The sequence below is a fragment of the Nocardioides sp. FY1077 genome (genome assembly GCF_058681775.1).
In genome coordinates, this window is record NZ_JBZWDB010000001.1 from 338,207 (window position 1) to 394,932 (window position 56,726).

The 56,726-nt window shown below is 74.4% G+C and carries 51 protein-coding genes (2 of these 51 running past the window's edge); 15 read left to right on the plus strand and 36 right to left on the minus strand.

Annotation, left to right across the window (positions count from 1 at the left end):
• From AC4OR8_RS01605 to AC4OR8_RS01625, 5 genes are all read right to left on the minus strand, one after another.
• Positions 1-219, minus strand: the 5' portion of a protein-coding gene (locus AC4OR8_RS01605; protein ID WP_492163820.1) for a carboxylesterase/lipase family protein. The gene continues 1,359 nt to the left of window position 1, outside the view; 219 of the gene's 1,578 nt are visible here — the first part of the coding sequence; the start codon lies at positions 217-219; its stop codon lies beyond the left edge, outside the window.
• Positions 220-308: 89 nt separating this feature from the next.
• The gene (locus tag AC4OR8_RS01610) at positions 309-1,484 is read right to left on the minus strand and encodes an ROK family transcriptional regulator (RefSeq protein ID WP_492163821.1); all 1,176 of its coding nucleotides are present in this window, start codon (positions 1,482-1,484) and stop codon (positions 309-311) included.
• Between the two features lie 156 nt (positions 1,485-1,640).
• On the minus strand, positions 1,641-3,863 hold the full coding sequence (locus AC4OR8_RS01615; RefSeq protein WP_492163822.1) for a PKD domain-containing protein: 2,223 nt from the start codon (positions 3,861-3,863) through the stop codon (positions 1,641-1,643).
• Positions 3,864-3,903: 40 nt separating this feature from the next.
• Positions 3,904-5,577 carry a copper resistance CopC/CopD family protein gene (locus AC4OR8_RS01620; RefSeq protein WP_492163823.1) on the minus strand — a complete coding sequence of 558 codons (1,674 nt, stop codon included), beginning with the start codon at positions 5,575-5,577 and terminating at the stop codon, positions 3,904-3,906.
• Complete coding sequence (locus tag AC4OR8_RS01625; protein ID WP_492163824.1) at positions 5,574-6,359, minus strand: YcnI family copper-binding membrane protein; 786 nt, start codon at positions 6,357-6,359, stop codon at positions 5,574-5,576. The genes AC4OR8_RS01620 and AC4OR8_RS01625 overlap by 4 nt, the downstream gene beginning before the upstream one ends.
• 240 nt (positions 6,360-6,599) lie before the next feature.
• Between AC4OR8_RS01625 and AC4OR8_RS01630 the strand changes: the two genes are divergently transcribed.
• Positions 6,600-6,827, plus strand: coding sequence for a tautomerase family protein (locus tag AC4OR8_RS01630; protein ID WP_492163825.1), 228 nt, complete (start codon positions 6,600-6,602; stop codon positions 6,825-6,827).
• A 242-nt stretch (positions 6,828-7,069) separates the two neighbouring features.
• Here the strand turns inward: AC4OR8_RS01630 and AC4OR8_RS01635 are convergent, their stop codons facing one another.
• From AC4OR8_RS01635 to kduI, 10 genes are all read right to left on the minus strand, one after another.
• Positions 7,070-12,571 carry a ThuA domain-containing protein gene (locus tag AC4OR8_RS01635; RefSeq protein ID WP_492163826.1) on the minus strand — a complete coding sequence of 1,834 codons (5,502 nt, stop codon included), beginning with the start codon at positions 12,569-12,571 and terminating at the stop codon, positions 7,070-7,072.
• A 238-nt stretch (positions 12,572-12,809) separates the two neighbouring features.
• Positions 12,810-13,907: a sugar kinase gene (locus tag AC4OR8_RS01640; protein ID WP_492163827.1), complete on the minus strand. Its 1,098-nt coding sequence runs from the start codon at positions 13,905-13,907 to the stop codon at positions 12,810-12,812.
• On the minus strand, positions 13,904-14,560 hold the full coding sequence (gene eda, locus AC4OR8_RS01645) for a bifunctional 4-hydroxy-2-oxoglutarate aldolase/2-dehydro-3-deoxy-phosphogluconate aldolase (RefSeq protein WP_492163828.1): 657 nt from the start codon (positions 14,558-14,560) through the stop codon (positions 13,904-13,906). Before eda ends, AC4OR8_RS01640 begins: the two co-directional genes overlap by 4 nt.
• Positions 14,557-16,062 carry an aldehyde dehydrogenase family protein gene (locus tag AC4OR8_RS01650; RefSeq protein WP_492163829.1) on the minus strand — a complete coding sequence of 502 codons (1,506 nt, stop codon included), beginning with the start codon at positions 16,060-16,062 and terminating at the stop codon, positions 14,557-14,559. The genes eda and AC4OR8_RS01650 overlap by 4 nt, the downstream gene beginning before the upstream one ends.
• Before the next feature lie 79 nt (positions 16,063-16,141).
• Positions 16,142-17,209 (minus strand): ABC transporter permease, encoded by a 1,068-nt coding sequence (locus AC4OR8_RS01655; RefSeq protein WP_492163830.1) that lies wholly within the window; start codon positions 17,207-17,209, stop codon positions 16,142-16,144.
• Positions 17,206-18,756 (minus strand): sugar ABC transporter ATP-binding protein, encoded by a 1,551-nt coding sequence (locus AC4OR8_RS01660; RefSeq protein ID WP_492163831.1) that lies wholly within the window; start codon positions 18,754-18,756, stop codon positions 17,206-17,208. Before AC4OR8_RS01660 ends, AC4OR8_RS01655 begins: the two co-directional genes overlap by 4 nt.
• Positions 18,753-19,700 carry an ABC transporter permease gene (locus AC4OR8_RS01665; protein ID WP_492163832.1) on the minus strand — a complete coding sequence of 316 codons (948 nt, stop codon included), beginning with the start codon at positions 19,698-19,700 and terminating at the stop codon, positions 18,753-18,755. Before AC4OR8_RS01665 ends, AC4OR8_RS01660 begins: the two co-directional genes overlap by 4 nt.
• Positions 19,701-19,762: 62 nt before the next feature.
• On the minus strand, positions 19,763-20,848 hold the full coding sequence (locus tag AC4OR8_RS01670) for a sugar ABC transporter substrate-binding protein (protein ID WP_492163833.1): 1,086 nt from the start codon (positions 20,846-20,848) through the stop codon (positions 19,763-19,765).
• 166 nt (positions 20,849-21,014) lie between these two features.
• Entirely contained in the window at positions 21,015-21,794 is a 780-nt protein-coding gene (gene kduD / locus AC4OR8_RS01675) for a 2-dehydro-3-deoxy-D-gluconate 5-dehydrogenase KduD (protein ID WP_492163834.1), read from the minus strand.
• Positions 21,791-22,609, minus strand: coding sequence for a 5-dehydro-4-deoxy-D-glucuronate isomerase (kduI, locus tag AC4OR8_RS01680; RefSeq protein ID WP_492163835.1), 819 nt, complete (start codon positions 22,607-22,609; stop codon positions 21,791-21,793). Before kduI ends, kduD begins: the two co-directional genes overlap by 4 nt.
• A 164-nt stretch (positions 22,610-22,773) precedes the next feature.
• Here kduI and AC4OR8_RS01685 point away from each other — a divergent pair, with 164 nt between their 5' ends.
• Positions 22,774-23,565: an IclR family transcriptional regulator gene (locus AC4OR8_RS01685; RefSeq protein ID WP_492163836.1), complete on the plus strand. Its 792-nt coding sequence runs from the start codon at positions 22,774-22,776 to the stop codon at positions 23,563-23,565.
• Positions 23,566-23,596: 31 nt separating this feature from the next.
• Here AC4OR8_RS01685 and AC4OR8_RS01690 read toward each other — a convergent pair whose 3' ends face one another.
• From AC4OR8_RS01690 to AC4OR8_RS01705, 4 genes are all read right to left on the minus strand, one after another.
• Positions 23,597-24,724 carry a hypothetical protein gene (locus tag AC4OR8_RS01690; RefSeq protein WP_492163837.1) on the minus strand — a complete coding sequence of 376 codons (1,128 nt, stop codon included), beginning with the start codon at positions 24,722-24,724 and terminating at the stop codon, positions 23,597-23,599.
• Between the two features lie 87 nt (positions 24,725-24,811).
• Positions 24,812-25,402, minus strand: a complete 591-nt coding sequence (locus AC4OR8_RS01695) for a TetR/AcrR family transcriptional regulator (protein WP_492163838.1) — start codon at positions 25,400-25,402, stop codon at positions 24,812-24,814.
• The gene (locus AC4OR8_RS01700; protein WP_492163839.1) at positions 25,399-25,890 is read right to left on the minus strand and encodes an FBP domain-containing protein; all 492 of its coding nucleotides are present in this window, start codon (positions 25,888-25,890) and stop codon (positions 25,399-25,401) included. Before AC4OR8_RS01700 ends, AC4OR8_RS01695 begins: the two co-directional genes overlap by 4 nt.
• A 77-nt stretch (positions 25,891-25,967) precedes the next feature.
• The gene (locus AC4OR8_RS01705; protein ID WP_492163840.1) at positions 25,968-26,378 is read right to left on the minus strand and encodes a RidA family protein; all 411 of its coding nucleotides are present in this window, start codon (positions 26,376-26,378) and stop codon (positions 25,968-25,970) included.
• Between the two features lie 59 nt (positions 26,379-26,437).
• Here AC4OR8_RS01705 and AC4OR8_RS01710 point away from each other — a divergent pair, with 59 nt between their 5' ends.
• Positions 26,438-27,043, plus strand: a complete 606-nt coding sequence (locus tag AC4OR8_RS01710; RefSeq protein WP_492163841.1) for a TetR/AcrR family transcriptional regulator — start codon at positions 26,438-26,440, stop codon at positions 27,041-27,043.
• Positions 27,044-27,056: 13 nt separating this feature from the next.
• Here AC4OR8_RS01710 and AC4OR8_RS01715 read toward each other — a convergent pair whose 3' ends face one another.
• From AC4OR8_RS01715 to AC4OR8_RS01750, 8 genes are read right to left on the minus strand one after another with little or no spacing between them, the layout of a single operon-like run.
• Positions 27,057-27,380 (minus strand): helix-turn-helix domain-containing protein, encoded by a 324-nt coding sequence (locus AC4OR8_RS01715; protein WP_492163842.1) that lies wholly within the window; start codon positions 27,378-27,380, stop codon positions 27,057-27,059.
• Positions 27,381-27,413: 33 nt separating this feature from the next.
• Positions 27,414-27,887 (minus strand): type II 3-dehydroquinate dehydratase, encoded by a 474-nt coding sequence (gene aroQ / locus AC4OR8_RS01720; protein WP_492163843.1) that lies wholly within the window; start codon positions 27,885-27,887, stop codon positions 27,414-27,416.
• On the minus strand, positions 27,884-29,737 hold the full coding sequence (locus AC4OR8_RS01725) for a bifunctional sugar phosphate isomerase/epimerase/4-hydroxyphenylpyruvate dioxygenase family protein (RefSeq protein WP_492163844.1): 1,854 nt from the start codon (positions 29,735-29,737) through the stop codon (positions 27,884-27,886). Before AC4OR8_RS01725 ends, aroQ begins: the two co-directional genes overlap by 4 nt.
• Positions 29,734-30,735: a phosphotriesterase family protein gene (locus AC4OR8_RS01730; RefSeq protein WP_492163845.1), complete on the minus strand. Its 1,002-nt coding sequence runs from the start codon at positions 30,733-30,735 to the stop codon at positions 29,734-29,736. Before AC4OR8_RS01730 ends, AC4OR8_RS01725 begins: the two co-directional genes overlap by 4 nt.
• The gene (locus tag AC4OR8_RS01735) at positions 30,732-31,757 is read right to left on the minus strand and encodes a DctP family TRAP transporter solute-binding subunit (protein WP_492163846.1); all 1,026 of its coding nucleotides are present in this window, start codon (positions 31,755-31,757) and stop codon (positions 30,732-30,734) included. The genes AC4OR8_RS01730 and AC4OR8_RS01735 overlap by 4 nt, the downstream gene beginning before the upstream one ends.
• Positions 31,758-31,783: 26 nt before the next feature.
• On the minus strand, positions 31,784-32,731 hold the full coding sequence (locus AC4OR8_RS01740; RefSeq protein ID WP_492163847.1) for a shikimate dehydrogenase: 948 nt from the start codon (positions 32,729-32,731) through the stop codon (positions 31,784-31,786).
• Positions 32,728-34,002 carry a TRAP transporter large permease gene (locus AC4OR8_RS01745; protein ID WP_492163848.1) on the minus strand — a complete coding sequence of 425 codons (1,275 nt, stop codon included), beginning with the start codon at positions 34,000-34,002 and terminating at the stop codon, positions 32,728-32,730. The genes AC4OR8_RS01740 and AC4OR8_RS01745 overlap by 4 nt, the downstream gene beginning before the upstream one ends.
• On the minus strand, positions 33,999-34,583 hold the full coding sequence (locus AC4OR8_RS01750) for a TRAP transporter small permease (protein WP_492163849.1): 585 nt from the start codon (positions 34,581-34,583) through the stop codon (positions 33,999-34,001). Before AC4OR8_RS01750 ends, AC4OR8_RS01745 begins: the two co-directional genes overlap by 4 nt.
• A gap of 77 nt (positions 34,584-34,660) precedes the next feature.
• Here AC4OR8_RS01750 and AC4OR8_RS01755 point away from each other — a divergent pair, with 77 nt between their 5' ends.
• A complete protein-coding gene (locus AC4OR8_RS01755; RefSeq protein WP_492163850.1) occupies positions 34,661-35,668 on the plus strand; it encodes a LacI family DNA-binding transcriptional regulator in 1,008 nt (335 codons plus the stop codon).
• 12 nt (positions 35,669-35,680) lie between these two features.
• Here AC4OR8_RS01755 and AC4OR8_RS01760 read toward each other — a convergent pair whose 3' ends face one another.
• Entirely contained in the window at positions 35,681-36,697 is a 1,017-nt protein-coding gene (locus AC4OR8_RS01760; RefSeq protein ID WP_492163851.1) for a helix-turn-helix transcriptional regulator, read from the minus strand.
• A gap of 103 nt (positions 36,698-36,800) precedes the next feature.
• Between AC4OR8_RS01760 and AC4OR8_RS01765 the strand changes: the two genes are divergently transcribed.
• Positions 36,801-37,268 carry a VOC family protein gene (locus AC4OR8_RS01765; protein ID WP_492163852.1) on the plus strand — a complete coding sequence of 156 codons (468 nt, stop codon included), beginning with the start codon at positions 36,801-36,803 and terminating at the stop codon, positions 37,266-37,268.
• Between the two features lie 51 nt (positions 37,269-37,319).
• On the opposite strand, the gene AC4OR8_RS01770 is transcribed toward AC4OR8_RS01765, so the two are convergent.
• Entirely contained in the window at positions 37,320-38,171 is an 852-nt protein-coding gene (locus AC4OR8_RS01770) for a helix-turn-helix transcriptional regulator (RefSeq protein ID WP_492163853.1), read from the minus strand.
• Positions 38,172-38,274: 103 nt separating this feature from the next.
• On the opposite strand from AC4OR8_RS01770, the gene AC4OR8_RS01775 reads away from it, so the two are divergent.
• The 3 genes from AC4OR8_RS01775 to AC4OR8_RS01785 all read left to right on the plus strand — a co-directional run bounded on the left by AC4OR8_RS01775 (position 38,275) and on the right by AC4OR8_RS01785 (position 40,633).
• On the plus strand, positions 38,275-39,045 hold the full coding sequence (locus AC4OR8_RS01775) for an SDR family oxidoreductase (protein WP_492163854.1): 771 nt from the start codon (positions 38,275-38,277) through the stop codon (positions 39,043-39,045).
• 539 nt (positions 39,046-39,584) lie between these two features.
• Positions 39,585-40,181, plus strand: coding sequence for a TetR/AcrR family transcriptional regulator (locus AC4OR8_RS01780; RefSeq protein WP_492163855.1), 597 nt, complete (start codon positions 39,585-39,587; stop codon positions 40,179-40,181).
• Between the two features lie 50 nt (positions 40,182-40,231).
• Entirely contained in the window at positions 40,232-40,633 is a 402-nt protein-coding gene (locus AC4OR8_RS01785) for a PaaI family thioesterase (protein ID WP_492163856.1), read from the plus strand.
• Between the two features lie 122 nt (positions 40,634-40,755).
• Here the strand turns inward: AC4OR8_RS01785 and AC4OR8_RS01790 are convergent, their stop codons facing one another.
• The 5 genes from AC4OR8_RS01790 to AC4OR8_RS01810 form a co-directional block, all read right to left on the minus strand.
• A complete protein-coding gene (locus AC4OR8_RS01790; RefSeq protein ID WP_492163857.1) occupies positions 40,756-42,267 on the minus strand; it encodes a dihydrolipoyl dehydrogenase family protein in 1,512 nt (503 codons plus the stop codon).
• Between the two features lies 1 nt (position 42,268).
• Positions 42,269-42,856, minus strand: coding sequence for a hypothetical protein (locus tag AC4OR8_RS01795; RefSeq protein WP_492163858.1), 588 nt, complete (start codon positions 42,854-42,856; stop codon positions 42,269-42,271).
• A gap of 286 nt (positions 42,857-43,142) precedes the next feature.
• The gene (locus tag AC4OR8_RS01800) at positions 43,143-44,132 is read right to left on the minus strand and encodes an LLM class flavin-dependent oxidoreductase (protein WP_492163859.1); all 990 of its coding nucleotides are present in this window, start codon (positions 44,130-44,132) and stop codon (positions 43,143-43,145) included.
• Positions 44,133-44,203: 71 nt separating this feature from the next.
• On the minus strand, positions 44,204-45,319 hold the full coding sequence (locus AC4OR8_RS01805; protein ID WP_492163860.1) for a sensor histidine kinase: 1,116 nt from the start codon (positions 45,317-45,319) through the stop codon (positions 44,204-44,206).
• Positions 45,316-45,978 (minus strand): response regulator transcription factor, encoded by a 663-nt coding sequence (locus tag AC4OR8_RS01810; protein ID WP_492163861.1) that lies wholly within the window; start codon positions 45,976-45,978, stop codon positions 45,316-45,318. The genes AC4OR8_RS01805 and AC4OR8_RS01810 overlap by 4 nt, the downstream gene beginning before the upstream one ends.
• Before the next feature lie 86 nt (positions 45,979-46,064).
• On the opposite strand from AC4OR8_RS01810, the gene AC4OR8_RS01815 reads away from it, so the two are divergent.
• The 5 genes from AC4OR8_RS01815 (at position 46,065) to AC4OR8_RS01835 (ending at position 51,503) form a co-directional block, all read left to right on the plus strand.
• Positions 46,065-46,667, plus strand: coding sequence for a M15 family metallopeptidase (locus AC4OR8_RS01815; RefSeq protein ID WP_492163862.1), 603 nt, complete (start codon positions 46,065-46,067; stop codon positions 46,665-46,667).
• Between the two features lie 33 nt (positions 46,668-46,700).
• On the plus strand, positions 46,701-47,966 hold the full coding sequence (locus AC4OR8_RS01820; protein WP_492163863.1) for a sensor histidine kinase: 1,266 nt from the start codon (positions 46,701-46,703) through the stop codon (positions 47,964-47,966).
• Complete coding sequence (locus AC4OR8_RS01825) at positions 47,963-48,640, plus strand: response regulator (protein ID WP_492163864.1); 678 nt, start codon at positions 47,963-47,965, stop codon at positions 48,638-48,640. Before AC4OR8_RS01820 ends, AC4OR8_RS01825 begins: the two co-directional genes overlap by 4 nt.
• Before the next feature lie 155 nt (positions 48,641-48,795).
• Complete coding sequence (locus tag AC4OR8_RS01830; protein ID WP_492163865.1) at positions 48,796-49,566, plus strand: ABC transporter ATP-binding protein; 771 nt, start codon at positions 48,796-48,798, stop codon at positions 49,564-49,566.
• Complete coding sequence (locus tag AC4OR8_RS01835) at positions 49,563-51,503, plus strand: FtsX-like permease family protein (protein WP_492163866.1); 1,941 nt, start codon at positions 49,563-49,565, stop codon at positions 51,501-51,503. Before AC4OR8_RS01830 ends, AC4OR8_RS01835 begins: the two co-directional genes overlap by 4 nt.
• Before the next feature lie 22 nt (positions 51,504-51,525).
• Here the strand turns inward: AC4OR8_RS01835 and AC4OR8_RS01840 are convergent, their stop codons facing one another.
• Positions 51,526-52,905, minus strand: coding sequence for a wax ester/triacylglycerol synthase family O-acyltransferase (locus AC4OR8_RS01840; protein WP_492163867.1), 1,380 nt, complete (start codon positions 52,903-52,905; stop codon positions 51,526-51,528).
• Positions 52,906-53,129: 224 nt separating this feature from the next.
• On the opposite strand from AC4OR8_RS01840, the gene AC4OR8_RS01845 reads away from it, so the two are divergent.
• A complete protein-coding gene (locus tag AC4OR8_RS01845) occupies positions 53,130-53,348 on the plus strand; it encodes a hypothetical protein (protein WP_492163868.1) in 219 nt (72 codons plus the stop codon).
• Between the two features lie 31 nt (positions 53,349-53,379).
• On the opposite strand, the gene AC4OR8_RS01850 is transcribed toward AC4OR8_RS01845, so the two are convergent.
• Positions 53,380-55,938 carry a response regulator gene (locus AC4OR8_RS01850; protein WP_492163869.1) on the minus strand — a complete coding sequence of 853 codons (2,559 nt, stop codon included), beginning with the start codon at positions 55,936-55,938 and terminating at the stop codon, positions 53,380-53,382.
• A 176-nt stretch (positions 55,939-56,114) separates the two neighbouring features.
• On the opposite strand from AC4OR8_RS01850, the gene AC4OR8_RS01855 reads away from it, so the two are divergent.
• Positions 56,115-56,726: the 5' portion of a ComF family protein gene (locus tag AC4OR8_RS01855; RefSeq protein WP_492163870.1), read on the plus strand. It continues 30 nt past the right edge of the window; the window shows 612 of its 642 coding nt (coding positions 1-612); it begins with the start codon at positions 56,115-56,117; its stop codon lies beyond the right edge, outside the window.

Sequence of the window (56,726 nt, forward strand, 5' to 3'; positions counted from 1 at the left end):
GAGGTCGCGCACGGGCGGGGCGGCGAACGGGACGCCGAGGAAGCGGTCGGACCCCTGTCGGGCGACCCCCTTCAGGGCGCCGTCGGCGATGGTGACGACCGGCGCGGCGCGGCGCTCGGCGGCCGGGGCGGGCTGGGCCGGTGCGGCGACCGGGGTGAGCAGGGTGGCGCCGAGGGCGGTGGCCACCCCGGCGAGGGCGAGACGGAAACGTGGGGTCACTGGGGCTCCTGGGGGTGTGAACGTGGTCACACTGTGAACAGAACGCGCCACCCTGTCAACAGATGTGTTCACAGCTTGACCGTCAGCGGTCAGGGCTGGCCCGGGTGGGTCACCAACCGCAGGCTCAGCAGCAGCGCACCGAGCGCCTCGGTCCGCTCGCCGAGCGGCGTCAGCAGCAGCTCGGTGCCCTCGGCCGCCAGCGGCAGCGCCGCCAGCCGGAACGCGCGTCGCACCGGGCGGAGCAGCGCCTCGCCCGCCGGCGTCAGCGGGCCCCCCAGCACGAGGTGGCGCGGGTTGAGGACCATCGCCAGCCAGGCCAGTCCCCGCCCCAGGGCGTCCCCGGCCTCGTTCAGCACCGCAGTGGCCACGGGGTCTCCTCCGCCCGCGCGCGCGAGCACGTCGGCCAGCTCGACCGGGTGGCCCAGGGCCGACTCGAGCCCCTGCCTGATCGCCTCGCTGGAGGCCATGGTCTCCAGGCAGCCCCGACGTCCGCAGCGGCACACGACGCTCAGGCCGGGGTCGAGGGTGAGGTGGCCGATCTCGCCGACGGTGCCCGACCGGCCCCGCATCAGGTGGCCGTCGACGGTCACGCCGGCGCCGATGCCCGAGCCCACCTTCAAGAACACCGTGCACTCCCGCGAGCGCAGGTGCCGGGCCACCGCCTGGGCGCCGAGGTTGGCGTCGTTCTCGATGCGGACGGGCTGCCCCAGACCCTCGCTGAACATCTTCCGCAGCGGGAGCCCCTGCCAGGCGGGCAGGATGCCGCCTCCGCGCACGGTGCCGGTGGCGAGGTCCACCGGTCCGGGGACCCCGATGCCGAACCCGACGACCGCCTCGCGCGTCAGGCCGGCGTCGGCGCACGCCCGGTCCACCATCTCGGTGACCACCGCGACCGCGTCGGCCGGCGAGTGCCGAGCCGGCAGCGGGGCGACCGACTCGTCGAGCACGTCGTCCAGCCCGCGCCCCACGACCACCCTGACGTGGGTGCGCCCGAGGTCGACGCCCACGCCCACCCGGGTGCCGGCCCCGGCCCGCTCCACCAGCCGGCTGCGGCGGCCGTTGCTCAGACCGGTGCGCACCGACAGCTCACCGGCCGCGACCAGCTCCTGGACCAGGCCCGACACCGCCGCCTTGGAGAGCCCGGTGGCGCGGGCGATCTCCGCCTGGCTGAGTCCACCCGCCTCCTCGAGGGTGCGCAGCAGCCGGTCGCGGTTGGCGAGCCGCAGCGCTGCCAACGAGCCTGGTGCGACCTCGGTCCCGCCCACGTCAGCTCCTCGCACGCCTGGCGCGCCCCTGGTGACCGCCTGCCGCCTGGAGGCTACCCAGCCGAGTCGGCACCCGCACCGCACCGGCCGCGCTTCCGGCCCCGCCGTCCGGCCCCGTCGTCCGCCCCGTCGTGCGTCCCGTCGTGCGTCCAGTCGTCACCGCCCGACGACGAAGCGCCAGGTGGTCACCGTCCGGTTGCCGACGGCGTCGCTCGCCACGAGCCGCGCGACGTGGCCGCCGGGCGAGAGGGCGCGCCGGGGCACCCCGGCCACCAGGCCGCGGCGGGCGTCGTGGCGCAGCGGCACGACGCGGCCGTCGACGCGCAGCGCGAGGTCGCGGCGGCGCACCGGCGAGTGGCGGTCGCTGACGACGGCCCGCAGCGTCGGGGTGCGGTCGCGGGTGGTGCCGGCGGGCCGGGTACGACGGACGAGCGGCCCCGTCGTGTCGACCGTCCACGCCCGCGCCGCGGGGGTGGCGTCGGTGTTGCCCGCGGCGTCGGTGGCCCGCACCAGCAGCCGGTGGCGGCCGTCGTCCAGCCCGCGGAGGGTCGCCGGCGAGGCGCAGCCCCGCCAGGCGCGGTCGTCGAGGCGGCAGGCGAAGGTGGCGGCGTCCTCGTCGCTGTCGAACGCGACCTCGGCGCGGCCCGTGGCGACGGTGCCCGAGGGCCCGGCGGTGACCTGCGTCTGCGGGGCCGAGGTGTCGACCGGCGACGCCACGACGACGTCGACCGAGGCGCTCACCGAGGCGTGCACCGAGGCGTGCCCCGTGCCGGTGTGGCCCGCGACGGTGACGGTCGCGGTGTAGGTGCCGGGCACGGCGTAGGTGTGGTCGGGGTCGGCGCCCTGGCCGCTGGTGCCGTCGCCGAAGTCCCAGGCGTAGGTGAGGTCGGCGGTGGCCGGGGCGAGGTCGGCGCAGCCGATGCGCAGCGACGGGTTGTCGGGGTCGTGGACGACGACCGACACGGCGTCGGGCCCGGCCCGCTGCGGCTGCTCGACCTCGACCAGGCCGCTGCGACCCGTGGCGTCGGCGGTGAACGGCAGCCAGATCTCGTTCTCCTCCGCGAAGGGCTGCGTCTCGTCGAACCGGAAGTGCGCACCGCCGTCGGACGACGAGCAGGCCTGCTCGTGCACGTGCACCAGGTGGCTCGCCGCGGGCCGCAGGCCGCTCACGTCGAGCACGGCTCGGGTCTCGCCGCGCCGGCGCACCAGCTCGGCGGTGCCGGTGAGGTCGGGGTAGCGGGTCAGGCCCGCGGCGAACGCCTCGACGGGGCCGGCGGTGGTGACCTCGGTCGAGAGCGCCACCTCCAGCGGCGCGGCGCCCGACGCCGGGCTCGCCGTCGCCGCGACCTGCGGCAGGTGGCCGGCGTGCCCGTCGGTCGCGGTGACCAGGACCGAGTCGCTGCCCTGGTTGCCGTCCTCGTCGGTCACGGTCAGCGTCGCGGTCCGGCTGCCCGGGTCGGCGTAGGTGTGGCCGACCTCGGCGGTGGCGGCGGTGGCGCCGTCGCCGAGGTCCCAGGCGTAGGTGAGCGGGCCGCCCTGCGGGTCCTGCGCCGCCCCGGTCAGGACGACGTCGAGCGGCGCCGGGCCGGTCGTCGGGGTGGCCTGCACGCTCACCAGCGGGCCGTCGCCGCCGTCTCCCACGGCGATCGGGAAGTCCTCGGTGAAGCGGCCGCCGCGCCCGTCGGTGACCTCGAGGGAGGCGGTGTAGAGGCCGGGCGTCGTGTACTCGAACACCGCGTGGTCGGTGGTGGCCCGGTCGGCGGGGTCGCCGGTGCCGAAGTCCCAGCGGTAGGTGAGCGGGTCACCGTCGGCGTCGGCGGCGCGGGCGGTCACGTGCACCTCGAGCGGCGCCGCACCCTCGCGGGGCTCGACGACGGGCTCTGCCGTCGGCGGCTGGTTGGCCTCCGGGGCGGCCTCGACGACCACGGTGCCGCGCATCGTCGTGCCGTGGATGGAGCAGAGGTAGTCGTAGGTGCCGGGCTCGGTGAAGGTGTGGCGCACCGGCCCCTTCGGGTCGTCCGGCACGCGGTACTCCTGGACCGGGGGGCTCCAGGTCGCGGAGGTGTCCTGCGAGGTCAGGTCGTGCTCCTGGCCCGCCGTGGGGTACTCGAAGCGCCACTCCACGGTGTCGCCGACCTGCACGGTGACCGTGGAGGTGCCGGTGTCGCGCGACTGCCACCGGTTGCCGAGGGCGTCGTCGACGGCGTCGACCACCCACGTGCGCGCCGCCCGGGTGGGCGCGTCGGCGGGCTCGGTGCTGGCCGGGTCGGCGACGGCGAGGCCGGTGACGGCCAGCAGGGCGGCCAGGGCACCCAGGACGGCGGAGCGCAGGGTGCTCCCGCGCAGGTGCGGACGGCGTGGGGGACGTGGCTCGGGCACAGGTCGACCTCGGCTGCTGGTGGGGGGCACGGGTGGGCCTCTAGCCGCCGTCGACGACGAACTGGAGGGTGGTCACGGGCTTGTCGAACTCGCCGGTGCGCAACGACACCTGCACCTGCCAGGTGCCGGGCGACGGCAGCACGACGTCGGCGGCGTAGGCCCCGGGAGCCACGGACTCCACCGGCACCGCGCCCAGGTCGACCTCGCCTGCCGACAGCCGCACCTCGGGGGCCTCCAGGCCCTCGAACGGCTCGCCGGCGAAGTCGCGGGTCTCGACGGTGAGGGAGGTCGCGCCGGTGGCGGGGGGCTCCAGGGTGGCGGTCACCTCGTACGGGCCCATCATCGCGGTCTGCACCCCCGACCGGGCGGCGGCGGCCGCCGCCTCGGCCTCGGGGCTGCGGTCGACGAGCAGGCCCGTCACCAGCAGCACGCCGACCAGCAGCGCCGCCTCGACGCCGGTGGTCCGCACGACGAGCGCGGCGCCCGAGCGGCGGTCGCGGCGCCGGGTGGCCTGGCGGAGGCGCTCGAGCAGCGCGAACCGGTTCCACGCGGCGAGGGCCACCGCGACCACGGCGATGAGGATCTTGACCACCAGGAGCTGCCCGTAGCCGATGTCGACCAGGGCGCTCCACGACCCGAGGATGCGCCAGGTCAGCACGGTGCCGCTGACGACGAGCGCGGCGAGCACGCCGGCCGCGACGGTGGAGAAGCGCACCAGCACCTCGGCGGCCATGGTGTCGCGTCCGGCGAGGTCACCGAGCACCAGCGCGAGGGCGAGCAGCCCACCGAGCCACACGGCGCCGGCCAGCAGGTGCAGCACGTCGACGCCGACGACGAGCGCCTCGGGCGCGGCGGCGCGGGTGTGGCCGGTGAGGGCGGGCGCGGCCGTGGCGACGGCCGCCGCCACCACGGCCGCCACGGCGCGCGGCCGGCCGGGCAGCCCGCGGCCGAGCAGCCCGACGGCGAGGGCGAGCCCCGCCACGACCAGCGCGGTCACGACGTACTCGGTCGAGGCCAGCGCCGACCAGGTGGACCCCTTCGTCAGGGCGCCCGCGCCGCCGCCGACCTGGTAGGCGGCGACCAGCGGCAGCACCGCCAGCCACGCGAGCACGGCGAGCACCGCACCCCCGCGGGCCGCGACGACCAGCCGTCGGCGGGCGGTGCTCGCGGGGTGGCCGGAGGGCAGGAACAGCACGGCGAAGGCGACCAGCCCGGCCGCGACGAACAGCCCGGCGTAGCCGAGCCAGCGCACCAGCCGCAGCGGCAGGGGCGCCTCCGGCACCTCCACGGCGCTCGCCGGAGGGGCGACGACGTCGTCGCTGGCGGCGCCGACGGAGAAGCTGAGCGACCCGCTGATCGGGTGGCCGTCGGGCGAGACCACCCGCCAGACCACCACCAGGGTGCCCTCCTCGACCGCGTCGACGAGGGAGACCGCGAGCTCGCTGCCGCTGGTGGAGGCCTCGGAGGCCACCGGGCTGCCGTCGGCGGCGAACACCTGGACGCCGTCGGGGACCCCCGTGACCGCCTCGTCGAAGACGAACCGGATCTCCTCGGGCGCCGTGGTCAGCACAGCACCCTCGGCCGGGTCGCTGCTGACCAGGGTGGCGTGCGCACCGGCCGGCCCCGCGCTGCCGAGCACCAGCGCGGCGACGGCCGCGAGCACGGCCAGGGCGGCCGCCCGGGGCCACCGCAGGCGGGGACGGCGCCGGGTCACCGCCGGCGGCGCTGGGTCGCCAGGGCCGCGGCGCCCAGCAGCGCGCCCAGGACGGCGGCGGCGAGCGCGGCGAGGGTCAGCGCGTCGGGGCCCCCCTCGTCGGTGGCCGGCGCGCCGACCTCGGCCGCACCGACCTGCACGGTGCCGGCGTCCGCCGCACCGGCCTGCGTGGCGGCGGCCGCGCCGTCGTGACCACCCTCCTCCGCGGCGGTCAGGGTGATCGCGGGTGCGGGGTGCTCGAGGTCGTCCTCGTCCTGCCCCTCGGCCGGGACCTCGATCCAGGCCGACTCCCCCTCCTCGCACCGCTGGACGGTCGGGAATGCCAGGGTGGCGCCCTCGGCGTCCGGCAGCTGGAGGGAGAGCTCGAAGGTGTCGCGGTAGCCGTCGGGCAGCGGGGTGTCGGTGCGGTAGGTGACGGTGTCGACCCGCTCGGTGATCTCGTTGCCGTGGCCGTCGGTGAGCGGCGGGTCGAGCTGCTCCACCTGCTTCTCCACCTCCCACAGCGCGTTGCGGGTCGGGGTCACCGAGGTGACCTCGTCGGGCACCTGGATGCTGATCTCGGTCGTCGGAGAGCCCTCGCACCCGTGGCCCACGCTGACCTCGAGGACGGCGTAGGCACCGGCCGCGGTCGTCGACGGGGTGATCGTCACGTGGGCGCCGGCGGGGGCGGCCAGGGCCACCACCGAGACGGAGACGACGCCGGCGAGCCCGACGGCCCTGACGGCGGCGCCGGCCCGGGTCGGGCGGGTGGGCCGGGCGGGCCTCGCGGCGGTGCGGTTCACGATCACATCCTGGGTGGTGGCGGGCCCGCGAGTTCACCGACGTGAACGACGTACGAGATGGTGACCCACGTCACCCAACCAGCACGCCGAACCACTGTCAAGGTTGTGAACTCGTCGGCACGAACGCCCCCTGCGCCATTGAGCCGCACCCCCAGCGGCCCTACAGTGTCGTTCACAGGAATGAACCGAGGTCGCCCACGTGGATCACTGGCGGACGGCCGTCACAGGAAGGCACCACCCATGCCCAACATCACCGTCGAGCTCCTCAAGGGCCGCACCGTCGAGCAGCGTCGTGCGTTCGCCCAGGCGGTCGCCGACCACGCCGTGGAGATCCTCGGCGCCCGCCGCCAGGACGTCCGCATGGTCTTCAACGAGATCACCCCCGACATCGTCGCCAACGGCGGCGTCCTGGCCAGCGAGGACGACAGCCGCGCAGGAGTGGTCGCCGCCCTGGCCGACGAGGGCTGACCGCCCTCCCCCACCGCACGGCAGCGGCCGGCAGGCGACCGACGGGTCGCCTGCCGGCCGTTCGCACGTCCCGGTGCCCTCGGGCGCGGTCGCGACGACGCGCACGGTTGGTCGAGCAGCGAGGGCCGGAGGCTCGAGCGTCGTCGAGACCACCGGAGGCCACGCTGCGACCAGACGTGGACGACGACACGGGCCCGGAGGAGAACCTCCGGGCCCGTGTCGTCACTCGTGCGGCTGGGTTCCTAGCGGGTGACCCTGATGGTCGTCCGCTCGGTCACCGCCTTGGCCAGGCTGCTGCCGAGGTAGGCCGCCTTGACCGTCATCCGGCCGGTGCGGGTGGCCCGGGGCAGGGTGAAGGCCACCTTGCCCGACCGCACCTTGCCGGTGAGCGCCTTCGACCCGGCCACACCGCCGGTGACGGTGAGCCTGACCCGACCGGTGACCGGCACGCTGCCCGCGGCCCGCAGGACCACGGTGACCTTCGCGCGCTCGCCCTGGTCGATGCGGCCGGGCGCCCGCACCGTCATGCGCGGCGTCGCCTTCAGCACCCGCAGGGTCACCGACCCCGTGGACGCCGCGTGGTCGTCGTCACCGAGGTAGCGCAGGCCCAGGGACCAGGTCCCCGGCTCCAGCGCCTTCGGCGGCAGCGTGACCGAGGCCGCGCCCCCGTCGAGCGTCGCCGTCCCCAGGACCGTCGCCCCGTCGACGACCTCGACCGTCCCGGAGGCACTGTCGGGATCGACCGTCACCGACACCTGACCGGACCGGCCGTACGTCACCGCCGGAGCCGACCCGGTGACCGTGGTGGTCGTCGGCGGGTCGTCGACCTCGGTGACCGTGAGGGTCACCGTCGTGGCCGCCGAGGAGCCGGTGGCGTCGGTCGCGGTGTAGGTGAAGGTGTCGGTGCCGGCGAACCCGGCGTCGGGGACGTAGGTGAACGACCCGTCGGCCTCGAGGGTCACCTGGCCGTGGTCGGGCTGGGTGGCGCCGGTCGCGGTGAGGGGGTCGCCCTCGGCGTCGGTGTCGTTGCCCAGCACGCCCGGTGCGCCGACGGTGAGGGTCTCGCCCTCGTCGGTGCTGTAGGTGTCGGCGACCCCCACCGGGGCGGTGCCGGCCGACGGGCCCTCGAACAGCTCGCCCACCTGCCCGGCGGTCAGCTCGTAGCCGAACATCTGCAGCTCGTCGACCCGCTCGGTGGGACGCGGGTCGTTCCAGCTGGTGTTGCCCACGAAGTTGGCCGTCGTGCCGCCCGCGCCGACGTCCCCGATGTCGATCGGGATGTTGTCGCGGGTGCCGCCGTCCACGAGCGCGCCGTCGAAGTAGATCCGCCCGGTCGTGCCCCCTCCGGTCGGCGAGGGCCCGAGGGTGACCACGACGTGCGTCCACTCGCCGAGCGGGAGGTCGGTCTCCCCGGGCAGCTGCACGCGGTACTGCTCGCCGTTGTCGGCTCGCAGGGTGGCCGCGAAGCCCCTCGCCCCGTTCTCGGTCGAGGACTGCAGGAGGAAGAACTCCTCCGTGCTCTTGCCGAGCTGCAGGTGGGTGGTCCACCCCGGCAGCGCCGTCGGCCGGATCCAGGTCGACACCGAGAACTCGGCGTCCATGCCGGCCGTGATGTCGTCGGGCAGGTCGACGTGGCTCGAGCCGCTCGCCGGGCCCGCGGGACCGCCGGGCAGGGAGACCGCGTCGTCGAACCGACCCGGTGCCCAGCCGGCCTGGCCGACCAGCGTGGCCGCCCCGACGGAGGTGTCGAGGCCGCTGTTGGCGGCCGTGGTGCCCGTGCCCTCGTCGAAGGAGTACCGGATGGGCACGCCCTCGCCCGGCGGCGGACGCTCCACGGTGTGGGTCGTCGTGGCCGTCGAGGTGCGGAACCCCTCGCTGGGGTCGAAGCGGACCTCGACCTGGTGCTCACCGGGCGACATGGTGACCCCGGGGAACGTCGCCGTGCCGTCGGTCAGCTCGACCGGGCCGCCCTGCGGCGTCCCGTCGACGACCAGCTGCGCCGAGCCCGACGCCGGCTCGCCGGCCTCGTCGTCGACCGAGGCCGTGAAGGCCACCGGTGTCGCGAACGGCGACGGGGAGGCCGGGTCGGCCGTGATCGTCGTCGTGGTGCGCAGGGCCGCGCCGTCGTCGAAGAGCCCGGCGACGTCGGTGGCGCTCAGGGTCGAGTCGTAGACCCGCACCTCGTCCATCCGACCGTCGAAGGCGGCGTCGGGGAAGCCGTTGCGTCCGAGCCAGTTGTTCTCGGTCGCCCCGATCTCGCTGAGGTCGATCGTCAGGTCGTCCCGGCTCGCGATCGGCTCGCCGTTCAGGTACAGCGTCCCGGTGGCTCCCTGGCGGGTGAACGCCACGTGGTTCCACTCGTCGACGACCAGGTCGGTCGTCGGGGTGGCGTACACCCGCTCCTCCAGGCCCTGGCCCGCCACCTTGAAGGTCGCTGCCAGCCCGGTCGGGCCGGCCGCGTTGGTGCGGGTCTGGATCTGGAAGAACCCGCCGGCGCCGCCGGTGCCCGTGCCAAGGTGGAACAGGCCGGCCCAGTCGGTCAGCGCGTCGGGGCGCACCCAGAAAGAGGTCGAGAAGTCGTCCACGCCCTGCAGCAGGTCGTCCGGCAGGTCGGCCGCGTTGGCGTTGGAGCCGCCCGGCAGGTCGAGCGACCCGCCGAACACGCCGTCGTCCGACCAGCCCGTGGCGCCGGTCAGGGTCGCTGCCCCGACCGAGGAGTCGTCACCGGTGTTGGCCGCCGACGTCCCCTCGCCCTCCTCGAACTCGTAGTGCACCGGCACGTCGCCGACGCCGGGGTCGGCGCTGGTGACGACGAGGTTGTCGATCATCATGCCGGCGTCGCCCTCCCCCGCAGCGAGGCGCAGCACCTCGGAGCGCTGGTCGGCGGCGAAGGTGCCGACCCAGGTGCCGAAGACCACGTCGCGGCCGTCGCCCTGGGAGGGCAGGTCGGTCCCTGCCGTGAGGGTGGTGTCCAGCGACCCGACGGCCAGCCGGGCGTTGGCGGGCCCGGCGGCGGGTGCCGACCGGCTGTCGCGTGCGTAGCGCAGCGAGATCCGGTACTCGCGTCCGGCGTCGAGGCCCGTGAGGGTGCGCTCGATGCTGCCCGACTGGCCCAGGGCCAGGTGGTAGCCCGTGGCGCCGAGGGCGCCCTGGCTCGCGGCGACGCCGCGCACCAGCTGCACCTGGTTCTCGACGGTCCAGGGGGCCATCCGACCGCCACCGGCGGCGACGTCGACGACCTGGGTGCCGTCGGCGGGGAAGCGCGGGTACTCGAACTGCTCGACGACCTTCGGGGTGCGCGAGTCCATCGCCACCTCGGGGTCGACGTCGACGATGTCGGCCACCGAGGGCGTGCCGTCCTCGTCGAAGACGAACAGCATGTAGGCCCCGGGAGGTGCGTAGGTGCCGTCCTGCGGCGCGGTGATGGTCACCTCGCCGGTGCCGGCGTCCTGCGTGAACTCCAGGTCCTGGAAGTTCTGGTCGTTGTTGAACCCGTGGGTGACCGAGCCGTTGCGGACCAGGGTGACCCGCGAGACCGGGCTGGACGACTCGACGCCGAACGTGCCGCCGTACCCGATCGTGCCGGGCACACCGGTGACCTCGGGCCGCACGGCCGGCTCGTCGCCGTCGAAGAGGTACGACGGGGAGTAGTACTCGACGTCGGTGTAGTTGCGCGGCCCGGGGGCCCCGCCGCCGCCGATCATCAGGCGGCCGTCGGGCAGGAGCAGCGCGGTGGAGTGGTAGAGCCGGGCGTGCTCGTAGGGCACCTCGACGGTGCTCCACGTGCCGGTCTCCGGGTCCCAGATCTCGGCGTTGGTGACGTATCCGCCGTTGCCGTTGTTCTCGCGGCTGCCGCCGGTGACGATCACGTCGCCGTCGGGCAGCACGGTGGCCGTGGGCCAGTGCCTCCGGAACTCCATCGGCTCGGTGGCCTCGACGACCGGGGCGGCGGTGCCGCCGGTGATGTCGACGGTGAGGCCGGCGCGGGCGCCGTCCGGGCCGCCGCCGTTGGCCCACCAGCCGCCACCGACCTGGAGGATCTGGCCCGGTCGGTACATGACCGCGGTGGAGGTGGCACCGACGGGGTTGCCGAGGCCGCCCTGGTTGGCGACCGCTGCGGGCAGGCGGCCGCGCAGCGAGAGCTCGCCCGCGCCGTCGTTGCCCTCGGGGTCGAGCTCGAACATCTGGGTGCCGCTGATGTTGAAGAGGTTGCCGTTGCCCGGGGCCACGAAGGCCCGGGGGTACCACCAGCGGTTCTCGTCGGGCTCGCCGTTGGCCCCGTCGCCGTAGGCGACCGCGCTCTCGGCGCCGTCGAGGAGCTTCCAGCCGGAACCCTCGTCGGGGGTGTAGACCTCGGGGGTCAGGATGCCCGGGCCGCCGGGGCCGCCGCGGAGGCTGCCGCCCTGCACGACGATGTCGCCGTTCGGCATCGTGGAGCCGGTCGGGTACCAGCGGGGGTAGTTCATGGGCGCCTCGTTCTGCAGCCCGTTGTTCGTGGTGTAGCTGGTCACGCCGACGGAGCCGTCGTTCGGGGCGTTCTCCCCGAGGCCGTCGTCACCGCCGACCGTCATCGTGGCGTGGTTGTGCGGGTTCTGCACCTGCATGGAGCAGAACAGGTCGGTGTAGGTGGTGTTCTCGACGATGCCGGAGCGCAGGTTCGCCAGCGTGCGCGTCTCGGCCGGGTCCCACACGTCGACCTCCATCTGGCCGCCCTGGTAGATCGTGCTGTCGCCGGTCCAGTCGTACGGCGTGGGGTCGCCGCCCCGGCCGCCGGAGCTGCCGAAGGACTGCACCGTGCCGTCGGAGGTCAGCGCCATGTTGATCGGCATGACCGGCCAGGGGGTGACCCCGCTCCAGTCGCCGCTGTCGCCCTTCGAGGGGGGCGAGCAGTCGGCCGGCAGCAGGCCGGCGGCGTAGGCGAGGCCGTTGCGCATCTGGGTGCGGATGACGCCCTCGGAGTAGGCGGTGCCCTCGTGGCCCATGCCGGAGTACCAGGAGCGACCGGCGTCGATCTGCTGGCACCAGGTGATCGGGTGCGAGCTGCCCTGGCGGCCCATGCCGTACGACGACTCGTCGGCCTCGAGCAGGGTGCGCACGTCGGGGGCCGGGTTGACGGTCCAGTCGTACCACTCGTCGCTGCGGGTGAACTCGGCCGGCAGGCCCTGCGTCAGCGGGTGGTCGGGCGCCGAGACGACCACCTTGCCGGGCCGGACGGCGGGGTTCTCCGGGTGGCCCTCCGACATGGCGCCGACGAGGCGGCGGTAGAACGGGTTGACGTCGTGCTCGCTCTGGCCCACCGACCAGCCGGTGTAGTGCACGCCCATGAAGCCGCCGCCGCCGCGGATGTAGGTCTCCAGGGCCTCGCGCTGCTGGGTGTCGAACAGCACGCCGCCGGTCTGGGTGAAGACGACCGCGTCCTTGGTGGCGAGGTTCTCCGTGGTGAACGCCGAGGCGCTGTCGGTCTCCTGGATCTCCACCGGCTGGCCGTACTGGGTGCCGAGCTCGGTGGCGAGGTCACGGACGGCCTGGCGCGCCTGCACGTGCGAGGCGTGGAAGTTCGTCTTGTAGAAGAGCAGGACCTTGAGGGTCCCGTCCTCCGGCGCCGCCACGGCCGGCGGCGCGGTCACGGCGCCGAGCACCGAGAGCGCGACGGCCATCGAGGCGACCAGCGTGGTGGTGCACGTCGCGGAACGGCGCAGCCGTTCGGCGGTGCGTCTGCGGACAGACCTGCGAAGCACGTTCATGAGGCTCCTTGGCTCGGGTTCGGCTGCCGCGAGTCCTCGGTCGTCACAGACGGGCACTCCCAGCCGCCCGAACGTATGGCGCACGTCACACAGAGTCAAGAACCCCGTCCCGATTTGTGAACGCAAAATCCGTTTGGTTCACAGACATGAAACTACAGCCCTGAAATGACAACGCCAGGCGGCGGAACGGCCCGAGAGAGGGCCGTCCCGCCACCTGGCGTCCGGTCGTGCGTGGTGCTCAGCGGCGCACGCGCGCGCTCCCACCGCCGGCCAGCGCGTAGACCTCGTCGCGGGTCACCATGGAGGTGTCGCCGGGCGTGGTCATCGCCAGCGCCCCGTGGGCGGCGCCGAGCTCCAGGCAGTCCTGCAGCGGCTCGCCCTGCAGCAGGCCGTAGACCAGCCCGGAGGCGAACCCGTCGCCGCCGCCGACCCGGTCGTAGATCCCCAGGTGGTCGCGGGCCACCGACGACAGCACACCGGTCTCGGGCGACCAGGCGATGGCCTGCCAGTCGTTGTCGCTGGCGCTGTGCACGGTGCGCAGGGTGGTGGCGACCACCTTGAACCACGGCATCTTCTCCGCGACCGTGCCGACCATGGCGGCGAAGCTGTCGATCGGCAGCGTGCGCAGGTGCTCGTCGACGTGGTCGACGTCGAAGCCGAGGGCGGCGGTGAAGTCCTCCTCGTTGCCGATCATCACGTCGACGTGGGCGGCCAGCCGGGTGTTCACGTCGCGAGCGAGCTCGGGCCCGCCGATCCCGGCCCAGAGGCTGGGTCGGTAGTTCAGGTCGAACGACACGACGGTGCCGTGGCGCTGCGCGGCGGCCATCGCCTCCTCCGCGACGGCGGCCGACTGCTCCGAGAGCGCGGCGAAGATGCCGCCGGTGTGCAGCCAGCGCACCCCGCGCCGACCGAACAGGTCGTCCCAGTCGATCGTGCCCGGGGCCATCTGGGCGATCGCGGTGTGTGCCCGGTCGGAGACCCCGAGCGCCCCCCGCACGCCGAAGCCGCGCTCGGTGAAGTTCAGCCCGTTGCGCACGGTGCGGCCGATGCCGTCGTACTCCTCCCACTGGATCAGGGAGGTGCCGACACCGCCCTGCATCACCAGGTTCTCGACCAGGCGGCCGATCTCGTTGTCGGCCAGCGCCGTCACGACGCCCGCGCGCAGGCCGAACACCTTGCGCATCCCGCGGGCGACGTTGTACTCCCCGCCGCCCTCCCAGGCCTCGAACCGTCGTGCGGTGCGCACGCGGCCCTCGCCGGGGTCGAGGCGGAGCATCACCTCGCCGAGCGCGACGATGTCGAACTCGCACTCGTCGGCGGGACGGGTCTCGATCATGACGGGGCTCCCATCAGGGCAGGGGCGGGCTCGGGGGTGGACAGACGTGCAGCGGCGGCGCTGCGGGCGGTGACCTCGTCCCACCGACCCGCGGCGAGCAGGTCGGGGGCGACCATCCAGCTCCCGCCGACGGCCGCGACGGCGCGGTGGGCCAGGTACGCCGGGGCGCTCGCCTCGGTGATCCCGCCGGTGGGCACGAACCGCACCTGGGGGAAGGCGGCGGACAGCGCCTTGACGGTGCCCAGCCCCCCGCTCGCCTCGGCGGGGAAGAGCTTGACGACGTCGAGCCCGAGGTCGAGCGCAGCGATGATCTCGCTGGCGGTGCTGACCCCGGGGATCACCGGAAGGTCCAGCTCCTGGCACCGGAGCACCACCGCGGCGCTGAGCCCGGGCGAGACCACGAAGCGGGCCCCGGCGGCGTGGGCGCGGTCGACCTGCGCTGCGGTGATCACGGTGCCGGCGCCCACGACGAGGTCGTCGCGCCCGGCCATCCGGGCGAGCACGGCGGCGGCCTCCGGCGTGCGGAAGGTGACCTCCGCGACCGGCAGGCCACCGGCCACCAGGGCCGCACCGAGGTGGTCGGCCCGGGCGGGGTCGTCGAGCACCACGACGGGCACCACCCGGTGCGGCCCGAGCACGTCGGTGGCGCTCATCGCAGCTCGGCGATGACGGTCTTGAGCTCGGTGTAGTCGTCGAGGCCGAACGACCCGAGCTCACGGCCCCACCCGGACTGCTTGTAGCCGCCGCGCGGGAGCGTGACGTCGTCGGCGTGCCAGGTGTTGAGCCACACCGTGCCGGCGCGCAGCTTGGAGCCGACCCGGTGGGCGGTGCCGAGGTCGCGCGACCAGACACCGGCAGCGAGGCCGTAGACGGTGTTGTTGGCCGCGGCGACGGCCTCGTCCTCGGTGTCGAACGGGATGGCGGTGACGACCGGGCCGAAGATCTCGTCGGTCTGGATCGCCATCTGCTCGGTGACACCGGTGATCAGGGTCGGGGCGAAGAAGTAGCCCCGGTCGGCGGCCGGCTCGCCGCTGCCGGCGTTGAGGGTCGCGCCGTCGGCGATGGCGCCGCGCACGTAGCCGATGACCTTCTCGTGCTGCTCCTGGGAGACCAGCGGGCCCATGGTCGTGGCCTCGTCGAACCCGTTCCCGACCGTGATCTGGCGGGCCGCCGCGGCGACGCCCTCGACGACCTGGTCGAAGACCGAGCGCTGCACGTAGAGGCGCGAGCCGTTGACGCAGCACTGGCCCTCGTTGAAGTACCCGGCGAGGGCGGCGCCCGCCACCGCGGCGTCGAGGTCGGCGTCGGCGAAGATGATGTTGGGCGCCTTGCCACCGAGCTCCAGGGAGACCTTCTTCAGGTTCCTCGAGGCGCCGGCGGCGATCTTCTTGCCCACCTCGGTGCTGCCGGTGAAGGCGACCTTGTCGACACCCGGGTGGTCCACGAGCGCGGCGCCCGCGTCGCCGAAGCCCGGCAGGATGTTGACGACGCCGGCGGGCAGGCCGGCCTCGAGCAGGAGGCCGCCGAGGCGCAGCGCGGTGAGCGGGGTCTGCTCGGCCGGCTTGAGCACCACGGTGTTGCCGGCGGTGATGGCCGGGACGATCTTGAAGCAGGCCATCGTCAGCGGGAAGTTCCACGGCACGATCCCGGCGACGACGCCGATGGCCTCACGGCGGGTGTAGGCGTGGAACTCGCGGCCCGGCACCGACATCGGGATGGTGGTGCCCTCCATCTTGGTGGCCCACCCGGCGAAGTAGCGGAACAGCTCCGCGGCGACGCCGACGTCGCCGCGGGCCGAGGCGAGGCTCTTGCCGTTGTCGAGCGACTCGAGCTGGGCGAGCTCCTCGCCGTGCTCGTCGATGAGGTCGCCGATGCGCCACAGCAGGTGGGAGCGCTCGCGCGGGCTGAAGCGCGACCACGGCGACGGGGACTCGAACGCCGTGCGGGCCGCCTGGACGGCGCGGTCGGCGTCGAGGGCAGAGGCCTGCGCGACCTGGACCAGCACCTCCTCGGTGGCGGGGTCGACGGTGGCGAAGGTCCTGCCGTCCTCGGCGTCGACCCACTCGCCGCCGATGAGCAGCTGCTTGGGGGAGGACAGGAACTCGCGGACGGCGGGGAGGAGCGCGGAGCGGGCGTTGCTCACGGTGGTGGTCATGGTGCCTTTCCTTGGCGGTGTCTGCGTGACGGTGTCTGCGTGACGGTGGGGCGTCGGGACGTGGGGGCGGGTCGGAGCGCTACTTGATCGTGAGCACCTTCGACCGGTCGAGGGTCAGCGCGACGGCGGCGACGATGATCGCGCCGTAGAGGATCTGCTCGTAGGCCGACGGGACGCCGACGATCGGCAGGCCGACCCGCAGCAGCGTGATGACCAGGGCGCCGACCAGCGAGCGCCAGACGCTCCCGTGGCCGCCGGTGATCGCCGTGCCGCCGACGACGATCGCCGCGACGGCCGGGAGCAGCAGGTTGTCGGCCATCGTCGGGCTGCCGCTGAAGTTGCGGGAGACCAGCATGATCGCGGCCAGGCCGGCGCACGCGCCGGAGACGGTGAACGCGCCGATCTTGACCAGGTCGACGGGGGTGCCGGCCAGGCGGGCCGCCGACTCGGAGTACCCGGTCGCGTTGAGGTAGCTCTGCAGCGGCGTCAGCCGCAGCGCCAGCGCGATCACCACCACGACGAGCACGGCGACTAGGAACGCCATCGGCACGTAGCCGCCGACGTAGAGCGTGAGCCAGTTGGTGGCGTCGCGGTCGACGATGCGGATGGGGCCGGCGTCCGAGATCACGAGCGCGACCGCGGAGAAGATGCTCAGCCCGCCGAGGGTCACGATGAACGACGGGATGCGGAGCACCACGTGCGTGAGGCCCTGCAGCGCGCCGATCGCCGCGGCGACCGCGATCACCGCGAGGGTGGTCAGCCCCCCGAGGTCGGGCAGCCACATCGCGAACAGGACCGTCGAGAGCGACGCCAGGGCGGCGATGGACAGGTCGATGCCGCCGCACAGGACGACGAGCGTCGCCCCGACGGCCAGCACGACCAGCGGCGCCGACGTGCGCACCACCGCGGTGAGGCTGCGCTGGGTGAGGAAGTCGGGGTCGGCGATGGTCAGCGACACCAGCAGCGCCACGAGGGCGATCACCGGCATCGACGACGTGAGCCGCTGGGCGGTCGTCGGACCGCCCTTGACGACGTCGGCGGCAGGCGCGGGGTCTGCGGTGCGGGAGGCCGCGCCCGTGGGGCCGTCGGGGACGCGGGTCCCCGAGGAGCGCAGGGGCGGGGTGGACGGACGTGCGGGGGTGCTCACACCATCTCCTTGACGAGGTCGAGCGGGGTCGGCTTGCCGCCGGCGGGGCAGGCGACCTCCGTGGTCACCTTGCCGTCGCTCATCACGACGACGCGGTCGGCCATGCCGATCGCCTCCTCGAGGCTGTCGGCGAGCAGCACCGTCGCGACGCCGTTGCCGGCGAGCTCGCGCATCAGCCGGTAGACCTCGGAGCGGGCGCCGATGTCGAGGCCGCGGGTGGGGTGGTCGAGCAGCAGCAGCCGGATGTCGCCGGCCACCAGCCAGCGCGCCAGCACCACCTTCTGCTGGTTGCCACCCGAGAGCCGCTGGATCGCGGTGCCGCGGTGCGGGGTGCGGATGGAGAGCCGCTCGATCCAGTGGTCGACCAGCGAGGCCTGCTTGCGGGGCACCACCAGGGGGCCGCTGCAGCGGGCGTGCTGCTTGGTCAGGGTCATGTTGTCGGCCACCGACATCGGACCGACCATGCCCTCGGTCTTGCGCTCGGCCGGCACGTAGCCGATGCCCGCCGCGCAGGCGGCGCGGGCACCGGAGAGGTGCAGCTCCTCGCCGTCGAGGACGACCTCGCCGGCGGTGGTGGGCTCCACGCCGAACAGGGCCCGGCACACGTCCTCGCGCCCGGAGCCGTGCACGCCGACGATGGCCACGATCTCCCCGGCGCCGACGTCGAGGTCGACCCCGGCGAACGTCTTGCCGGAGAGCCCGCGCACGGTGAGCCGGGGCCGCTCCTGCGCCTCGACCGGGTCGGCGAGGTTGCCGTGGTAGTGGTCGTCGGAGCCGGTCGAGCCGATCATCATCCGGTGCAGCTCGCCGGGCTCGGCGCCGGCGGTGGCGACCTCGCCGACCGAGCGGCCACCGCGCAGCACGGCGACGCGGTCGCAGACGTCGAGCACCTCGTCGAGCCGGTGCGAGACGAAGACCACGGAGGCGAACTCGCGCAGCCGGCGCACCTGCTCGAAGAGGGTGTCGATCTCCTTCGACTCCAGCACCGAGGTGGGCTCGTCGAGGATGATCACCGGCGGGTGCTGGCTGCGCTGCTCGATGCGCAGCACCTTGGCGATCTCCACCATCTGCCGCTCGGCGAAGCTCAGGGTGTCGGTGCGGGCCAGGGGGTCGATGTGCGACCCGATCTTGTCGAGCTGCTCCTGCGCCATCCGCCGCATGGTGTCCCAGCGGTAGACGCCGCCGCGCACGCCGCGACCCTCGGAGCCGAGCACGATGTTCTCGGCGGCGGTGAGGTTGGGCACCAGCGACTGCTCCTGGAACACCATGCCGATGCCGTGGTTCGCGGCGTCGACGACGCTCTTGAGCCGGACCTTCTCGCCCCGGGCCCAGATCTCGCCGGCGTCGGGACGCACGAGGCCGACCAGCGCCTTGAGGAGGGTGGACTTGCCGGCGCCGTTCTCGCCGGCCAGGCCGAGCACCTCGTTCTGGTGGACGACGAGGTCGACGCCGTCGAGCGCCTTCACGCCCGGGTAGTGCTTGACGAGGCCGCGCACCTCCAGCGCCGGCGTCATCGGGTGGGGCTGGGCCCCGATGTCGATGCTCACTTGGTCACCTGGTTCCTTCGACGCTGCGGGAAGACCGCGGCGGCCACCGCGGCGACGACGATCAGGCCCTGCACGCCGCCCTGCCAGTAGGGGCTGACCCCGATCTGGACCAGGCCGTTCGTGAGCACCGTGACGAGCAGGACGCCGACCGCGGAGTGCAGGACCCCGCCCCGGCCACCGGTCAGCAGGGTGCCGCCGACCACGGCGGCGGTGATCGCCGCGAAGTCGTAGCCCCGGCCGGCCTGCACCAGGCCGGCGCTGAGCTGGCTGGTCACCATCACCCCGGCCAGGCCGTAGAACGCGCCGGCGAGGGTGAACACCGCGACCTTGTACGGCGCGACCCTGACCCCCGAGAGCGCGAGCACCTCCTCGGCGCCGCCGATCGCGAACGCGTAGCGCCCGAGGCGGGAGTAGCGCTGCACCAGCCAGCCCAGGAGCACGCAGGCCGCGGCGATCCAGGTCAGGTACGACAGCCCGAGGAACCGGTCGACCGCCCAGCTGGCGAGCGTGTCGTCGGTGACGTTGGGCTGCACCCCGTTGAACATCAGGGTCGCGACGCCCAGGCCGATGGCCGAGACGCCGAGCGTGGTCATGAACGACGGCACCTTGAGCAGCACGAGCGCGAGGCCGCTGAGGCAGCCGAGGCCGGCGGCCAGGACGACCGCGAGCAGGATGCCGAGGAGACCGAGGTCGTTGTCGTTGCGGTTGTTGGCCACCAGCAGCGCCACCGCGATCGCGGAGGCGCCCATCACACCGGGGGCGGAGAGGTCGATGGAGCCCATCATCAGCACGAACGTGATGCCGCACGTGACGACGGCCAGCACCGCGGCGGTGTCCATGATGTTCTGGACGTTGCCGAGGGTGCGGAAGTCGGAGCTCAGGACCGAGAAGGCCAGGAAGATGGTGACCAGGGCGATCGGCGGACCGGCGTCCCGGAACGACACCCCCCGCCGAGGCTGGGGGCGCGCCGCGGCGACGTCGACGTCCTCGGCGGGGGATGTCACGGTCACGAGATCGGGCCCTGCGAACGGCTGAAGACCTCGCCGCACTCGAAGTCGGACATGTCGGCCTCGGGGCTCTGGAACTCGGCGACGTTGTCCTCCTGGATGAGGAACTGCTCGGCGTACCAGGCGCGGTCCTCGTCGGCGATGTCGTCGACCGACATCTCGCCGGTGGCGACGCAGTAGCCGATGGCCAGGCCGATGCCGCCCTGCCAGGGGCCGTCGCTGGAGACGGTGGCGGTCATCGAGCCGTCCTGGATGGCGGTGAGCGCGTCGGGCACGGCGTCGATGCCGACCACGGCCACGTCGTCGCGGCCCGCGGCCTTCAGGGCCTCGAGCGCACCGAGGGCCATGTCGTCGTTGGCCGCCCAGATGCCCTTCACCTCGTCGCCGTGCTTGGTCAGCAGGGTCTTGGTGACCTCGAGCGCCTCGGCGCGCGAGAAGTTCGCCGTCTGCTGGTCGAGCAGGGTGACGTCGGGGTTGGCCGCGAGGGACTCCTCCAGGCCGGCGTACCGGTCCTTGGCGGCGCCCGTGTCGAGGATGCCCTGCAGGGCGATGATGCCGCCCGAGCCGCCGATGGCCTCGGCGAGCGCGTCGCCGATCTGCTGGCCGGACTCGACGCCGTTGTAGGTGATGTGGCTCAGCCACTGGTCGTGGTCGGTCACCGCGAGGTCGGCGGGCTTGTTCCACTGCGTCACCAGGAACGCGCCGGCCTCCTGCGCCTGCTCCACGATCGGCGGGGTGTCGGAGTCGCCGTTGGGCAGGATGTTCATGACCAGGCACTCGGTGTCGCCGGCGAGCAGCTGGCTGACCTGCTCCTGCTGCTTGGTGGAGTCGGCGTCGTAGGTGAGGCGCTGCTGCTCGAGGCCGACGGACTCGGCGAAGGCGTCGCCGCCGTCGAGCCAGGAGGCCTCGTAGGGGTTGGACTCGTTGCGGACCTGGCCGACCAGCTTGACGTCCTCGGGGGCGCAGGCCGCCCCGGAGGCGGAGCTGTCGTTGCCGGCCGCCGACTCCTCGCTGCAGCCGGTCAGGGCGATGGCGGCCAGCGACAGGCTGAGCGCCGCAACGGCGGAACGGGACTTGACGATCATCGTCGATCCTCTTCTCTGAGTGCCGGACGTCCGGCGAGTTGGGTCCGAGAGCTGTGGGGTGACCGCGGGGCGGCCGTGGTGGGGCTGAGCTGTCTGTGGGGCGGGGCTGAGCTGGGTGGGGCTGTGGGGCTGTGGGGCTGTGGGGCTTTGTGGGGCGTAGGGCGGGTCAGCGGGCCATCCAGCCGCCGTCGACGACCAGGACGTGGCCGTTGACGTAGTCGGCGGCCGGGGAGCTGAGGAAGACCGCCGCGCCCGCGATGTCGTCGGGGGTGCCCCAGCGACCGGCCGGGATCCGGCCGAGGATCGCCGAGGAGCGCTCGGGGTCCTGGCGCAGCGCGGTGGTGTTGTCGGTGGCCATGTAGCCGGGGGCGATGGCGTTGACCTGCACGCCGTGGGGGCCCCACTCGTTGGCGAGGGCCTTGGTGATCCCGGCGACGCCGTGCTTGCTCGCGGCGTAGGAGACGACGCGGATGCCGCCCTGGAACGCCAGCAGGCTGGCGATGCTCACGATCTTGCCGTGGCCGCGCTCGACCATGGGCCGGCCGAGGTGCTGGCTGAGGAAGAACAGCCCGCTGAGGTTGATGTCGACGACCCGGTTCCACGACTCCGGGCTGAGGTCGACGGTGTCCTCGCGCTCGATGATGCCGGCGTTGTTGACCAGGATGTCGACCTGGTGGCTGGCGGTGACCTGCGCGCAGACCTGCGCGATGGCCTCGTGGTCGGAGACGTCGAGGTCGACCACGTCGACGTCGCGGCCGAGGCCGGCGACCATGTCGCGGGTGTCGTCCTGGCTCCCGGGCAGGCCCACCAGGACGACGTCCGCGCCCGCCTGGGCCAGGCCCAGCGCGACGCCCTGGCCCAGGCCGCGGCCCGCGCCGGTGACGACCGCGGTGCGACCGTGCAGGTCGAACGGCGAGCGGCGCTCGGTCTCCACCTGCGTGCTCACAGCTGGTCCAGGGGGACGGGTGCGAGGTCGGTGTAGTCGTTGTTCTCGCCGGTCATCGCCCAGATGAAGGCGTAGGAGCCGGTGCCGGCGCCGGCGTGCACCGACCACGGCGGCGAGATGACGGCCTGGCGGTCGGAGACCACCAGGTGGCGGGTCGCGCCGGGCTGGCCCATGAAGTGGAAGATCCGGGCGTCCTGGGCCAGGTCGACGTACAGGTAGACCTCGGTGCGGCGGTCGTGCAGGTGCGGCGGGCAGGTGTTCCACACCGAGCCGTCGGCCACCACCGTCACGCCGAACTGCAGCGCGGCCGTCTCGAGCTCGGAGCCCCAGGCGTAGCGGTAGAGGTGGCGCTCGGAGGCACCCTGCGCGGCGCCGACCGGCACCGGCTCGACGGAGGCGTGCTCGACCGGCGTGGTCGGGTAGGTGGCGTGCGCGGGGGCGGAGACGAAGTAGAAGGCGGCGTCGGCCCCGGCGAAAACGACCTCGCTGCCGCGGCCGACGTACAGCCCGTCGAGGTGGGCGAGCTCGAACTTCTCGCCGTCGACGAGGACGTGGCCGGGCTCCCCCACGTTGACGATGCCGAGCTCGCGGCGCTCGAGGTGGTTGCTCACGCCGAGCACCTCCTGCCAGGCCGGCAGCTCCAGCTGCTCGGAGCCGGGCACGGCTCCGCCGACGACCAGCCGGTCCTCGTGGGTGTAGACCCCGTGGACCTCGCCGGCCGCGAAGAGGCCGTCCGCGAGGAAGCTGGCGCGCAGGTCCTCGGTGGTTGCTGTCTCGACGCCCGACGGCGATGTTGCGTAACGCACCTGAATCACGGACTGCTCCTCGACTTCGTGAACTGTGTTCCTCTATGTGAATCAGGAAGGTACACGTGACCCTGGTCACGGTCAAGCAACTGAAGTGTGTCCATATCTGTGAACTGGCGCTACCCTGGGGCAGTGCGGCTCGCTCTGCACGCCCCCCGGCTCCAGGAGGCCCCATGCAGCTCGAGAAGACGACCACCGGCCTCGGCGCCGCCGGCCCGGTGAAGTCCGCCGCCCGTGCGCTCGACCTGCTCGACGAGATCGCGGCCAACGGGCCCGGCACCCAGCTCCAGCTCTCGACCCGGCTGGGCATCCCCAAGAGCAGCCTGCACGCGCTGCTGCGCACGATGACCGACCGCGGGTGGCTGCAGACCGACCCCACCGGCAGCGTCTACCAGCTGGGCATCCACTCCCTCGTGGTCAGCTCGGCCTACCTCGACGGCGACTCGGTCCTGGCCCGCGCCGCCTCGGTGATGGACGAGGTCGCCACCGCCACGGAGGAGACCGTCCACCTCGGCCGGCTCGACGGCTCCCACGTCATCTACACCGCCAAGCGCGAGTCGGCCCACCCGCTGCGGATGCACTCCGCGGTCGGCCGCCGGCTCCCGGCGTACTCGACCTCGCTGGGGCGCGCGATCCTCTCCGAGCTGCCCACGGAGGCCCGCGCCGACCTCGTGCCCGAGACCATCGCGGCGATGACGCCGCACACGACCACCGACAAGGACGCCGTCCTCGCGATCATCGAGCGGGCCTCCGCGGTCGGCTACGCCGAGGAGAGCGAGGAGTCGTGCCTCGGCGTGCGCTGCTTCGGCGTCGCGCTGCCGTTCGGCCGCCCGGTGTGCGACGCGCTCAGCGTCGCGGTGCCGATCAGCCGCCTCGACGGCGGCCGGCAGGACTTCATCATCGAGACGCTGCTCAGCGTCAAGGCCCGGCTGTCGCTGGTGCTCGACAACAGCATGGTGCGCTGAGGCGGCACGGCACCCGCCCCGGCCGCGCGCCTCACGGGAGGAAGCGGGCCCAGCGCAGCGCCCTGACCCCGGCCACCCGGGTGAACTCCCCGCCGGCCACGACGCCGGTGGGGGTGGCGGTGATCGCCCGGATGCCCCAGAAGCCGTCGAACGTCGGACGGAACGCCGTGTCGACCGCCCCGGTCACGGCGTCGGCCGCCAGCAGCTTCAGGCTGGTGTCGCCCCCGAACCCGTCGTGGAAGCCGAACCACACGACGCCGCCGTGCTCGTCGACCGCCTGCACGTCACCCATCGCGGTCTGGCGGAAGAGCCGGCGCCCGTCGGTGGCGCGCCAGCCCATCACGGCGTTGGCGCTGCCGGCCAGGCCGGCGTAGACCCGCGCACCGTCGTCGCTGACGTCGAGCGCGAGGGTCGGGCTGACCGACGTCGCGAACGCCGGACCCGTGGCCTCCCCGGTCGAGGCGGTCACCGCGCCGACCCCGGCGCGCGGGATGCTGCCCAGACGGGAGAAGCGACCCGCGACGTGGACGGTGGAGGGGCTCGCGGGCGCCACTGCCACGGCCAGCACGCTGCCGTCGGGGGAGGGTGCAAAGCTCGCGTCGAGCGCGCCGGTGGTCGCGGAGACGCGGGCCAGGCGGGGCCGGGCGGTGCCGTTGACGGTGGTCATCTCGCCCCCGACGTAGAGGGAGGAGCCCGCCAGCTCGAGGGCGCGCACCGTCGCGTTCGCGTTCGCGCGGAAGGCGCCGTCGACCGCGCCGGTGACCGACGACAGCCGGGCGACCCGGGCCCGGGAGACGCCGCCGATCGAGGTGAACTGCCCGCCGGCCCAGACCGACCCCCCGGAGGCGACCAGCGCCCGCACGACCGACGACGCGTCGGCCCGCCAGCCGGTGAGCAGCGCGCCGCTCGACAGCGAGAACGCCGCGAGGTTGCGCCGGGGCACCGTCTGGCCCGTCGGGCTGACGGCGTTGGCGAAGCTGCCCCCGACCACGACCACGTCGCCGGTCACGGCCGTGGCGTGGACGGCGCCGTCGACGCCCCAGGCGCCCGCGGGTGTCGGACGCACGGGGGCGGCCTGCGCCGCTGGGCTGACGCCGAGCGCGACGGTCGTCAGGACGAGGGCCACCAGGGCCCCGAGCAGTCGGGAGACGGGGGTCATCGACCGACACTGCGCCCCGGGTCGCGGGGGCGCATGCCCAGTCTGGGGTATGCCGCCGACGTCGGGACGCCGCCCGGGCGGCCGACGTCACCCCCCGGGCCCGGCCGTGCCGACCGGCCAGTCACGGAGCACGGCGTCGAGGACGTCGACGGCCCGCCGCCACGACTCCTGCGCCGGCGGCTCGCGGTGCGCGAAGGCGCCACCCGCCTCGAGCTGCACGAAGCCGCGCAGCACGCTCGCCAGGAGCCGCACGGCGTGCACCCGCTCGGCCTCGGGCACGGCGTACCCGCGCAGGACGGCGAGGGTCTGCTCGGTGACCCGGGCGCCGGCCTCCGCCAGCGCGGGGGTCACCGCCTGGTCGAGGTGGCCCGCGGCCTCGAAGCGGCCGGGGTGGTCGCGGGCGTAGTCGCGGTGCACGTCGGCCAGCGCCACCAGCGCGGCGCGGCCCGACCGGCCGGCCAGGGCCCGGTCGGCGCGGTCGGCGAGCTCGGTGAGCGCGAGCGCCGTGAGCTCGGCGTGCAGGTCGTCGGCACCGCCGAGGTGGGAGTAGATGCTGGGCGGGCGCACGCCGAGGTGGCGAGCGACGCTGCTGACGCTCACCTGACGCATCCCGTTGACGTCGGCGAGGTCGGCCGCCGCGCGCACGACGACGCCGCGGCTGAGCCCGGCGCGGCTCACCGCAGCACCCGCCGCAGGAACGTGTCGAGGTTGCGCTGCAGCCGCTCGACCTTGTACTCGACGCTCGTGGTCTCCTCGACGAGGCTGACGACCGGCAGCGGCGCCCACCCGCGCACGTAGCCCGAGCAGCGCAGGTCGCTGCACGCGTCGACGCCCACGGTGTTGCCGTCGCGCCCGGCCTTGCCCGCTCGGTTGGCGACCATGAGCGAGACGCCGCTGCCGGGGTGGACGGTGCAGCACAGCGTGCACATCCGCGTCCGGCCCCCACCGCCGCCGGCGTTGCGCCGCAGCCGCACACCGGTCGGCCCACCCTCGCCCGGCACGACGAGCGCCGCCTGCTGCGGGGCCCGCGGGTCGACCCAGCCGAGGAAGTCCATCGCCTCCCAGCGCAGGGAGTCGAGGTCGGGCGGCAGGTTCAGCCGCGTGGCCTCGCCCCGGCTCGCGTTGACGAACGACCCGCGGATGTCGCGGTCGGTGAGGGCGTCCATGCCCTCACCGTAGGTGTGCCTACAGGTTGTAGGCAAATCCCTACAGTGCCACCAGGTCCGCCGCGGCGCGGAACGGCTCACTCGAGCACCGCGGTGGCCTCGACCTCCACGAGGACGTCGGGCTCGGCGAGGGCGGCGACGCCGATGCCGGTGAGCGGCGGGACCGGGGGCTCGATGCCGAGACGGGCACTGGCCCGGGCGACCCCCTCGACGAAGGCGCCCATCTTGTCGGCGGTCCAGTCGACGAGGTAGACGGTCAGCTTCGCGACGTCGGCGAAGGTGGCGCCGACCTCGGCGAGGGCGGTGTGCAGGTTGAGGTAGACCTGCTCGACCTGGGTGGCGAGGTCCCCCTCGCCGACCTTCGCACCGTCGGCGTCGCGGGCGATCTGACCGGCCACAAAGACCAGTCGGGTGCCGGTCGACACCGACACGTGGCGGTAGAGCGGGACCTCGGGGAGGCCGGCGGGATTGACGAGGGTGACGGTCATGGGGAGCTCCTTCGACGGGTGTTTTCCATAACAACACAATGCTATGTCATCGTGTTCCCGTGGCCCGCCCGAAGGATCCCGCCGTCCGCACGCTGCTCCTCGAGCGCGCCGCCCAGCTGCTGCGCACCCGGCAGCCGGTCACCCTGCGCTCCCTGGTCGCCGGCACCGGGGTCTCCACGATGGCGGTCTACACCCACTTCGGCGACATGGACGGCCTGTGGCGCGCGCTGCGGCAGGAGGGCTTCGTCCGGCTCGGCCAGCGGTTCGACGCCGTCACGGTCACCGACGACCCCGTGGCCGACCTCGTGGCGTTCGCGCGGGTGTACGTCGACACCGCCCTCGAGCTGCCCGACCTGTTCCGGGTGATGTTCGACGCCAGCGTCGACCTCGAGGACCTCGCCGCCGCCGACGTCGTCTTCGAGCACATGGTCGCCGCCGCCCGTCGCGCGCGGGACGACGGCACCCTCGCCGCCGAGGTCGAGCCGCTCGCGGTCGCGACCCAGGCCTGGGCCGCCGTCCACGGGCTGGCGTCGCTCGTCGCGACCGGCCCGCTGCCGCCGGGGACCGTGCACCTCGGGGCGGCGATGCTCACCGGGCTGCTCGTCGAGGCGGGCGCCGAGGCCGGCGCCTGCCGTGCCTCGGTCGCCCGCGGCTGGCGAGGTTGACGAGCTGGACCGGTCACGCCTCGGGCACGCGCCACCGTTCCGGTCGCGCTGACCTCGGGCCAGCCGGGGTCGCCCAGGACCCCGGCTCGTCGTCGGCCTCGACCACGTCCTGCGGGGCGCTCTGCACCGGGGCGAGCAGGCCGACCTCCCAGACGAACCGACCCACGACGTAGCGGCCGTCGGGCAGCCTGCTCAGCGCCCCACCGGCCACCAGGTCGGCCAGCAGCCGGTGGGCGGTCGACACCGGCAGGCCGGTCCGGGCCGCCAGCTGGGTCAGCGTCTGCTGCCGGTGGTCCTCGTCGAAGGCGAACAGGAGGGCGAGCGACCGCGAGGCCACGCTCGACCCGGCCGCCGAGGGGTGGTCGGCCACCTAGCCGCCGGCCGCCAGCGCCTCGATCGCGAAGCGGTAGCCCGCCGGGCCCAGCCCCGCCACGACCCCGAGGCAGACGGCCGCGAGGTGGGAGTGGTGACGGAAGGCCTCGCGGGCGTGGACGTTGGAGAGGTGCACCTCGACCGCGGGCAGCTCGCTGCCCGCGACCGCGTCCCTGATCGCGACGGAGGTGTGGGTGTAGGCCCCCATGTTCAGCACCGCACCCACCGCGGCGCCGGCCCGGGAGTCGGCGCCGGCCTCGTGGATCCACTCGATCAGCTCGCCCTCGTGGTTGGACTGGCGGAAGACCAGCTCCAGGCCCGACCCCGCGGCGGCATCGGCGCAGACGGCGCGCAGGTCCTCCAGCGTCCCGGCTCCGTAGTGCCGGGGCTCGCGGGTGCCGAGCAGGTTGAGGTTGGGACCGTTGAGCACGTGGACCCGCCGCCCCGGCGGCACGGCCACCACCGGACTCACCTCCGCCCCGTCCGAGCCACCCGGTGGTGCTGCGCGGCCAGGCGCACCGGCGCGTTCGGTGCGCCGTACCCCTCGTAGCCGCCGTCGCGCTGGACCACCTCGAAGAAGACCCCGCCCGTGGTCTCGGTGTAGAAGTGCACGAACTCGCCGTGGCCGTCGCGGTCGTACAGCACCCCGAGCTCCTGCATCTGCGCGAGCCGGTCGTCGGGCAGCCGGAAGCGGGCCTGCACGTCGTCGTAGTAGTTGGCCGGCACCGGCAGGGGCCGCAGCCCGCGCTCGTGCGCCCGGCGCGCCACCCCCATGACGTCGCTCGAGGCGAACGCCACGTGCTGCGGGAACCCGTGGGGGTGGGCGAAGGCCAGCGGCGCCACGTTGAGAGCCAGCCGCACGGCGCCGTCGGCGCTGCGCACGACGTGGCTGCGCACCAGGCCGGTGGGCGCGGCGACGTCCTGGCTGCTCCCGGAGCCCAGCGACAGGACGCTGCTGTAGAACAGCACCGCCTCGTCGAAGTGCTGCCAGGAGTGGGCCAGGTTGACGTGGTCGATCCCGCTCACCAGGGGGTCGGTGCCGGGGTCCTCGCCGTGCTCGAACTCCCCCACCCAGGCCGCGTCGTCGACCGCGACCCCCGCCAGGAACACCTCGGTGCCGTCCGGACCCCGGAAGGCCGCGAGCTCCTGCTCGTGGGCGTGGGTGCGTCGCACCACCGTCGGCGCCTGGAGCGCCCGCGCCCGCTGCGCGGAGGCGGCGGGGTCGGCCACCTCGAAGCCCACCGCGGCCAGCGTCGGCGCCCAGTCGCGCGCCTGCTGCTCGTTCAGGATCACCCGCGCACGCCCCTGGCTCCACAGCCGGACCGGCTTCGTGCGGTGACGGCCGCGGAAGACGAAGCCGAGCTGCCGCAGGACCGCGTCGACGTCGCTGGCGTCCTCGGCCTTGACCTCCACGAAGTCGAACGCCGCGGGCGGCGAGACCCGGGGCAGGCGCCGCGGGCCGTCGGCGAGGTCGGCGAGGTCGGAGAGGTCGGCGGCGGGCGGGGGCGCGAGCTGCGCGACCTGGTCCTCCAGCCAGGTCAGCGAGCGCTTCGCCTGCTGGGCGGTGCGCAGGCCGTCGGTCTGGCGGAACGTGTCGTTGAAGACCTCGAGCGAGAGCGGGCCGGCGTACCCGGCGCGCAGGACGTGGCCGACGAAGGTCGCGAGGTCGAAGGTGCCCTCACCGGGGAACAGGCGGTGGTGACGGCTCCACGACAGCACGTCCATGGTCAGCGCGGGCGCGTCGGCCAGCTGGAGGTAGAAGATCTTCTCGCCCGGGATCTCCTCGATCGCGGCGGGGTCGTGGCCCCGCGACAGGATGTGGAAGCTGTCGAGGCACAGCCCGACCGCCGGGTGGTCGGCGAGCTCGACCACCCGCCAGGCCCGGCGGTAGTCGTCGACGAAGCGGCCCCAGGCCAGGGCCTCGTAGGCCAGACGCACCCCGTGGGCCTGCGCCAGGTCGCCGAGACGGCGCAGCTGGTCGGCGGAGACCTGGTCGTCGTCGACGGTCGCCGTCGCGACGTTGCTGCACACGAGGGCGGTGTCGATGCCGAGCCGGTCCATCAGCCGGAACTTGGCCTCCGCCCGGTGCACCACGTCGGCGAACAGGTCCTCGCTCACCCCCTCCGCGTCGCGGAACGGCTGGTAGAGGTCGAGGGTGAGCCCCAGTCGGTGCGCCAGGGCGGCCAGCTCCTCGGGGCTCTCCGCGGAGGCGACGAGGTCGGGCTCGAACACCTCGACGCCGTCGAAGCCCGCCTCGGCCGCCGCGTGCAGCTTCTCCGGGAGGGTCCCGCTCAGGCAGACGGTGGCGATCGACGTCCTCACCGGGCCACCGCCCCGGCGACGACCGGCTCCAGCAGCCGCGCCGGGTTGACCACCAGCAGCTGGTGGACGTCGTCGTCGGTCGCGCCGCCGCCGAGCAGCTTCGCCACGATGCGCGTGGAGATGTTCTCCATGTGCCAGTGCGGCGCGTGCCGGGCGCGCCACGAGGGCGGGGTGACCCGGCTGAAGAAGGCGGCGTCGTGGGAGAGCACCATCTTCTCGACGTACCCGAGGTCGATCAGGTCGAGCACGGTGCGCGTGCGGGCCTCGTCGGACAGCACGTGCTCCATGCCGAACCGGTCCATGCCGATGGTCGCGCCGGCGTCCATCAGCTCGCGCAGGTAGTCGACGTCCTCGCTGTCGCCGCAGTGGCCGATGACGAGCCGCTCGGGGTCCACGCCCCGTGCGGTGAGGAACGCCAGCTGGTCGCGGCCGTTGCGCGAGGGTGCATGGGTGTGGGTGGTGATCGGCACCCCGGTCTGCTGGTGGGCCTCGGCAGCCGCGGTCATCACCCGGCGCACGTCGTCGGTCAGCCCCGGGCGGTCGGTGACCACCTTGAGCATCGCCGCGCGCACGCCGGTGCCGGCGATGCCGGTCTCGATGTCGGCGAGGAACATCTCGGTCAACGGGTCGGGCCCGTCGTCGATCAGCAGCCCCGGTCCGTTGTGGTGGAAGTACGGCGGCAGCGAGTCGGCGGTGTAGTAGCCGGTGGAGGCCAGCAGGTTGACGCTGGTCCGCTCGGCGACGGCGGCCACCCGGGCCACGTCACGGCCGAGACCGAGCACGGTCAGGTCGACCACGGTGCGGATGCCGAGGTCGCCGAGCCGGTCGAGACCGGCGACGGCGGTCTCGACGGCCGCGGCCTCGTCCCACTCGGGGTGGGGGAAGTTCAGGTCGAGCTCCGGGTGGCCCACGAAGACGTGCTCGTGGATGAGGGTCGGGCCGAGGTCACCGGCCGCGACCGGTCCCCGGAAGGTCTGGACGTCCCCCGCGGCGCTCACTCCGCCGTGCCCCGGATGGCCTCGTAGATCGCGAGCTGCTCGGCGTCGAAGCTGTCGCGCAGGGTCGCGTCGGCCTGGGTCCGGAACGCCTCCACGTCGACGTCGTCGACGACCTCGATCGCGCCGGACTCCTCCCACTCGGCGAGGGTCTTCTCCTCGTCCTCGGCCACGCAGCCCGGGACCTCCTCCACGGCCTTGTCGACCGCCGACTGCAGGACGTCCTGCTGCTCGCTCGACAGCTCCTCCCACACCCCGCCGACGATGACGAGGTTGGAGTTGGCCTGGTGGGCCGAGAGGCTCAGGTAGTCCTGGACCTCCTGCAGCGAGACCGCGGCGATGTTGGTGATCGGGTTCTCCTGGCCGTCGACCGTGCCCTGCTGCAGCGCGAGGAACAGCTCCTCGTAGGCCACCTCGGTGGCGTCGGCGCCGAGCGCCTCGGCGTTCAGCAGGAACTGCGGCGAGTTGGGGAAGCGCATCCGCAGCCCGTCGAGGTCCTCGGGCGTGCGGATCGGCTCGTTGGCCGTGAAGTGGCGGTCACCGGCCGACCAGGCGCCGAGGGTGTTCACGCCGGTCTCCTCGGCGAAGCCGTCGACCAGGTCCTGGGACGCCTCGCTCTCGAAGAAGCGCACGAGGTGCTCGGCGTCGTCGAAGGCGTAGGCGGCGTCGACCACCGCGACCGGCTCGTAGACCGCGCCGAGGGCGGAGGCACCCTGGATGTCCATGTCGATGTCGCCGGAGACCACCGAGGCGATGCGGTCGGCGTCGGCCCCGAGCTGGCTGGCGGGGAAGATCTCCACCGACATGCCGGCGTCGGCCGCGGCCACCTCGTCGGCGATGACCTGCGCGCCGCACCGGTGCTGCGGCTGGGTCTCGGTGTAGCTGTGGGCCAGCGTGATCTCGATGCCGTCGCCGGACCCGCCGTCCTCGCCTCCGCAGGCGGTCAGGGCCAGCAGCGGGGCGACGGCGAGGCAGGCCAGGGCGGCGCGCCGCCGGGCCGGTCGGGTGGTGTCGGGGAGTGTCATCTCGGTGGTTCCTCTCGTGGGGTGGTTCAGGACGGGTGGGGCTGGTGGGGCCGGTCGGCCTGCCCGGACGACGCCGGCTCGGACGACGCCGGCTCGCGTGCCCGGCGCACCTCGGCGTCGACGAGCTCGTCGAAGTCGGCGAACATGGCGGCACGGTCGGCGGCTCGCCCGGTGATCAGCTCGAAGGCGTCGGCCGCCTGGTGGACGGCCATGCCGGCGCCGCTGAGCGTGCGGCAGCCGCGCCGCTCGGCGTGCTGCAGCAGCTCGGTGTGCAGGGGGCGGTAGACGATGTCGGCGACCCACAGGTCGGGGCGCAGCAGGTCGGGCGGGAGCGCCGTGCCGGGGTGGGCGGCCATGCCGATGGGCGTCGCGTTGACGACGCCGTCGGCGGCACCCACGGCCGCGCCCACGCCGTCGCCCGGCACGACGCGGACGTCGACGTCGTCGGCGACGCGGCGCACCGAGCGGCACAGGGTCTCGGCCCGGGCCGGGTCGTGGTCGCTGACGCCCAGCCGGCGCACCCCCTGCCCCACGAGGGCGTGGGCGACCGCGGTGCCGGCGCCGCCGGCGCCGAGGAGCACCACCTCGTCGTGGCGGGCCCCGGCGAGGCCGTCGGAGAAGGCCCGGGCGAACCCGGTGACGTCGGTGTTGTGCCCGACGGTGCCCTCGGCGCCCACGAGCACCGTGTTGAGCGCCCCGATCGCCTCGACCTGCGCGCTGACCCGGTCGACCAGCGGCACCATCGTCTGCTTGACGGGGTGGGTCACGTTGAGCCCGTCGAAGCCGAGCTCGACCGCTGCGGCCAGCAGGGCCCGCAGCCGGTCGGGGGTGACCTGCTCGGCGGTCAGGTCGACGGTCTTGTAGACGTAGCGCACCCCCTGCCGCTGGGCCTCGCGCTCGTGCATCTCGGGGGTGAGCGACGGCCCGACGCCCTGGCCGAGCAGGCCGCTGAGGAACGACCTCCGCGCGCTCACAGCCCGAGCCTCTGCGGCAGGTACAGGATCGCGTCGGGGAAGAAGATGATGCCGAAGCAGATCAGCACCAGCGGCACCAGGAAGGGCACCGACCCGTAGAACACCTCGGCCATCCGGGCCTTCGCGATCGCCTGCAGGACGAAGATGACGGTGCCGACCGGCGGGGTCAGCAGGCCGATCATCTGCGACAGGATCATCAGCACGCCCAGCGCGATCGGGTCCACGTCGTACTGCGCGCTGATGGGGATGAGGATCGGCACCGTCAGCGTCAGCACGGCCACGGCGTCCAGGGCGGTGCCGAGCACCAGCGAGAGCACGAAGACGATCAGCAGGAAGACCGTCGCGTCGTCGGTCAGGCCCAGCACCAGCTCCGAGAGGTCCTGGGGCACCCGCTCGCGGGCGAAGATGTAGCCCAGCAGGCTGGCCGAGGCGACGATCAGCATGATCGCCCCGGTGGTCAGCACCGCCTCGGTCAGCACCTTGGGCAGGTCACGGAGCGTCAAGGTGCCGTAGGCGAAGCCGAGGACCGCCATGTACGCCGCGCCGACCGCGGCCGCCTCGGTCGGGGTGAACAGGCCACCCAGGATGCCGCCGAGGATGATGACCGGCGCCCCCAGCGGGGCGATCACGCGGCGCCCGGTGTACCGCACCCGCTCCCAGCTGAACTCCGTGCGCTGGATGTTGGGGTCGCGGCGCACCCAGATGAAGACCACGACGGCCAGCCCGAGCGCCATCAGCAGCGCGGGGACGACCGAGGCGGCGAACAGCGCGCCGGTGGAGACCGCGGCGAGACCGGCGTAGATGACCGCGGGGATGCTCGGGGGCATCACCGGCGCGATCAGGGACGCGGCGCCGGTGACGCCGAGGGCGAACTTCCTCGAGTAGCCGCTGCGCAGCATGGCGGGGATCTGCAGCTTGCCCAGCGCGGCCGCGTCGGCCACGGCCGACCCGCTCATCCACGAGAAGCCGACGCTGACCCCGATGCTGACGTAGCCCAGGCTCCCCCGCACCCGGCCGAGCAGCGCCAGCGCGAAGTCGAAGAGACGGTCGGCGATGCCGGCGTGGTTGGCCAGCGAGCCGAGCAGGATGAAGAGCGGCACGGCCAGCAGCGGGAAGCTGGCGGTGGCGTTGGCGACCAGGCGCAGGGCCAGGCCCAGGGACTGGTCGGTGGTGACCATGTAGAGCAGGCACGGGCCGATGAACGCGAACGCGATCGGGACGCGGACCAGCAGGAGCGCGGTGATCAGCAGGCTCAGGACGAGGAGGCTCATGCGGTCTGCACCCCCGCGACCGCGTCGCCGTAGTCGGGGTCGGGGGCACCCAGCACGGCGTACCGCACGGCGGCCACCAGGGCGCGCACGACCGTGCTGACGAAGCCGATCATCGAGATGCCGTAGAGCCACGACATCGGCATCCCCATGGCGGGCGAGGTGAGCATGCCCTGGGAGTCCACCAGCTCCCGGGCCTCGAGGGTCAGGGCGACGCCCACGGCCGCGACCACGAGGCAGGACAGGACCCGCACGACGCGACGCACCATCGCGTTGCCCAGGCCGTCGACCATCTCGATCGCGATGTGGGAGTCGGTGGTCACCAGCACGCCGGCGACCACGAAGGTCAGCCAGACCAGCGAGAAGCGGGCCAGCTCACCGGTCCACGACCACCCGTCGACCGGGAGGTAGCGCTGCGCGGCCTGCACCAGGACCAGGAAGAAGATCAGCAGCAGGGCGACCGCCCCGAGCGCGATCTCGACCGCGGCGGTTGCCCGCGCCGAGCGCCGCACCCACGTGGGCGGGTCGGTGAAGAGCGACGTGAGGCGCCCCGGGGGTGTCGGTGGGGGTGTGTTCGTGGTCACAAGCCAGGACGGTAGAGAAGTGACGACAACCACGGCAAGCGGTTGCCACGGTGTTGCCAAGGCGGTTCACTGGACGGGTGACCGCGCCCACCATCTACGACGTCGCCCGGGTCGCCGGCGTCGCCACCTCGACCGTGTCACGCGCCTTCTCGAGCCCGAACCGGGTCAGTGCCCGCACCCGCGAACGCGTGCTCGAGGTCGCCGCCGAGCTTGGCTACCAGCCCAACCCCCATGCCCGCGCCCTGCTGTCGGGACGGCACCAGACGATCGCGATGGTGGTCTCCGACATCACCAACCCCCACTACTTCGACCTCATCCGTGGCGCCGAGATGCGGGCGCGCGCCTCGCAGTACACGTTGGTCCTCGTCAACGCCGAGGAGTCGCCCCGGGTGGAGTACGACCAGGTGCAGCGCCTGGTCCCGGCCGTCGACGGCTTCGTGCTCGCCGCGAGCCGGCTGCCCGACGAGAACCTGCGCCAGGTCGCCGGGCAGCGCCCCGTCGTCCTGATGAACCGGGAGCTGACCGGCCTGGCGAGCGTCGTGCTCGACCACACCCGGGGCTGCCACCAGATCGTCGAGCACCTCACGTCGCTGGGCCACCGCGACCTGGTCTACCTCGCCGGCCCCCGCAACTCGTGGATGGCCGCCACCCGGTGGTCGGCCCTGGCCGCCGCCGCGGCCGAGCTCGGGGTCGGGGCACGCCGCCTCGGCCCGTTCACGCCTCGGGTCGCCCAGGGCGGGGCCGCCGCGGACAGCGCGCTGAACGCCGGCGCCACCGCGGTCGTCGCCCACAACGACCTGCTCGCCATGGGGGTCGTGCAGCGCCTCGTGCAGCGCGGGCACGCCGTGCCCGGCGACGTCAGCGTCGTGGGCTTCGACAACATCTTCGCCGCCGAGATGTGCACGCCCAGCCTGACCACCCTGGGCGGCGCCCACGTCGACGTGGGACGCACCGCCGTCGACCTCCTCCTCGACATGCTGGCCGGGGCCGGCCGCTCCCACACCGACCGGCCCCAGGTCGCCCTGCCGACGGAGCTGGTCCTCCGCGAGTCCACGGGCGCCGCGACACCCCCGTCCACGTCGTGACGAGTGCGGGCGTCAGCCCGCGGCGCTCGCGGCGTTGCGGGTGGCGAGCAGGGCGAACGCGTCGGTGAGCTCGGGCGGACCGACCACGTCGACCTCGGTGTCGAACCGGGTGAGCGAGGCGGCGAGAGCCACCCACGACCACGACCCGGCCTCGACGCGGCACCGGCCGGGACCCAGGTCGCTCACCCGGGCGTCACCGGCGAACGGCGCGACGTCGCTCGCCGGCCGGTGCAGGACGACGGTGCCGCGACACGGCCACCGGTCCTCCTGGTCGGAGCCCTTGAAGCGCGCGGCCACGTAGCCGGCGACGTCGCCACCGGGCACCTCCCGCGGCACGAATCGGGGTCCCGTCGGCGTGCGCGGGGTGAGGCGGTCGGCGCGGAAGATGCGCCAGTCCTCGGCGTCGAGGTCCCACGCGACCAGGTACCACCGCCCGCGGGAGGTGACGAGGTGGTGCGGCTCCACCCGGCGCGGCGGCCCCGCTGCCGGGTCGGCGGCCGGGTCGGCTGCCGGCTCGGCGGCGGGGTCGGCGGCGGGGTCGCGGCCGGCGTGGTCGAGGCGGAGGACGACGCGGTCGCGGACCGCGCCCGACAACGCCAGCAGCACGTCGGTGGACGCCGTGGTCGCGGCCGGTCCTCCCGGCCGGTCGCGGAGGGTGGTGAACTGGAGCGCGTCGAGACGGTGTCGCAGGCGTGAGGGCAGCACCTGCCGCACCGTGGCGAGGGCTCGCAGGGCCGCCTCCTCGCCCCCCGCCCCGGCGGCGGTCGCCGCCTGCAGCGCCACCGCCAGCGCGACGACCTGGTCGTCGTCGAACAGCAGCGGCGGCAGCTCGCTCCCGGCCTCGAGGCGGTAGCCGCCGTCCGGGCCCATCGTGGCGTGGATGCGGTAGCCCAGCTCGCGCAGCCGGTCGACGTCGCGGCGCACCGTGCGGTCGCTGACGGCCAACCGCTCGGCGAGCAGGCCGCCGGGCCAGTCCCGCCGGGTCTGCAGCAGCGACAGCAGCGCCAGCAGGCGGGACGTCGTCGTCATCACCCGATCCTAGGTCCGGTGCAGGACAGAACCCGTCCTGGACCGGTGGGAACGTCGGTCGTGCCGGGGAGAGGCCCCGGCACCGCCCTCACCAGGAGCAGCCATGAGCATCACCACGACCACCCACCTGAACTTCCACGGCGACGCCCGCGCCGCCCTCGACCTCTACCGATCGGTCTTCGGCGGCCAGGTCGTCGTCACCACCTACGCCGACCTCGGCATGCCCGCCGACGCGCCCGGCGCCGACAAGGTCGTCTTCGGCCAGGTGGAGTCGGAGGACGGCTTCCGCGTGATGGCCTACGACGTCCCCGGGCTCACGGGCGGCTCCGCGGCCGGCGCGGGCTCGGCCCGCCGCGAGAACGCCACCACGGTCACCGACCAGCGCTACTTCGTCTCGGTGCGCGGCGAGACCCTGGCCGAGGTGCAGGGCCTCTGGGACGGCCTGGCCGACGGCGCGACCGTCGTCGAGCCCCTCGCCGCGTCGGCGTGGAGTGCCGGCTTCGGCATGCTCACCGACCGCTTCGGCGTGACCTGGGTGCTGGACGTCGCCACCGCTCGCGACGCCGAGTAGGCCCGAGGACGCCGTCCCGGCCCCGGCGGCCGGGGCGGAGCCCAGCGGCCCTCAGCCCTCCGGCGCGCCGGGAGACGCCGTCCGCGCGCGGGTCGCCGCGATGCTCCCCAGCAGCCTCAGCCCGGCCTCGCTGCTGGAGCCGCGCTCGGCGTGGTAGACGACCAGCTCCTGGCCGGGCGCCGACCGGACGTCGAACACGTGCATCTGCAGCGTGAGCCCACCCACGTCGTCGTGGTGGAGGCGCTTCGCCGTGAGCCGCTTCTCCCGTGCGTCGTACCGGTCCCAGAGCCGGGTGAAGGCGGGGCTGCCGGCGAGGAGGCGCTGGAGGACCTCCTGCACCCGGGCGTCGTGGGGCGTGCGCCCGTGGAGCATGCGGAACCCGGCGACGGAGTCGGCGGCGACCTCGGCCCAGTCGACGTAGAAGGAGCGTGCGGCCGGATCGAGGAACACCTCGAGCATCAGGTTGGTGCCCGGCTCGAACCCTGCGAAGAGCGCGCGGGCGATGTCGTTCGCCGCCAGGACGTCGTAGGCCCGCCCGAGCACGACGGCGGGGTCGTCGGGCCAGGTCGCCATCAGGGCCAGGAGCTGCGGGTCGACGGGCCCGCGCCCCACGGGTCGGGCCGGGCCGGGGACCAGGCCGGCCACCTGGAACAGGTGGCGGCGCTCGTCGTCACCCAGCTGCAGCGCCTGGCTCAACGCCTCCAGGACCGCCCCGGACGGCGTCGTCTCGCGGCCCTGCTCGAGCCGGGTGTAGTAGTCGAAGCTGACGCCGGCGAGGGTGGCCACCTCCTCCCGGCGCAACCCGGGCACCCGACGCACGCCCCGGGTGCTGATCCCCGCGTCGGCCGGGAGGACCCGACCCCGTCGGGCGCGGAGGTAGTCACCCAGGGCGTTCACGCTCACGGTGCCGATGCTAGGCGGCGCGCGGCCCCGCACCATGGGTGCAGCACCCCTAGGAAGAGCTCGGCCATTCACGTCAGGCGGCGACGGACCCAGCCTGGGTGGCATGACCACGAACGACACGACCACCCCGCCCCGCAGCACCCCCCACGACCGGCTGGTCGTCCTGGTGACCGGAGCCACCAGCGGGATCGGCCGGGAGGTCGCACGGCACCTGGCCGCCGAGGGCCACCAGGTCGTCGCGACCGGCCGTCGCCTCGAGCGGCTCGAGGAGCTGCGCCGCGACGGCGAGGCCGCCGGCGACACCCCGATCGACGTCCGGCGCCTCGACGTCACCGACGGGCGGGCCTACGAGCGGCTCGTCGCCGACGTCGTCACCGAGCACGGCCGCCTCGACGTCCTGGTCGGCAACGCCGGCGCGATGCTCCTGTCGAGGCTCGACGCCGGCCTGGTCGAGGAGTGGGACCGGATGATCGACATCAACGTGCGGGGGCTCCTGCACGGCTTCGCGGCGACGCTGCCCGTCTTCCGGCGCCAAGGCGCGGGCCACGTCGTCACGATCGCCTCGATCGGGGCCCACCAGGTCTCGGAGACGGCGGCGGTCTACTGCGCGACCAAGTACGCCGCGTGGGCCCTGACCGAGGGCCTGCGCCTCGAGTCCGACCCGGGCCTGCGGGTCACCACGATCTCCCCGGGCGTCGTGGAGTCGGAGCTGAGCACCCACATCACCGACGAGTACGCCGCCGACCTGATGGTCGGCTACCGCGCCACCGCGATCCCGGCCTCGGCGATCGCCCGCGCGGTCGACTACGCCATCTCGCAGCCGGCCGACGTCGATGTCAACGAGATCGTCGTGCGGCCCTCGGGGCAGCGGTAGCAGCCCGCCCGGCCCGGGCCGCCCCCCCGTCGTCCGGCGTCGCCAGCGGCGCGGGGCGGACGCCGTAGCGGGCCTGGTCGACAAGCACCTCGACCCGATGGCGTCGCGCACCGTCTCGGGACGGTCGCGGGTGTCGTCTGCTGGGACCGGGGATGGCAGGTCCCAGCACTGGCTGCGGGGGTCTCGACACGGGCGCCAGCGCGCCCTGCTCGACCAACGAAGAGCGGGGACCTCGGTGGTCGAGTGCCGAGGAGCGCCAGCGACGAGGTGTGTCGAGACCACCCACCCGTCCGCTGGGACTGGCCCGGGGCAGGTCCCAGCGCGGGCTGCGGGGGTTTCGACACGGGCGCTGGCGCGCCCTGCTCAACCAACGATGAGGGGCCGGCGCTGCGCGCCCTGCTCGACTGACGAAGAGCCGGGACCTCGGTGGTCGAGTGCCGAGGAGCGCCAGCGACGAGGTGCATCGAGACCACCCACCCGTCCGCTGGGGTCCAGACCCGGAGCGTAGGAACCGACCGTTCTTTCGCTAGGCTCGCGGGATGACCGCCACCCCGCGCGACCAGAAGCGCTCCGAACCCCGCGACAGGCTCCTGCGCACCGCGAGCGGGCTCTTCTACACCAAGGGGATCCGCGCGGTCGGCGTGGAGGAGCTGCTCGCGGAGGCGGGGGTGACCCGGGCGACGCTCTACCGGCACTTCGAGGGCAAGGACGACCTGGTCGCGACCTACCTGCGCTCGGCGCACGACAGCATGCGCGCGCAGGTGGAGTCCGCCCGCGCCGGGGAGGACTCCGCGGACGCGCAGATCAGGGCCGTCGCGCGGCTTATCGGGTCGCAGATCACCTCCGCGGGGTTCCGCGGCTGCGCCTTCCTCAACGCCGCCGCCGAGTACCCCGACGCGCAGACCCCGGCCCACCGGGTGGTCCTCGAGCACCGTGCGTGGTTCCTCGAGACCATGACGGAGCTGTTCACCCGGGCCGAGGCACCTCAGCCCGCGCCCGCCGCGCAGCACTTCGTGATGATCCGAGACGGCGCGATGGCGGCCGGCTGCCTCTCCGATCCCGAGGAGGTGGCCGCCGTGCTCTTCCGCGGCGTCGACCGCATGCTCACGGTGATGGCGGCCGCCAGGGACTCCTGAGGACACACGACCCGCCCACCTCACCCCGCGCCCGACCACGAGGAGCACCAGTGACCCTCACCGCCGACGACGTCTACGCCCTCGCGCCGTACGCCCGCACCCTCGGTGTCACCTTCGACGCCATGACCGCCCACGAGCTGCGGACCGGCCTCGCCTTCAGCCCCGCCCTGTCCACGACGGGCGGGCCGCTCCACGGCGGCGCGCTCCTGGGCCTGGCCGACGTCAGCGCCGCCGTGTGCGCCGTGCTGAACGGGCCACCCGGCACCCTGCCGGCGACCGCCGACTCGACCGCGCGGTTCCTCCGCCCGCTCCACGGCGACGCGGCCGCGGTCTCGCGGCCGCTCCAGGTGACGCGGTCGAGGGTGGTCGTCGAGGTGGAGGTCCGCGACGCCGCTGGTGAGCTGTGCGTCAAGGTGACCCAGGCCGTCGCCCTCCGCGCCCCCGCCGGCTGACGCCGGCACCCCACGACCCGAGAGGCCCCGCAGCCGGCGCGGCGCTCGCCGCGGGACTGTCGGGGCCGTCGGGGCCGTCGTGGTGACCGACCCCTCGCGGGCCGGTCCCGCGACCGGTGCGGTCAGGCGACCACGAGGGAGGTGGCGGCGTCGTCGTCGAGCGGCATGGCGGGCCGGCCGTAGGCCTCGAGGAGGCGGAGCCAGACCTCGCTGATGGTGGGGAACGCCGGGACGGCGTGCCACAGCCGCGGGATCGGCACCTCGCCGACCACCGCGATCGTGGCGGCGTGGATCGTCTCGGCCACGTCGCTGCCGACGAGGGTGACGCCGAGGACGACCTCGCGGTCGAGGTCGACGACCATGCGGGCCCGGCCGCGGTAGCCGTCGGCGTGCAGGACGGCGCCGGCGACGGCGCCGAGGTCGTGGTCGACGACCCGGGTGCGGTAGCCGGCCGCCTGCGCAGCGGCCGCCGACAGCCCGACCGCGGCGACCTCGGGGTCGCTGAAGACGACCTGCGGGACCGACTGCAGGTCGGCGGTCGCGGCGTGCCAGCCCCACGGGCGGTCGTCGACCGCGACGCCGGCGGCGCGGGTGACGATGGCGTCGGCCGCGGCGCGGGCCTGGTACTTGCCCTGGTGGGTCACCAGGGCGCGACGGTTGACGTCGCCCACGGCGTAGAGCCAGCCCTCGGCGAGGACGGCGCCGGTGGGGTCGGTGACACGGAGGGTCTCGTCGACGGCGAGCCAGCCACCGTCGACCAGGCCGACGGTCTCCAGCCCGAGACCGGTGGTGTTGGGGGTGCGCCCCACCGCGACGAGCACCTCGTCGGCCTCTACCTCCGCGCCGTCGCGCACGGTCAGGACCACCGTGCCGTCGACCCGACGGGCCGAGGTCACCTCGGCGCCGAGGCGTACGTCGACGCCCTGCTCGGTCAGCGACTCGACCACCAGGTCGGCGGCGAACGGCTCCAGGGTGGGCAGGATCCCGTCGCGGGCCAGGACGGTCACGGTGGACCCCAGCGCCGAGAAGGCGGTGGCCATCTCGGTGCCGACGACCCCGCCGCCGACGATCGCGAGCCGGGCGGGGACGTCGCGCACCGCGGCGGCCTCCCTGCTGGTCCACGGCGAGACGTCGGCCAGACCGGGCAGCCCCGGCACCAGCGCGGAGGTGCCGGTGGCCACGACCACCGCGTGCCGTGCCGTGAGCGTCGTGACGGTGCCGTCGGGCTCGTCGGCCGACGGGCCGGAGACGACCTCCACCTTGCGGGCGCCGGCGAGGCGGGCCCGCCCGCGCACCAGCTCGATGCCGGCGCCGCGCAGCCAGGACACCTGCCCGGCGTCGTCCCAGCCGGAGGCGAACCGGTCACGGCGCGCCAGCACGGCAGCGACGTCGACGCCACGCACGGCCTCCGACGCCCCGGGCAGCCGGGAGGCGGCGTGCACCGCGGCGACGCTGCGCAGCAGGGCCTTGGTGGGCATGCACGCCCAGTAGGAGCACTCCCCGCCGACGAGCTCGTCCTCCACGACCACCGCGGTCAGCCCGCCGGCGACCACACGGTCGGCGACGTTCTCCCCGGCCGGGCCGGCGCCGATGACGACGACGTCGAACTCGCGCACGTCCTGCACGGCGCCCATCTCAGGCCACCTCCGTCGTGGCGTCCGTGGTGACGGCGGGGCGCGCGGTGCGCCCCAGGCGGAGCGCGGAGACCAGGAAGAAGATGCCGCCGAGGACGGCGTACCCGGCCAGGGTCGTCACCGAGTCCGCCTTCGCTGCGGAGGCGGCGAAGCTCGCACCGGCCAGGACCGAGAGGCCACCGCTGAGCATGATCGGCAGCTGACCGCCCAGGCCACGGCGCACCACGCCGACCGCGAGCTGCACCGCACCGGCGGTGATCGCCCAGGCGCCCCACACCAGCAGGATCGCCTTCGTGTCGTCACCGGCGACGGCCAGGGCAACCGCCGCGACGACGCTCAGCGCGATGTTGACGTGGAGCGCGACCGACGACCTGGCGCCGTCGCCCGCGGTGCGCCTGTCGACCACGGCAGCTGCGACGTCGAACGCCGGGTAGAGCACCAGCAGCAGCACCGCCAGTCCCCCGACCGGCGAGGAGGCGGCGGCGAACAGCGCGGCCCAGACGAGCGCGAAGCCGAAACGGGCGAGGTAGAGGCGGCGCAGCGCCGAGCCTGTCTGCGTGCTCGGGGGTTCCGTGGTGGACGTGGTCATGGTGGTGCTCCTTCGAGGACGTGCGAGACGGGTGACCGCCGGCCTCGGCAGGCACTGCCTGCGGCGAGGTGGGTGCGCTCAGGTAGAACGACCGGTCGCCCTCACTCTGGCACGCGCGACCTGCACGGTCAACCGATCGTTCTTTCTCTGTCCCCGGGCAGGTGCAGCGAACGGCCGCCGGCACTCGGGCCCGGAGCGCGCGAAGAGCCAGGGCCCACCAGGAGCCCGCGGGTGGGTCCTGGTGGGCCCTGGTGGACCGGCACCGGTCGAGCCGGCGTGGCAGCGCCTACGCGGCGACCGACTCCATCGCCTCGGCGGTCAGGGTGACCGACCTGAGCCGGGCCTCGGTGCTGGGCGCCTGGTGGGCGGTGATCAGCTCGTCGGCACCGACGTGCTCACGGAACCCCTCGAGGTAGCGCGCGACCTCGGGGCCGTCGCCCACGGCGGCGTAGGTGAACATCTGGTCGACGTGGTCGGCGCCGCCGCGGCGCAGGAGCATGTCGGCCTCGGCGTCGCTGAAGCTCTGGCCGCGACCGAAGAGGGTCACCGCGATCGTGCGTCGCGCGGCCTGCAGGTTCTCGCGGGCCTGCGCCTCGGTGTCGGCGGCGACGACGTTCACGCCGGCGATCACGTACGGCTCGTCGAGCTGCGCCGAGGGCGTGAACTCACGCCGGTACGCCGCGACCGCGGCCTCCAGCGCCTGGGGTGCGAAGTGGCTGGCGAAGGCGTAGGGGAGGCCGAGGGCCGCGGCGAGGTGGGCGCCGAACATCGAGGAGCCGAGGATGTACAGCGGGACGTGGGTGCCCTGCCCGGGCACCGCCGACACCCCGGCCACCCGGGACTCCTCGCCCAGGAAGGCCTGCAGCTCCTGGACGTCCTGCGGGAAGCTCTCCGAGGCGCCCGGGCCCCGACGCATCGCGTGGGCCGTGGCCTGGTCGGAGCCGGGCGCCCGGCCCAGCCCGAGGTCGATCCGGTCGGGGTACATCGCCGACAGCGTGCCGAACTGCTCGGCGATCGTCAGCGGCGAGTGGTTGGGCAGCATCACCCCGCCGGCACCGAGCCGGATCGAGGACGTGTGCGCACCGACGTGGGAGATCAGCACGCTGGTCGCCGACGACGCGATGCTCGGCATGTTGTGGTGCTCGGCGTACCAGACCCGGCGGTAGCCGTGCTCCTCCGCACGCTGCGCCAGCGCGACGCTGGCCGCGATGCTGGTGCCGACGGACTCCCCCTTCGCGATCGGGGCGAGGTCGAGCACGGACAGCGGGGTGCGCATCAGGTGGAGCCTTCCAGTCGTCGTCTCCTGACCGAACACGCCCGGCGACGGTCCTCTTCCCGGCCGCGGGGTCAGGCGCCGGGGCGCGGTCCCGGGTCGGGGAACTCGACGGTCACGGCCAGCCCGCCCGCAGGCCGGGCCGCGAGCTCGAGCCCGGCCCCGTGCGCGCGGGCGACGGAGGCCACGATGGCCAGCCCGAGACCGCTGCCGGCCGGTCGGTGCGCCGACCGGGTGCGGCCCCGCCCCCGCACGAACGGCTCGGTGAGCGCCGGCACCAGCGCCGGGTCGAGGACCTCCCCGGTGTTCTCGACCGTGAGCCGCGCGCGGCCCCCGGCCGACGAGGTGGAGACCCAGGTCGTGCCGTCGGGACGCGGCTGGTGCTCGGCGGCGTTGCGGAGCAGGTTGCTGACCAGGCGCTCGACGAGCTCGCGGCTGCCGGCGACGACGGCGGGTCGCAGGTCGCTGACGACGGCGTGGGTCGTCGCCGGCAGCGAGGGGTCGGCGAGCGCGTCGCGGACGGTGTCGGCGAGGTCGAACGTCCGGGCGTCGAGCTCCTCGCGCCCCAGGCGCGCGAGGAGCAGCAGGGCCTCGACCGTGGCGATCGAGCGCGTGTTCATCTCCTCGAGCCGGGCGAGCACCTGCTCGGTGTCCCTTCCGGCGGGATCGGCTCGGGCCACCTGGATCATCGTCCGGGTCACCGCGAGCGGGGTGCGCAGCTCGTGGGAGGCGTTGCTGGTGAAGCGCTTCTGCTCGTCGAAGGACCGCTCCAGGCGGGCCAGCATGTGGTCGAAGGCGTCGGCCAGCCCGCGCAGCTCGTCCCGGGGCCCGGGCAGCTCGATGCGGTGGGCGAGCGAGCCGTCGGCGGCCCGGGTGGCCGCCGCGCTGATCGCGGCGAGCGGGGCCAGCACCCGCCCGGCGATCACCCAGCCGCCGCCCACCCCGGCCAGGGCGAGGAACGCCAGGCCGTACCCGAACAACGGCACCGCGGCCTCGATCAGGTCGCCGCGGCCCGGTGCGAACGACTCGGTGCGCGCCACCACGAGGTTGTCGTCGGGCACGTAGCGCAGGACGACGAGGAGCAGCACGATCAGGGCGGCGCCGGTGAGCAGGACGAACCCCGCGTAGCTCAGGGTCAGCTTCCACCTCAGGCTGAGCCCGGGTCGGCGTCGTGGGCGAGCCTGCGTCACGGCGCCTCGAACCGGTAGCCGACCCCGGTGACGGTGTGGATGACGGGTGGGTCGCCGAGCCGTCGGCGCAGGGTCGAGATGGTGATCCGCACCGCGTTCGTGAAGGGGTCGGCGTTCTCGTCCCACGCCCGCTCCAGGAGCTCCTCGGCGCTCACCACGCCACCGGCCTCGCTCATCAGCACGTGGAGAACGGCGAACTGCTTGCGGGTCAGCCCGACGTAGCGGTCGTCGCGGTGGACCTCGCGACGGAACGGGTCGAGACGGACGCCGCCGACCTGCAGCACCGGTGGGGCGCCCTGAGCCGGACGGCGGGCCAGGGCCCGCAACCGCACGACCAGCTCGGTCAGCTCGAAGGGCTTCGTGAGGTAGTCGTCGGCCCCCAGCTCGAACCCGGACACCTTGTCGGCGAGGTGCTCGGCCGCCGTGAGCATCAGGATGCGCGGTGACGGGTCGGCGAGCACCAGGCGGCGGGCCACCTCGTCACCGTGGACCACCGGGAGGTCCCGGTCGAGGACGACCACGTCGTACTGCGTGTGCGCGGCCATCTCCAGGGCCGCTCCGCCGTCGAGCGCGACGTCGGCGGCGATCGCCGCGAGCCGCAGGCCGTCCTGGATCGCCTCGGCGAGGAAGGGCTCGTCCTCGACCACCAGAACCCGCATGGCCCGATCGTAGGTCTGCGGGCATGTGGCCGACGTATGCAGAAGTCGAGACGCCCCGACAACACGCCGACGACTGTCCTGGGTGCATGACCCTCCCCGGAACAGCACCTCGACGCCCCCGGCTGCCACGCCGGGCCTGGCCCGTCCTCCTCCCGCTGGCGCCCCTGGTGGCCGGTGCCGCCGTGATGGCCCACCTGGCCGGTGCCTCCGGCCTCGAGCTCCCCGTCGGAGACCGGCACGCCCCGGCGTCGGCGTCGGCTGCGGCCGACGGCGACCTCGGCGGGGAGTCGGTCGCTGTCGACGCCGACGTCCCCGCCCTGGACCGGCTCGACCCGGAGCTGCTCGCCGCCGTCCGCGCAGCGGCGACCGACGCGACCGACGACGGCGTCGAGCTGCGGGTGACCAGCGGCTGGCGCAGCCGCGCCTACCAGCAGCGCCTGCTCGACGAGGCCGTCGCGACGTACGGCAGCCGGGAGGAGGCCGGCCGCTGGGTGGCCGGCCCCGACTCCTCCCGCCACACCACCGGCGACGCGGTCGACATCGGCCCGACCGACGCGGCCTACTGGATGGCCGAGCACGGCGCCGACCACGGCCTGTGCCAGACCTACGCCAACGAGATCTGGCACTACGAGCTGCGCGACCTGGTGGACGGCGACTGCCCGCCGATGCGGCCCGACGGCTCGTCCTGACCCACCGGTCCCCCGCATGGGTAGGGTCGCCGCGTGGCCCCCGACCTCCCCCGGCGCGAGCGCGTCGTGGTCGGCGGCTGGGCCCTCGCGCTGGTCCTGCTCGGCGTCGTGGTGCTCGTCGCCGAGCTGACGCCCGCCGAGGTGCCCGACGGGCCGGCCCCGGCGTGGTGGGCGTGGACCGTGGGGGTGGCGGCCCTCACCGCGCAGGCCCTGCTGCTGCGGTGGCGCTTCCACGCCCCCGACCAGGCGCTGGTCCTGGTCTGCCTGGTCGCCCCCCTGGCCGCGGGCGCGGGCCTGGGCGCCGCCCTCGGGGCGACGACGGTCCTCGTGCTCGTCGCCACCTACCTCCTGGTGGCCGGGACGGCCTGGCCGCGCCCGGTGGCGGCCCTGGCGGCCGGCGCGGCGCTGGTTGCGCTGGGCGAGGTGGTGCGCGCCGCCCGGGGCGAGGGCCTCTCCGCCGGGTCGGTGGGTGCGGCCGTCGTGCAGGGCGTCCTCACCGTGGCGGTCGCCGCGATCGCGGGTGCCGCAGCCGGAGCGCGGCGTGAGGCCACCCGCGCCCGGCGCGAGCAGGTGCGTGCCGTGGCCGGCGAGCAGGCCGCGCTCACCCAGGCCGCCGTGGCCCGGCAGCGCACGGCGATGGCCCGCGAGCTGCACGACATCGCCGCCCACCACCTCTCGGGCATCGCGGTGATGACGGCCGCGCTCGACCGGCAGATCGACACCGACCCCGAGGGAGCGAAGGTGGCCGTGCGTCAGGTGCGTCGGCAGAGCACGGTGATGCTGAAGGACCTGCGCAACCTGGTGGCCCTGCTCCGCGAGGACGACCCCGGCTCCGAGGCGCCCGGGGTCGAGCCCGAGACCCTCGGGGGGCTGCCCCACCTCGTCGACGACGCCGTGGCCTCGGGGCGCGACGTCGTGCTGACGGTGCTCGGCGGTGGGGTCGACCGCCTGGCCGACCTCGACGTCGGGCCCCTCGCGCAGCTCGCGGCCTACCGCACCGTGCAGGAGTCGCTGGCCAACGCCGCCCGGCACGCGCCCGGCGCGCGGTGCGAGGTCGTCGTGGACTCCCGGGAGGCCGCCACCGTGGTCGTCACCGTGCGCAACGAGCGGCCCACCTCGCCGCCGTCCCCGGCCGGTGGGCGCGGGGGCTTCGGGATCGTCGGCATGCAGGAGCGCGCCGAGCTGACCGGGGCCCGCCTGCACACCGGGCCGACCCCCGACGGCGGGTACGTCGTCACCCTCGCGCTCCCCACCGCGACGGAACCACCGGCGGGACCACCGACGGGACCGGACCGGTGAGCGGGGACGTCGTGCGGGTCGTCATCGCCGACGACCAGCCACTGGTGCGTGCCGGGCTGGCCACGATGATCGGCGCCGAGCCCGACCTGGAGGTGGTCGCCACCGTGGCCGACGGGCGGGCGGCGGTCGAGGCCGCCCGGTCGCTGCGGGCCGACGTGGTCTGCATGGACATCCGGATGCCCGGCACCGACGGCATCACCGCCACCGCCGAGCTCTGCGGCCCCGACGTGACCGACCCGGTCCCGGTGCTGGTCATCACGACCTTCGACGTCGACGAGTACCTGTTCGGCGCGCTCGAGGCCGGGGCCTCCGGGTTCCTCCTCAAGGACGCCGAGCCCGAGGCCGTGGTCGACGCGGTGCGTGCGGTGGCCACCGGTCAGGGCACGCTGGACAACTCGCTCACCCGCCGGGTCCTCCAGGAGGTGGTGACCCGGCGGCGCACCCGGCCGGTGGTCGCCGCCCGCGCCACCGACCTGCTCACCCCCCGCGAGACCGACATCCTGCTGCTGCTCGCGCAGGGCATGTCGAACGACGACATCGCGCGTGCGCTCGTGCTGGAGGTCTCCACGATCAAGTCGCACCTCGCTCGGATGCTGCCCAAGATCGGCGTGAAGTCGCGCCTGCAGGCGGTCGTGTGGGCCTACCAGAACGGCCTGGTCAGGGCCGACGGCTGACCCGCTCCCACGCCGTCGGGGGCCACCACCGGGACGCCGCCCGGGCGGGTTGCATCCAAAGGTGGAACCGCCGCAGTTGCATCCTGCGCGGCTCGTGGCCGGGCGCGCGCGTTCCTAGCGTGGACGTCGCCAGCCCACCGAGCCAGGAGCGACCCATGACCGCCACGACCACCGCGCCCGACCCGGGCCACCCGCCGCCGCCGGGACCCGCGATCGCGCTGCACGACGTCCGCAAGACCTACCACAGCGGCCTCGAGACCACCACCGCGCTGGGCGGGGTGTCCCTCACGCTCCGTTCCGGCTCGCTCACCGCGGTCGTCGGCCAGTCGGGCTCGGGCAAGTCGACCCTGCTGCACTGCGCCGCCGGGCTCGACCGGCCCACGAGCGGTCGCGTCGTCATCGGCGGCCACGACATCAGCGAGCTCTCCGACGACGGCCTGACCCGCTTCCGCCGCGACCACATCGGCTTCGTCTTCCAGGCGTACAACCTGATCGGCCACCTCAGCGTGCGGGAGAACGTCGAGCTGCCGCTGCTCCTCGCCGGCCGACGCGCCGACCCGAGCTGGGTGGCGCACCTCGTGCACCGGATGGACCTCGGGGCGCTCCTCGACCGGTTGCCCACGGAGCTCTCTGGCGGCCAGGCCCAGCGCGTGGCCATCGCCCGCGCCCTGGTCACCCGACCCACCGTGGTCTTCGCCGACGAGCCGACCGGCGCGCTCGACTCCGCCACCGGCGCGGCGGTGCTCGACCTGCTGCGCGGCAGCGCCCACGAGCTGGGCCAGACCGTCGTGGTCGTCACCCACGACAGCCGCGTCGCGGCCGCCGCCGAGCGGGTGCTGGTGCTCGCCGACGGCCTGCTGGTCGACGCGCTCGACGCGCCGAGCGCCGAGCAGGTCACCGCCCGCGTGCTGGCGACCGGCCGATGAGCGCCGTGACGTCGCGCGACGCCCCCGGCACCGCCGCTCTGCGCGGGCTCGCGGTCGCCGGCGCCCGCGCCAGCTGGCCCGGCGCGACCGGCACCGCCCTCGTCATCGCCCTGGCCTCGGCCCTGACGACGCTCACCGGCGTCATGGTCGAGTCGGGGCTCCGCGAGCCCGCCGGCGGCGGTGGCCTGCTGGTCGCGCTGGCCTCGTCCTTCGCCGGCACCGCACTGGTCCTCGTGGTCGTCGTCGTCGCGGCCACCACCACCCTGGCCCTGCGCCGCCGACGCCGCGAGTTCGCCCTGCTGCGCGCCGTGGGGGCGACCCGCACCCAGGTGCGGCGGCTGGTCTCGACCGAGGTGCTGCTCCTCAGCGCGGTGGCCGCGCCGCTCGGCGCCGTGCCCGGGCTGCTCCTCACCCGGTGGCTCGACCCGGCGCTGCGCGACGCCGGCGTGGTCGGCCCGGGCTTCGCGTCGTCCCTGTCCCCCCTCCCCGCGCTGGGCGCCATCGCGCTCGTCGTGCCGACGGCGCTGCTGGCCAGCCGGCTCGCCGCGCGGGAGACGGTGCGGGCGGCCCCGACCGCAGCGATCCGAGACAGCGCCGCCGAGGTCACCCCCGTCGGTGGCGTGCGCCGCACCGCGGCCGTGCTCACCGCCGTCGCCGGCCTGGCTGCGGCAGGCACCCCGCTGGTCGTCCCGGGCGTCGTCGGGGGAGCCCTGGCCGCCACCTCGGCGTTCCTGCTGATCGGTGCCGCCGCCCTCGCCGGTCCGGTCCTGGTCGAGTGGACCTTCGCCCACGCCGCCCGGGCCGCCTCCCGGCGCAGCAGCGCACCCACCCGACTCGCGCTGGGCAACCTGCGCGGCTTCTCGCGCCGCCTGACCACCGTCGTCGTCCCGCTCGCGCTGGTGCTCGCCGTCGGCACCACCCAGAGCACCGTCGACCGCGCGGTGCAGCGAGCCGCCACCGAGCAGCTGGGCGCGGCGCTCGGCACCGAGCGCGTCGCGTCCTCCGGCGCCGGCCTCACCCGAGCCGACCTCGCCGCGCTGTCGGCAGCACCCGGCGTCACCGCGGTCGTGCCCCTGGCCGACGCCCCCGCCCAGGTGCGCGTCGACGACGAGGCCGGGCTCCCCGAGAGCCTCGTCTGGGAGGCCACCACCCTGCGGGCGGTCGCGCCGGACGTCGACCCCGCACGCTTCGACCCCGGCGTCTCCGAGGGCACGCTGGCCGACCTGGGCGGCCCCGACACGGTGGCCCTCAGCTCCGACACCGCGTTCGAGACCGGTCGCGGGCTCGGCGACACCCTCACCGTCCGGCTCGCCGGGTCCGAGGTCGGCCTGAGGGTCGTGGCCGTCTACGACCGCGGACTCGGGGTCGGCGGCCAGCTCGTCGGCCCCCGCACCCTGGCCGACCACGGGGTGACCCCGGTCGTGCACCTCGCCCTCGTCGACACCGACGCCACCGCCCCGGCGGCGACCAGCGCCTCCACCACCACGCCCACGCCCGAGCCCACGACCGTGCCCACCGCCGAGCACGTCGCCGCGGCGACCAGCCCGGACGCCGCCGCCCAGCACCTGTCGACACTGCTCACGCTGCTGCTGCTGCTCTTCGTCGGCCTCGGGGCGCTCAACGCGCTGGTGCTCGTCACCGCAGGCCGGCGCGACGAGCTGCGGCTGCTGCACCGCAGCGGCGCGACCTCACGTCAGCTGCTCGCGATGACCGGTGTCGAGGCCGCCGTCACCGGCCTGGCCGCCTGGGCGATCGGCACCGCGGCCGTCCTGCCCGCGGTCGTCGGGGTGAGCGCCGGCCTGCTCGGCGTCGCGGTGCCCGTCGTCGACGTGCCGACGTACGTCGGGCTCAGCGGCGCCGTCGTCGTCCTCACCGTGACGGCCACGCTGCTCACCGCGACCCGCACCGTGCGGGCCGCCACCCGGGTCACCCGGTGAGCCGGTCAGCTCGGGGACGGGGTCAGCTCGGTCGGGCGGTGCCGGCGGAGCGGGCCACCTCGAGCAGGGCCTCGACCTCGTCGTGGAAGGCCTCCAGGATGCGTTCGGGGTCGGGGATCGCCGCCGCGTCGACCTTGAAGCCCACCAGGACGTTGCCGGCGTAGCTGAAGATGCAGGTGCCGAGGCTCTGGTGCCCCGTGCCGGGCACCCACCCCAGGAGCTTGTCGATGCGCACGCCGGCGACGTACCTCGGCTCCCGCGGTCCCGGCACGTTCGTGGTCACGCCCACGGCCTTCGCGGCGAAGAAGCGCGCGAGCACCCGGCCGATGTGGCGCCCGGTGCGCCCGATGCCGTGCATCAGCGCGAAGGTCACCACCGGCTCGGGCGACCGCTTGATCGCGTCCATGCGGCGCTTGGTCTCGGCCAGGCGCGCCGCGGCGGTCCGCAGCCCCGCAGGGGTGCGGAGCAGCACCACGGCGAACCGGTTGCCGAGCGCGGCCTCGAGCGGCTCCCCGAGCGTGCGCAGGTTGACCGGGATCATCGTCACCACGTCGACCGCGTCACCGTCGTGGTGCACCTGGTAGCGGTGGAAGGCGCCGGACAGCGCGGCCACCAGGACGTCGTTGACGGTGCTGCCGGTCGCCTTGGCGACGCGCTTGACGTCGTCGAGCGGGATCGGCTCCGACCAGACGACCAGCTTGGTCCGGCTCGCCACGCCGCTCAGCGCCGTGGTCGGGGTGGTGGCCACCAGCAGCTTGGCCAGGATCCCCGGCACCTGGCCGGCGAGGCCGAGCCCCTTCGACAGGGTGCGCAGGGCGACCGTGGGTCGCCCTTCGGGTGCCTCCTCGGGAGCGGCGGGGGCGGCGGGCTGGTCCGGCTGCTCGTGCGGCTGCTCGTCCGGCTGCTCGTCCGGCTGCTGGGTGACCGGTCCGCCACCGGGGGCGGTGTCGGGAGCGGTGTCGGTGAGGGAGAGGAGCACCTCGGTCAGCGCGATCCCGTCGGCCAGGGAGTGGTGGAGCCGCACGTACATCGCCGTCCCGGTCCGGTGCCCGGTGAGCAGGTGGATCTCCCAGAGCGGCCGGTCCATCGGCAGGGGCGTGCCGAGGTGGCTCGCCACGTAGTCCTGCACGGCGGCGTCGTCGGCGGGAGCCTCCAGCGCGACCTCGCGCACGTGGTCACCCAACACGAAGTCGGCCGCGTCGACCCACCGGGCCCGTCCCCCCGGGCGCCGCGAGCTGGCCGGGCGCTGGCTGAACACGGGGAACCGGTTCACCACCCGCTGCTGCACGACCTGCTCGAGCCGGGCACGGTCGACGGGGCCCGACAGCATGACCAGCGCCTCGATGACCAGGAGGTTCTCGGGGCAGTCGGCAGCGAGCCACAGGGCGTCGACGGGATTCACGATTCGGTTCCGTTCACGAGAGAAGGTCCCCAGATCGGGCGGGTCCAACGGGGCCGGACGACCACGGAGAGACAAGAACCTAACCGGGCCCGCCAACAGGGCGTCGTGGACGAGCACCTGGACCGACGTGGCCCCGCTGTCCCTTCCAGATGACCACTGACGATGGCCGAACGGACAGGTCGGTTCCGGGGACGCGAGCACCCGGGTCGCCCCACACTGGCGTCGTGCCCCACGTGCTCCTGCGACCGGACCTGACCAGCGTGCGCTGGCCGGAGGCCGTGCGGTGGGCGCAGGCCATGGGCTACCTCGTCCGCCGCTCGGCGGCCGACGCACCGCCACCGGAGCCCGAGCCCGGCGTGCTCGACCTGGTCGTCGGCGACGACGGCGTCGTGCTGCGGGCCGTCGTGCACCGGCGCGACCTCCCGCCCGCTGCCCGCGCGTAGGCGCGGCAGGCCCGGGCTGTCGTGGCGATGATCAGCGAGCCGCCGGCACCCAGCGGCTGAGCGCGGCGTCGACGGCCGCAGGCGAGATGGGCTTGCCGAGGAAGTCGTCCATGCCGGCGGCAAGGCAGCGCTCGCGCTCGGCCTCCATGACCCCGGCGGTCAGCGCGACGACCGGGGTGCGTCGCTGGTCGCCCTCGCGCAGGCGGAGCCGGCGGGTCGCCTCGTAGCCGTCGATGCCGGGCATCTGGCAGTCCATCAGGACGACGTCGTACGTCGTGCGCGCCAGCATCTGCAGGGCGGCGCCGCCGTCCTCGGCGATCTCGGTGGTGAAGCCGAGGTGCTCCACGATGCCGGCCGCCACGACCTGGTTGACCTCGCTGTCGTCGACGACCAGGACGTGGCCCCGGTGCCGGGCCGGCATCGCGTCGACGGGAGCCGGCTCCGGGGTCTGCTGGGCCTGCTGGGCGCCGAGGACCCGGAGCAGCGCAGCGCGCAGCCCCGGCAGCGACACCGGCTTGCTCAGGCGCACCTCGACGCCCGCGGCGGCCGCGGCGGCGGCGGAGACGTCGGGACCGGACGTGAGCAGCACGACGCCGGGGCGGGGCAGCCGGCGGGCGCCGATCCGGCCGGCCAGCGCCAGCCCGTCCATGCCGGGCATGCACAGGTCGAGCACGGCGAGGTCGAAGCCGTGGCCCCGCCGCGCGGCGGACTCGAGCGTCTCCAGCGCCTCGGCACCGCTCGCGACGGCCACGGGCGTCATGCCCCACGCCGCGGTCTGGTCGCCCAGGATCCCGCGGTTGGTCTCGTTGTCGTCGACGATCAGCACCCGGGCGCCGGCCAGCTCCTCGGCCGCCGGGGTGGGGACCGTGGCGGTGTCGAGGGCCTGCCGGAGCGGGACGGTGAGCCAGAAGGTGCTGCCCTCGCCGGGCACGCTGGCGACGCCGAGGTCGCCGTCCATCGCCTCGGCGAGACGGCGGGCGATCGCGAGCCCGAGGCCGGTGCCGCCGTAGACGCGGGTGGTCGAGGAGTCGGCCTGGGAGAACGGCTCGAAGAGCCGCTCCGCGTCGTCCTGGGCCAGACCGATGCCGGTGTCGCGCACCTCGAAGCGCACCGTGGCAGTGGGCACGGCGGCACCGGCGGCACCGACCGGCGCCGGCCGCTCCGCGAGGTGCACCGAGACGACGACCTCGCCGTGCTCGGTGAACTTCACCGCGTTGCCCACCAGGTTGAGCAGCACCTGCTGGAGCCGGACGGGGTCCCCCCGCAGGCCGAGCGGCACGTCGGGGGCGCAGTACGCGAGCAGCTCGATCCCCTTGCGCTGGGCGGCGTCGGCCACCAGCCCGACGGTCTGCTCGACCACCTGGGAGACGTCGTAGTCGATGTCCTCGAGCTCGACGTGGCCGGCCTCGACCTTCGAGAAGTCGAGGATGTCGTTGATCACCGCGAGGAGCTGCTCGCCGGCGCCCTTGACCCCCTCCGCGTAGGCGAGCTGGCGCTCGTCGAGCCGCGTGGTGAGCAGGAGCCCGGTGAGGCCGATGACGCCGTTCATCGGGGTGCGGATCTCGTGGCTCATGGTGGCCAGGAACGACGACTTCGCCCGTGACGCCTCCAGGGCGGCGTCGCGGGCCACGACCAGCTCGGCGCGAGCGTGCAGCTCGGACTCGAGCAACCGGGCGGTCCGCACGACCACGAGGCCGATCAGCAGCAGCAGCCCGACCAGCTGGGCCCAGACCAGGCCGTGGTCGTCGCGCCGCAGGCCCACCGTCATCACGGCTGCGGGGACGAGCAGCGGGAGCACGGCGATGGCGAGCCGACGCCGGAGCGTGGCACTCGTCGAAGGCGCGGCCGTCGCGGACGCGGGCCGGTGGGGGGTGCAGGCGGCCAGTGCGAGCAGGGCGCTGCCGGCGACCCATCCCAGGTCGAGCACCCGGCCGGCCGGGCCTGCGTCCCCGAGCGTGAGGTAGGCGAGGTCGGAGGCGAGCCAGCAGCCGGCGCCCGCCGCGAGCCACGCCGAGGTGGTCGACCGGGTGCGCCGGTCGGCGAGCAGCCGGGCGACCAGGGCGAGCAGGACCGCGTCGAGCACCGGGTAGGCCGCGAGCACGACACGCGCCGCCCCCGAGGTGGACTCGTCGGCCACGATCGCGGAGACGGAGATGCCCCAGAAGAGCAGGACGCTGACGACGACCACCGTCAGCGCGTCGACCACGGCCTCGGTGCCGGAGCCCCGCTGGCCGCGCACCAGCAGGACGAGCACGGCCGCGCCGACGCACAGGTAGGAGCCGAGGTAGGGGACGTCGGCCAGGGAGGCGTCGGGCTCCTGGCCCGCCCACTCGTAGCCCTGCCAGGCCAGGTCGCCGAGGGCGGAGAGGGTCACCCCGGCCGCGACCAGGACCGGTCCGCGCCGCCGCCCGGGGGCGGCCCGTCGTACGCCGACCCAGGCCAGCGCGCCGGCCACCCCGACGGCGGCGAGGTAGGCGAGGTCGGCGGGCACGCTCCCCCAGGGCTCGACCAGGTCGACGAGAGCGAGGAGGAGCACCAGCCCGAGAAGGGTGCGCACGACCGGGCTCGCCCACGCGTCGGTCCGCGACATGGTCACCGTCTCCCTCTCACCGGCCATGGTGCCCCACGGCGGCCGCCGTGTCTCGGGTACGACCTCCTCCGAGCCTCGCGCCCCGTGGTCGTCGTCGGGAGGACCGGACCGGACCGGACCCGCACCCGCGCATCGGCACGGCCACGGTGCCGGTGGGGGTGTGTACGGTCGCCGAGGTGACCAGGTCCGCACCGACACCGCCCCCGCTCGACGGGCGGTGCCCGGTCTGTCGCGAGCGCCTGGCCGACGGGGCGTGCCCCAACACCGTGTGCCGCCTGCCCGACCGGGCCTTCTCCCGGCTCTACACGGTCTCGGAGAACGCCGACGAGACGTGGGACCTGATCTACCGGTTCAAGTACGACGAGGAGAAGCAGCTCGCCGAGGACCTCGGCGGCATGCTCGCGGCCTACCTCGACGAGCACCGAGCCGAGCTGCGGCGCTTCGACGTGGTCACCAGCGCGGCCCTCTACATCGGGCCCGAGGCGGTGCGGCTGTGGGACTACCTCGCCCTGGTCCTGGGTGCCGCGGCCCGACGGACGGACGCGAGCTGGCCCTTCGAGACCGACGTGGTCACGAAGACGCGCCCCACGGGCCGCTTCCTCGGCATCGGGGTGGACGAGCGTCAGGCCATCGCCGAGGGAGAGCTGCGGGCCGCGCTCCGCGTCCCGGACCCGAGCAGGGTGCAGGGTCGGCGGATCCTGGTCGTGGACGACGCCTTCTCCGAGGGGTTCACCATGCGTGAGATGGCGCGGACGCTCCTGGCCGCAGGAGCCGTGGAGGTCGCCGGG

Bases quoted from the DNA above. Each gene is read 5' to 3' on its own strand.
- AC4OR8_RS01775 (WP_492163854.1), top strand. From the start codon at position 38,275: ATGACCACGAACGACACGACCACCCCGCCCCGCAGCACCCCCCACGAC.
- AC4OR8_RS01670 (WP_492163833.1), bottom strand. From the start codon at position 20,848: ATGATCGTCAAGTCCCGTTCCGCCGTTGCGGCGCTCAGCCTGTCGCTG.
- AC4OR8_RS01700 (WP_492163839.1), bottom strand. From the start codon at position 25,890: ATGGACGCCCTCACCGACCGCGACATCCGCGGGTCGTTCGTCAACGCG.
- AC4OR8_RS01800 (WP_492163859.1), bottom strand. From the start codon at position 44,132: ATGCGCACCCCGCTGTCCGTGCTCGACCTCGCCCCGATCGCGAAGGGG.
- AC4OR8_RS01650 (WP_492163829.1), bottom strand. From the start codon at position 16,062: ATGACCACCACCGTGAGCAACGCCCGCTCCGCGCTCCTCCCCGCCGTC.
- AC4OR8_RS01635 (WP_492163826.1), bottom strand. From the start codon at position 12,571: ATGAACGTGCTTCGCAGGTCTGTCCGCAGACGCACCGCCGAACGGCTG.
- AC4OR8_RS01685 (WP_492163836.1), top strand. From the start codon at position 22,774: ATGCAGCTCGAGAAGACGACCACCGGCCTCGGCGCCGCCGGCCCGGTG.
- AC4OR8_RS01850 (WP_492163869.1), bottom strand. From the start codon at position 55,938: ATGTCGCGGACCGACGCGTGGGCGAGCCCGGTCGTGCGCACCCTTCTC.
- AC4OR8_RS01630 (WP_492163825.1), top strand. From the start codon at position 6,600: ATGCCCAACATCACCGTCGAGCTCCTCAAGGGCCGCACCGTCGAGCAG.
- AC4OR8_RS01815 (WP_492163862.1), top strand. From the start codon at position 46,065: ATGACCCTCCCCGGAACAGCACCTCGACGCCCCCGGCTGCCACGCCGG.
- AC4OR8_RS01760 (WP_492163851.1), bottom strand. From the start codon at position 36,697: ATGACGACGACGTCCCGCCTGCTGGCGCTGCTGTCGCTGCTGCAGACC.
- AC4OR8_RS01735 (WP_492163846.1), bottom strand. From the start codon at position 31,757: ATGACACTCCCCGACACCACCCGACCGGCCCGGCGGCGCGCCGCCCTG.
- AC4OR8_RS01765 (WP_492163852.1), top strand. From the start codon at position 36,801: ATGAGCATCACCACGACCACCCACCTGAACTTCCACGGCGACGCCCGC.
- AC4OR8_RS01795 (WP_492163858.1), bottom strand. From the start codon at position 42,856: ATGACCACGTCCACCACGGAACCCCCGAGCACGCAGACAGGCTCGGCG.
- AC4OR8_RS01810 (WP_492163861.1), bottom strand. From the start codon at position 45,978: ATGCGGGTTCTGGTGGTCGAGGACGAGCCCTTCCTCGCCGAGGCGATC.
- eda (WP_492163828.1), bottom strand. From the start codon at position 14,560: ATGAGCGCCACCGACGTGCTCGGGCCGCACCGGGTGGTGCCCGTCGTG.
- AC4OR8_RS01690 (WP_492163837.1), bottom strand. From the start codon at position 24,724: ATGACCCCCGTCTCCCGACTGCTCGGGGCCCTGGTGGCCCTCGTCCTG.
- AC4OR8_RS01640 (WP_492163827.1), bottom strand. From the start codon at position 13,907: ATGATCGAGACCCGTCCCGCCGACGAGTGCGAGTTCGACATCGTCGCG.
- AC4OR8_RS01705 (WP_492163840.1), bottom strand. From the start codon at position 26,378: ATGACCGTCACCCTCGTCAATCCCGCCGGCCTCCCCGAGGTCCCGCTC.
- AC4OR8_RS01835 (WP_492163866.1), top strand. From the start codon at position 49,563: ATGAGCGCCGTGACGTCGCGCGACGCCCCCGGCACCGCCGCTCTGCGC.
- AC4OR8_RS01780 (WP_492163855.1), top strand. From the start codon at position 39,585: ATGACCGCCACCCCGCGCGACCAGAAGCGCTCCGAACCCCGCGACAGG.
- AC4OR8_RS01830 (WP_492163865.1), top strand. From the start codon at position 48,796: ATGACCGCCACGACCACCGCGCCCGACCCGGGCCACCCGCCGCCGCCG.
- AC4OR8_RS01745 (WP_492163848.1), bottom strand. From the start codon at position 34,002: ATGAGCCTCCTCGTCCTGAGCCTGCTGATCACCGCGCTCCTGCTGGTC.
- AC4OR8_RS01790 (WP_492163857.1), bottom strand. From the start codon at position 42,267: ATGGGCGCCGTGCAGGACGTGCGCGAGTTCGACGTCGTCGTCATCGGC.